The organism is Streptomyces aculeolatus (assembly GCF_020400605.1).
GTDB lineage: Bacteria > Actinomycetota > Actinomycetes > Streptomycetales > Streptomycetaceae > Streptomyces > Streptomyces aculeolatus.
This window is the reverse complement of record NZ_JAINRD010000002.1, coordinates 460,171-517,841: the sequence shown is the minus strand read 5'-3', so window position 1 is coordinate 517,841 and position 57,671 is coordinate 460,171. Positions and strand designations below refer to the sequence as shown.

Sequence of the window (57,671 nt, the reverse complement as noted above, 5' to 3'; positions counted from 1 at the left end):
TCAACGCGCGCCGCGGGCTGGTCGTCGGCGGCGGAGGGCTGTTCCTGCCCGACACCTGGCCGAACGGCAACAGCGCGTGGCAGTGGAACGTACCCGACCGGCTGCTGGCCCGGATCGAGGTGCCGCTGGCGGTCTTCGCCGTCGGCTACAACGTCTTTCCCGGCCAGTCCTACCGCCGCAGCCGCTTCCGCGAGAGCCTCGCGGCGCTGGTGGAGCGCTCGGCGTTCTTCGGGCTGCGCAACCGCGGCTCGGTGGAGCGGGTGCGGGAGCTGCTGCCGGAGCGGCTGCGCGACCGCGTCGCGTACCAGCCCTGCCCCACCACCCTGACCCGGCTGCTCCAGCCGGGCTGGGACGACGCCGCGGTGGAGCGGGCCGACACGGTGCTGGTGAACTGCGCGTACGACCGGGCGGGGATGCGCTTCGGCGACGGCTATCCGCGGTTCCTGGACGCCATGGCGCGGGCGGTGCGGGCGCTGCGCGAGCGGGCGGACGTGCGGGTGGCCGCGCACATGGCGGCCGACGAGCAGTTCGCGCACGACCTGCGCCGGGAGCACGGGATCGCGCTGCCCGTGGAGGCGCTGTACGACCTGGACAACGACGGGATCCGCGCCGCGTACCGGCGGGCGCGGCTGGTGATCGGGATGCGCGGGCACGCGGGGATGATCCCCTTCGGCTGCGGGACGCCGGTGCTGAGCCTGGTCTCGCACCCGAAGCTGGCGTACTTCCTGGCCGACATCGACCGGCCGGAGTGGGGTGTGCGGGTGGACGACGAGCGGCTGGCGGAGGTGCTGGTCGAGCGGGCGGAGGCGGTGCTGGACGACCACGGCGCGGCGGTGGCGGACGTGCTGGACCGGCAGCGGGTGCTGTGGCGGGCGACGCGGGACAACCTGGCGCGGCTGCGGCCGGCGCTGGGCCTGGAACGGCAGGCGGAGACGCCGTAGGCGCGGCGTGCCGGGCCCGGCTAGATTCCCGTACATGAAGATACGTACAGGAGGCCCTGCCGACGCTCCCGCCGTCCTCGCGCTGCTCGACGGTGCGGTGGCGTGGCTGACGGCGCGGGGGCGGACCGAGCAGTGGGGCACGGAGCCGTTCTCGGGGCTGCCGGAGCGGGTGGCGCAGGTCGAGAAGTACGCACGCGACTTCCTGGTACGGGTCGCGGAGGCGCCCGGGGGCGCCGTGGCGGGGGTGTGCGTGCTCGCGGACGAGCCGCAGGAGTTCGTCCCGGCGGCCGGGGAGCCGGAGCTGTACATCCGGCTGCTGGTGACGGACCGGGCGCTGGCCGGCTCGGGGGTGGGCGCGGCGCTGGTGGCGGACGCGCGGGCGGAGGCGGCACGGCGGGGCGTCGGGCTGCTGCGGGTGGACTGCTTCGGAGGCGGCGGCGGGGCGCTGGCGCGGCAGTACGAGCGGCTGGGCTTCACGCCGGGCGCGACGTTCTCGGTGGAGCGCCCCGGGCGGCCGGTGTGGCCGGGACGGGTGCTGGAGATCCGCCTCTAGGCGGCCCGTTCCACTTGCTGGGCCCCGGGCGGAACAGACATTCGGTGGCGACTTGGGAAACTTGTTCGAGGCCGTGTTGAAGAAGTGACCCATGGGTCAGTACCGTCCGTATGCGTGGATGCAAACGAGCGAATCCGGGCGAGTTTTGCCCGAGTTGAACGCAGAGCCGACCATGTCGCCAAGTATTTCTATTCGCATCTGTTTGCCCGCAATCCGGGGGTCCGCGAGCTGTTCCCGGCGGACATGTCCGAGCAGCGCGACCGCCTCTTCGCCGCCCTCACCCTCGTCGTGCAGCGCCTCGACGACCCGGACCTGCCCCGCTACCTGGCGACGCTGGGGCGCGACCACCGCAAGTTCGACGCCCGCCCCGAGCACTACGCGGCGGTCGGCGAGAGCCTGATCGCCGCGCTCCGCTTCGGCCTGCCGAACACCTGGGACGAGGAGACGGAGCAGGCGTGGCTCGGCGCGTACAAGGTCCTCTCCGAGGCGATGATCGGCGGCAGCGAGGAGGCGGACAAGCAGCAGGCGCCGCGCTGGTGGGACTGCCGGGTCGTGGCCCGCCACCGGGCCGCCCCGGGCGTCACGGTCCTGACCCTGCTCCCGGACCGGACGCTCCCGTACGCCGCGGGCCAGTTCGTCAGCGTCTCCGCCCCGCAGGTGCCGCGGGTGTGGCGCCCGTACTCCATCGGCTGCGCCCCGCGCGCCGACCGCACCATCGACCTGCACGTCAGCAGAGTCGACGGCGGCCTGCTGAGCCCGCTATTAGTGGATCGGATCGCCCCGAACGACACCCTGCGCCTGGGCGCCCCTGCGGGCACGGCGGTCCTCCCGAAGCGCGCGGGGCAGCCGGTGACCTTCATCGCGGCGGGCACGGGCTGGGCGCCGATCCGGGCCCTGCTGGAGGAGATGGTCCGCCGCTGGACCCCGACCACGGCCCGGCTGTTCCTGGTGGCCCGCAGCCCGTCGCACCTCTACGACCCGGAGGCCGTCGACGCGCTGCGCAAGAACCACTCGTGGGTGGACGTCACGGTGATCACGCCGGAGCGCACGGAGCGCCAGGGCGCGACGGCACGCCGTCTGGAGGCGGCGCTGTCGGCGCACCGGGACTGGCCGAAGCACCGGGTGTACGTGTCGGGGCCGGCGCAGTTCATCTCGGACGTGCGGGAGACGGTGCGGGGGTACGGAACGCCGCCGGAGCAGATCGCCTACGACCACGTACCGCCGCCGGAGCACGGGGGGCGGGAGCCGGGGCACTCGTCGTGGTTCCTGCACCCGTCGCAGCCGCAATGGATCAACCCGGCGGACCGGTGAGGGCGCGCGGGTAGTCCGGCGGCATGTGCCGGTTCGCCACTGCCAAGGGTGGCGGTGGCGAACCCCCCGCCGCCACCCGATCGCCCCGCCCAGGTGTCCCCGCTCCCCGGCCGCGCCGAGGATGACCCCAGCGGGACACTCTGCACAGGAGGCGCGTGTGACGGGCAGCGACGGCGAAGACGACAGCGCCGCGGGCGACGAGGTCTACCAGCCCTCCGGCGCGCCCGGCGACGGGGCCCAGGACGACGAGGGGCTGCTGCCGCCCGAGGACACCCTCGACGGGTTCGTCGACCCCCTGGACGAGGGCTACTCCCCGCCCGAGAAGCCCCGCGGCGTCGAGCACACCGGCGTCACCGCCGCGGAGCAGCGCCGCGGCGAGTCCCTGGACGAGCGCCTCGCCGAGGAGGTCCCGGACCCGCCGCTCCTCCCCGACGACGACGGCCTCGGCGACATCGCCGACACGGACGGCGAGCTGATCGACGACGAGGTCGGCGACCGCCGCGCCGGCCGTCTGGTCGCCCCGGACGAGGGGGCGCACGAGGACGCGGAGAAGGACATGGTCGCCGCGGACGCGGGCATCAACGGCGCCGCGGCCTCGGCCGAGGAGGCCGCGGTCCACGTGGTCGACGACGAGGAAGAGGCCCCGCCTCCCGAAGCCACCCCCTGACCCCCGCGCGGCCCCGGTAGCTCACTCCGGGTGGGTGACCAGGACCTCCACGCCGTCCGCCTGAAGGGCGTCCAGGTCGGCCGGGGAGATCCCCGAGTCGACGATGACCAGGTCGAAGGCCGTCACCGGGGCGAGCTGGTACAGGCCCCGGCGGCGGAACTTGGTGTGGTCGACCAGCAGGATCTTGCGGGCGCACGCCTCCATCAGGGCGCGTTTGACCGCCACCGTCTCCTGTGACTGGTGGTAGCAGTGGCCGCGGGTGATCGCCGTCGTGGAGGCGAAGAGGGTGTCCGCGTACAGGCTGGTGACCGCGTCGACCGTGCGCAGGCCGAGGAAGGCGTCGTACGCGGGGTAGTACGTGCCGCCGAGGGAGATCAGCTCGATCCCGGGGCTGCCGGCGAGGACCTGGGTGACCGGGACGAAGTTCGTGATGACGGTCAGCGGGGCCTGCTGGGTGAGCAGGCGGGTCAGGGCCAGGGCGGTGGTGCTGTCGTCGATGATCACCGACTGGCCGGACTTGACCAGCGGGAGCGCGGCGCGGGCCAGGGCGTTCTTCTCGGCCGTCATCGCCTGGGTGCGGTGGCGTACGTCGCCGTGGAAGGCGGTCGAGGGCTGGGCGGTGGCGCCGCCGCGGACCTTGCGGAGCCAGCCTCTGCTCTGCAGATGGTCGAGGTCCCGGCGGATGGTCATGGGGGTCACGCCGAGTTCGTCGGCCAACTGCTCGATGCGGACGAAGCCTTCGTCCACTACACGACCTTTGATGCGGTCTCTCCGCTCACGAGGCTTTCGCCCGCTCATGTCGGCCGGCTGCCGGGTCTCTGCCCCCATGGAAACTCCTGTTCTCTTTCTGTGAAGTGAACATTCCCGTATCCGGACGCTAGGCACCGCTCAGGGCGGCGCGCGAAGCGGATGGCGACGCGACTGCCTGCGCTGTCATAGCCCCCCACCGCATCGGCCATCGTGTCGATGTTAACCGCCCCTGATCGAGCGAACACTCAAAGGGGTGCATTACCGGGGGGCGTTGTTCAGTTTCTGAGGCCCGTTGACATGAATGAAACATCCGAGTTTCGTGTGCGTCGCCTTCACAGCACCCAGCGCCTCGAGCGCCAGCGCCCCCAGCGCCCCTGAGCAAGGACACGAGCAAGGAGTGGAACATGAGACGACTGGCCAGTTTTGCTCTCGCCGGCATCCTCGCCACCGGCGCACTGACGGCCTGCGCCGAGGAGCCCGGCAATTCGGGTGACGACGGCAAGGGCGGCGGCACCGGGGCCGGCAAGGTCGCGTTCCTCATGCCCGACCTGGCCTCCACGCGCTACGAGCAGTACGACGCCCCGCTGTTCAAGAAGCGCATGGCCGAACTCTGCGACGAGTGCAAGGTCATCTACCAGAACGCCGACAGCGACGCCGCCCTCCAGCAGCAGCAGGCCAACTCCGCCATGGCGCAGGGCGCCAAGGTCATCGTCCTGGACCCGGTCGACTCCGAGTCCGCGGCGACCATCGTGCAGACCGCGCAGTCGCAGGGCGTCAAGGTCATCGCGTACGACCGGCCGATCCCGACCAAGCCCGCCGACTTCTACGTCTCGTTCGACAACGAGGCGATCGGCGAGTCCATCGGCCAGTCCCTCGTCGACCACCTCGACAAGGAGCAGGCCGAGGGCGGCATCCTCCAGGTCAACGGCTCGCCGACGGACGCCGCCGCCGGGCTGATCAAGAAGGGCATCCACAACGCGGTCGACGACAGCGGCTACAAGCTGCTCGCCGAGTACGACACCCCCGACTGGTCGCCGGAGAAGGCCCAGCAGTGGGTGAGCGGCCAGATCTCGCAGTACTCCGGCCGCATCGCCGGCGTGGTCGCCGCCAACGACGGCACCGGCGGCGGTTCGATCGCCGCGTTCAAGGCCGCCGAGGCCCAGGTCCCGCCGGTCACCGGCAACGACGCCGAGCTTGCGGCCGTTCAGCGGATCATCGCGGGCGACCAGTACAACACCATCTCCAAGCCGATCAAGACCGTCGCCGAGGCCGCCGCCGAGGTCACGTACGACTTCATGCAGGGCAAGAAGCCGAAGGCCGACACCCAGCTCTTCGACACGCCGTCCCAGCTCTTCCAGCCGACCGTCGTGACGCAGGAGAACCTCAAGGAGGTCATCTTCGGCCCCGACGGCGTGCTGAAGGCCGGGGACGTCTGCACCCGCGAGTACGCCAAGGACTGCGAGAGCCTCGGGATCAGCTGACCCCGCGCAGCCTCCGCAGCCCGCCGGGCTCAGTGCCCGGCGGGCTCAGCACCCCCCGCGAACTCCGTACCCGGCGAAACGAAAGGAAAAGGGTCACGATGACAGCCCCCGCCGCCCCGGCCGCGCCCACCGTGCTGTCCCTGCGCGGCGTCAGCAAGCAGTTCGGCGCCGTCGCCGCGCTCACCGGCATCGACCTCGACGTGGCCGCCGGCGAGGTGGTGGCCGTCGTCGGGGACAACGGCGCCGGCAAGTCCACGCTGGTGAAGATCCTGTCGGGGGTCTACACCCCCGACGGGGGCACCATCGCCTTCCACGACCGGGAGGTCTCGCTCGGCTCCCCGGCCGACGCGCAGGCCATCGGCATCGCCACCGTCTTCCAGGACCTGGCGCTGTGCGAGAACCTCGACGTCAAGGCGAACCTCTTCCTCGGCCAGGAGCTACGCCCCTGGATGCTGGACGACGTCAGGATGGAGACGCGCTCCTGGGAGCTGCTGCGGGAGCTGTCGGCCCGTATCCCCACCCTCGACGTGCCGGTGGCCGCCCTCTCCGGCGGCCAGCGCCAGACGGTGGCGATCACCCGCGCGCTGCTGGGCAAGCCCGAGGTGATCCTCCTCGACGAGCCGACCGCCGCGCTCGGCGTGGCGCAGACGGCCGAGGTGCTGAACCTCATCGAGCGGCTGAAGGGCAACGGCCTCGGCGTCGTCATGATCAGCCACAACATGGACGACGTTCGCGCCGTCGCCGACCGGGTGGCCGTGCTCCGCCTCGGCCGCAACAACGGCGTCTTCGACGCCCGCACCGTCACCTCGGAGCAGGTCGTCGCCGCGATCACCGGCGCCGTGGACAACGTGGTCGCGCAGCGCGCGGCCCGGAGAGCCGCGGCCGGTGAAACGCAGCCGGACGCGGCCCCGCGGAAAGAGAAGGAACTGCCGTGACATCCCTGGACACTCCGCTGGGCAAGGCCGCCGCCGACCTGCAGGACGAGCGGCTGACGACGCCCCAGGGCATCGGCGACAGCGTGCGCGCCGCCGTCCGCCGCACCCGCGACGGCGACCTGGGCATGCTGCCCGTCGTCGCCGGCATCCTGGTCATCTGGACGATCTTCCAGGCGCTGAACCAGACCTTCCTGTCCAGCACCAACCTGGTGAACCTGACCTTCGAGATGGTGCCCCTCGGCGTCATCGCGCTGGGCATCGTCTGCGTGCTGCTGGTCGGACAGATCGACCTGTCGGTCGGCTCGGTCAGCGGCGTCTCGGCCGCGGCCACGGCCGTCGTCATGGTCAAGCACGAGCAGCCGCTGGTGCTGGCGCTCGCCGTCGCGATCGCCGGCGGCTGCGCGATCGGCTGGCTCTACGGCCAGATACTGAACCGCTTCGGCGTGCCCAGCTTCGTCGTCACCCTGGGCGGGCTGCTGGCCTTCCTGGGCGTGCAGTTGTGGCTGCTGCGCGACCAGAACGCCATCAACATCCCGTTCGACTCGCCGCTGGTGAAGTTCGCGCAGGTGTGGTTCGTCCCCGAGGCGCTCGCCTACGTCTTCGCGGTCGCGGCGGCCGGCGGCTTCCTCGCCGTGGGCTGGGTACGGGCCCGCAGCCGGCGCCGCGCCGGGCTGTCGTCGGCGTCGATGCAGTGGCTCGGGCTGCAGGCGGGGCTGCTGGCGGCGGCGCTGCTGTTCACGGTCTACTACCTCAACCGCACCCGTGGCGTCCCCTGGATGTTCATGCTCTTCGTCAGCCTGGTGCTGATGGTGCACTACGTCCTCACGAAGACGAAGTTCGGCCGGTCCCTGTACGCGGTGGGCGGCAACGCGGAGGCCGCCCGCCGGGCCGGCATCAACGTCCGCGCCGTCTACACCTCCGCGTTCGTCATGTGCTCGGCGCTGGCGGCGATCGGCGGCGTGCTGGCCGCGGCGCGGCTGGCGGCGGCGAACCAGTCCACCGGCACCGCGGACGTCAACCTCAACGCCATCGCCGCCGCGGTCATCGGCGGCACCAGCCTCTTCGGCGGCCGCGGTTCGGCGTTCGCCGCGCTGCTGGGGGTGCTGGTCATCCAGTCGATCTCCAGCGGGCTGACGCTGCTCAACCTCGACTCCTCGTACCGCTTCATCATCACGGGCCTCGTGCTGCTCGTCGCCGTCGCCCTGGACTCCGCGGCCCGCCGGTCGCGGATGGCACACGGAAGGGGCTGACGACATGGGGGCAGCGGACCTGACCGCGATCGCGATCGACGCCGGCACCACCGTCGTCAAGGTCGTCGGCTACGGCCCGGACGGCGCGGAGCTGATGGTCGCCCGGCGCCCGACCCGGGTGACGCGGCCCCGGCCGGGTTGGGCCGAGCAGGACATGGCCGACGTGTGGGACGCGGTGGCCTCCGCCGTACGGGAGGTGGTCGCGGCGCTGCCCGCGCCGCCCGCGTTCGCCGCGGTCACCGGGCAGGGCGACGGGGCCTGGCTGATCGACGGCGACGGCCGGCCCACGGGCCCCGCGGTGCTCTGGAACGACGGCCGCGCCGCCGGCATCGTCGGCGACTGGGAGCGGGACGGGACCGTGGAGGAGGCGTTCCGCATCTGCGGCTCGCGGATCTCCACCGGCATGCCGAACGCGGTCCTGACCTGGCTGCGGGCGCACGACCCGGACCGCGTCGCCCGCTCCCGGCACCTGCTGACCTGCGGCGGCTGGCTGTTCTACCGGCTCACCCGGCAGGCGGCCGTGGACGAGTCGGAGGCCGCGGCGCCGTTCCTGGACATCGCCGCACGCACCTGGTCGGACCGGCTGTTCGAGCTGTACGGGGTGGAGTGGGCCCGCGACCTGCTGCCGCCGCTGCGCGACGACGACCACCGCGTCACCGCGCTGGACGACGCGGCCGCCGCCGAGACGGGGCTGCCGGAGGGCATCCCCGTGGTGCTGGCGCCGTACGACATCTGCGCCACCGCGATCGGCTCCGGCGCGGTCGCCGCGGGCCGCGCGTGCACCATCCTCGGCACCACGCTCTCCACCGAGATCGTCACCGACGCGCCCCCCGCCCCGGGCGAGCCGGTGGGCATCACCGTCCCGCTCGGCGTCCCGGGCCACTACCTGCGCGCGTTCCCCACCATGAGCGGCGGCGACATGCTCGACTGGGGCGCGAAGCTCCTCGGGCTGGCCTCGGCCGCCGAGCTGATGGAGCTGGCCGAGCAGGGCGCCGCGGACACCGCCGGGGTGCGGTTCATGCCGTACCTCTCCCCCGCGGGTGAGCGCGCGCCGTTCTTCGACCCGGCCGCCCGCGGCTCCCTGACCGGCCTGTCGCTGGACAGCGCCCGGGAGGACGTGGCCCGCGCGGTGGTGGAGGGCGTCACCCTGGCGATCCGCGACTGCCTCGCCGCCTCCCCCGCCGAGCCGGACCTGCTGACCCTCAGCGGCGGCGGCACCCGCAGCGGCTTCTGGATGCGGCTGATCTCCGACGTCACGGGCGTGCCCGTGGCGATCCCCGCGGACACCGAGATCGGCGCCCGCGGCGCGTGGCTGACCGGCGCGGTCGCCACCGGCCGGGAGCCGGACTTCGCGACCGCGGCGGCCCACCAGGTGCGTATCGCCGCGTCGTACGAACCGGACCCCGCCCGCGCCGCCGACGGCCGCTACGCCGAGTTCCTCCGGCTGCGCGAGCTGCACCGGCCGGTGTGGGAGCTGGGCGGCGGGCGTACGGCCGACGGGAACGGCCCTGCGCACTCCGCCGGAGCCGGCGCATGACCGACCCGGCTCAGGACGCCTGGCTCGGCATCGACCTGGGCACGCAGGGCGTCCGCGCGGTGGCCGCCGACTCCGCCGGGCAGCTGCTCGGCGCGGGTACGGCCCCGCTGACCAGCGACCGGCGGGGCGACCGCCACGAGCAGGACCCGGACGAGTGGTGGCGCGCGGTGTGCGCCGCGATCGGCCAGGCCCGCGCCGCGGGCGCCGATCCGCGCCGGATCCGGGCCGTGGCCGTCGACGCCACCTCCGGCACCGTCACCCTGACCGACCGGCGCGGGCACGCCGTCACGCCCGCGCTCATGTACGACGACGGGCGCGCCGCCGCCGAGGCCGAGAAGGTCAACGAGGCCGGCGAGGCGCAGTGGACCCGGGCCGGCTACCGGCGGGTGCAGCGCTCCTGGGGGCTGCCCAAGCTGCGCTGGCTGCTCGACGCCCATCCGCGGGCGGCGGCGGACGGGTGGCGACTGGCCCACCAGAGCGACGTGGTCAACCGCCGGCTCGTCGGCCACGACGTGCCCGCCGACACCAGCAACGCGCTCAAGACCGGCGCCGACGCGGCCGCCGTGGCCTGGCCGGAGAAGGTCTTCGCCGACCTCGGCATCCCCGCCGAGGTGCTCCCGGGGCTGGTGCCGCCCGGCACCGTGCTCGGGGAGGTCTCGGCCGCGGCGGCCGAGGAGACCGGCCTGCTCGCGGGCACCCCCGTGGTCGCCGGCATGACCGACGGCTGCGCGGCCCAATTGGGCTCCGGGGCCACCGCGGTGGGCAGCTGGAACTCCGTCATGGGCACCACGCTGGTGCTCAAGGGCGTGACCGCGGAGCTGGTCCACGACCCGGCGGGCGTCATGTACTCGCACCGCTCGCCCGCGGGCACCTGGCTGCCCGGCGGCGCGTCGAGCGTCGGGGCCGGGCTGGTGGCGCGGGAGTTCGCCGGCGCCGACCTGGACCGGCTGACAGCCGACGCGGCGGAGCTGCTGCCGACCGGGCTGCTGCGCTACCCGCTGGTCTCGCCCGGTGAGCGGTTCCCGTTCGTCGCGCCCGGCGCGACGGCGTTCCGCAGCCGGGAGGCGACGAGCGGCGCCGAGGACTTCGCGGCGCTGCTCCAGGGGGCCGCGTACGTCGAGCGCCTCTGCTTCGACTACGCCGACCTGCTCGGCGCGCCCGCCACCGGGGCCGTCGTCCTCACCGGCGGCGCGACCCGCAACCCGGTGTGGAACCAGCTCCGCGCCGACGTCCTGCGCCGCCCGGTGACGCTGCCGCGCAACGCGCAGCCGGCGCTCGGCATGGCCGTCCTGGCCGCCGCCGCCCTCGACGGCACCGGCGGGAGCAACGACGGCGGCGCGGGCGACAGCCCCGGCGCGGGCGCCGCCCTGGACCGCGCCGCCGCCGCGATGGTCCGGGCCGACCGCACCGTCGAGCCCCGCGACTCGTACCGATCCGCCCACGACGAGGGCTACGTCCGGCTCGTCGACCTGCTGGCCCGGCGCGGCTGGCTGCCCGAGGTCGTCGCGGCACACGCACGAGAAAGGACCGCGTCTTGAGCCTCAACGTCATCTTCGTCCGGCACGGGGAGAGCGTCTGGCACGGTGAGAACCGCTACGCCGGTGCCACCGACATCGACCTCACCGACCACGGCCGCGACCAGGCCGCCGCCCTCGCCGACTGGGCGGCCCAGGCGGGCCTCACCGCCGTGTGGTCCTCCCCCATGCTGCGCTGCCGGCAGACGGCGGCGGACAGCGCGGCCCGCGCCGGGCTGCCGCTGCGCCTCGACCCGCGGCTGCGCGAGCTGGACTTCGGCGTCGCCGAGGGGCTGACCCGCGCCGAGATGCGCGAGCGGATGCCCGAGGCGGTGGCGTCGTTCGAGGCCGACCCGGTGGCCAGCCACTTCCCCGAGGGGGAGGATCCGGCGGCGGTCGTCGAGCGGTACGTCGCCTTCCTCACCGACCTGCGCGCGGAGCACGACGCCGGCGGGCAGGGCGGCGGCGGGAGAGGCAACGGCGGGCAGGGCGGCGGCCGGATACTCGTCGTCGCCCACTCCACGGCCATCCGGCTCACCCTGTGCCGGCTGCTCGACCTGCCGCTGAGCGACTACCGCCGCCGCTTCCCCCGGCTGGCCAACTGCGCCCTCAACGAACTGGTCCTCAGCGACGGCACCCCCTCGCTGCTGACGCTGAACCGCCCCGTGACCCCCGGAGTCCCCGCGTGACCGCCATCCTCGCCGCCGGCGACCACTTCGTCCGCAACGACCTGCTCCTCGACCGCCTGCGCCCGGTCGCCCCGGGCGCCGAGTTCCGCGAGCTGACCCTGCCCTGGCCCGTGGAGCCGTTCGGTCCCGTGGCCGAGGTCCGCGAGGCGTCCGGGACGGAGGACCAGCTCATCGAGGCACTGGACGGCGTCGAGGTCTGCGTGACGCAGATGGCGCCGCTGACCGAGCGGATCCTCGCCGCCAGCCCCGCCCTGCGGCTGTTCTGCGTCAGCCGCGGCGGGCCCGTCAACGCCAACCTCGACGCCGCCACCCGCCACGGCGTGGCCGTCACCTTCGCCCCCGGCCGCAACGCCACGGCCACCGCCGAGCACACCGTGGCCCTCATGCTCGCCGCCGCCCGCCGGATCCCCGAGGTCCACGCGGACCTGGCGGCCGGCACCTGGCGCGGCGACTACTACCGCTACGAGGCCGTCGGCCCGGAGCTGGAGGGCAGCACCGTCGGCATCGTCGGCTACGGCGCCATCGGCTCCCGCGTGGCGCGGATCGCCCGCGGCTTCGGCGCCCGCGTGCTCGTCGCCGACCCGTTCGCCGACGCGGCGGCCGTCGCTCCGGACGAACTGGTCGAGCTGCCCGAGCTGATGAATCGTTCCGCTTTCGTCACGGTGCACGCCCGTGCCACCCCCGAGACGGAGGGGCTGATCTCCCGCGAGCTGATCGGCCTCATGCCCCCCGGCGGCATCGTCGTCAACTGCGCCCGCGGCTCCCTCGTCGACTACGACGCGGTCTGCGACGCCCTCGACGAAGGCCGCCTCTTCGGCGCCGCGTTCGACGTGTTCCCCGCCGAACCGCTGCCCACCGACTCGCGACTGCCCCGTACCCCGGGCGTCGTGATGACCCCCCACCTGGCCGGCGCCAGCCGCCAGACCGCCCACAACGCGGCCGGCATGGTGGCCGCCGAGGTCGGCCATCACCTGGCCGGCCGGCCCCTGGTCCACTGCGCGAATCCGGAAGTGCTCACCAGATGAACCCGTGGAAAGGAACCCGCATGCGCGGCAAGTTCCGTACGGCCAAAACGGCCGTCGTCGCCGGCATAGCCGTCCCCGCCCTCCTGCTCACCGCCGCCCCGGCAGGCATCGCCGCCACCGCACCCGCCGAAGCCTCCCCCGCGGCGAAGCCGCTCCCGACCGACCTGCCCACCCATATCAAGGGCGGGGCGTGGCCGACGAGCCACGTCCAGGGCGTCACCGTCGACACCGAACGCGGCTACGTCTACTGGTCGTTCACGCAGATGCTGGTCAAGACCGACCTGGAGGGCAACGTCGTCGGCACCGTCGAGGGCCTCACCGGCCACCTCGGCGACATCGACCTGAACAACCGCGACGGCCGCGTCTACGGCTCGCTGGAGTACAAGGCGGAAGAGGCCTTCTACATCGCCATCTTCGACGTGGACAAGATCGACCGGGTCGGCATGGACGCCGAGACCGACGGCGTGATGACGGCCGTCCACCTGGAGGAGGTCGTCGAGGACTTCACCGCCGACATGAACGGCGACGGCGTCTTCGACGGCGACACCGCGAACACCCCCGACCACCGCTACGGCTGCTCCGGCATCGACGGCGTCTCCTTCGGCCCGGAGTTCGGCAAGCGCGGCGGGGTGCAGAAGCTGATGGTCGCGTACGGGGTGTACTCCAACACCGCGCGCGCGGACAACGACCACCAGGTGGTCCTGGAGTACGACGTGCGCGACTGGCGCCGCTACGAGCGCCCGCTGTCGCAGGCCGACCCGCACCGCAGCGGGCCGAAGCGGACCGACGGCAAGTACTTCGCGTACACCGGCAACACCACCTACGGCGTGCAGAACCTCCAGTACGACCCGTACACCCGCAACTGGATCATGGCGGTCTACGACGGTGTGAAGCAGGGCTTCCCGAACTACTCGTTCTTCACCGTCGACGGCTCGAAGAAGCCGGTGCGCGGCGAGATCAAGGGCCAGGCCGAGCCCGAGACGGGCAAGCTGCTGACCCTGCGCGACGCGGGCCTGAACGACCCGGCGACGGGCCTGCGCGGCTGGGAGTTCCACGGCAACTACGGCATCGACGCGCTGGGCGACGGCCGCTACTACGTCGCCGAGGGCCGGGCCGTCACCGAGGACGGCGTGAAGAAGCAGGAGGGCGAGGTCTACCTCTACCGCTGGACGGGCGAGACCCCGACCCCGTTCGAGCGCGTCGAGGACTAGGCACTAGGCGGCGCCCTCGCACCTCCCGGGCCCGTACGTATCGGGGGCGGGCCCGGGAGGTCCCCCGGCCGCTACTCTCCGGCGGTTTCGCCGGCGGGCAGCAGCCGCAGGGAGACGGAGTTGATGCAGTAGCGCTGGTCGGTCGGCGTCGGGTAGCCCTCGCCGGTGAAGACATGGCCCAGGTGGGAGCCGCAGCGCGCGCAGCGCACCTCGGTACGGACCATGCCCAGCGAGCGGTCCTCGATCAGCTCGACGGCCTCGCTCTGCGCCGGGTCGTAGAAGCTCGGCCAGCCGCAGTGGCTCTCGAACTTCTCCGAGGAGCGGAAGAGCTCCGCGCCACAGGCGCGGCACTCGTAGACGCCCTCGGCCTTGGTGTCGGTGTACTCGCCGGTAAAGGCGGGCTCGGTGCCCGCCTGCCGCAGGACGCGGTACTCCTCGGGCGACAGCTCCGTGCGCCACTGCTCGTCCGGCTTGTCGACCTCGTATGTCATCTCAGCCCTCCAGTCGGGACAGGATCCGGGGTCCCAGCTCGGTGACGTCCCCTGCCCCCATGGTGAGAACGAGATCACCGGGCTTCGCCATTCCGGCGACGAGACCGGGGACCGCGGCCATGTCGGGCGCGGGGGTGACGTCGGCCCCCCGGGCGCGGGCCGCGTCGATGATGATGTCGCTGGTCACGCCGGGGATGGGGTCCTCACGGGCGGGGTAGATGCCGAGCACGACGGAGGCGTCGGCGAGCGCGAGCGCCTGGCCCATCTCGGTGCCCAGCTCGCGGGTCCGCGAGAACAGGTGCGGCTGGAAGACGACGAGGATGCGGCCGGTGCGCCCGCCGTGGCCGTCGTCGGCCGCGGCCCGTACGGCCTCCAGGTCGGCGCTCATCTCGGTGGGGTGGTGCGCGTAGGTGTCCACGACCCGTACGCCCGCGGCCGTGCCCTTCGGCTGCAGCCGCCGGCCGACGCCGGTGAAGGACGCCAGCGCCGGCGCCAGCTCCGCGGCGGGCACGCCGGCCGCGGCGCCGGCGGCCAGGGCGGCGACGGCGTTGTGGGCGTAGTGGCGGCCGGGGACGGAGACGCCGAAGGTGTGCTTCGCGCCGTCGAGCACGACGGTGACCTCGCTGGCCAGGCCGTGCGGGGTGACGGAGAGCACGCGGGCGTCGGCGTCGGGCGACTCGCCGTAGGTGACGGTGCGCACGCCGCCGGCTGCCAGCCGGCGGGTCAGCTCGCGGGCGCCGGGGTGGTCGGCGGAGACGACGAGGCTGCCGCCGGGGACGATGCGGGCGGCGAAGGTCTCGAAGGAGGCGTAGATCTCCTCCAGCGACGCGTAGTTGGCGTGGTGGTCCAGCTCCACGTTGAGCACGATGGCGACCTCGGGCGCGTACTTGTGGAAGCTGCGGTCGCTCTCGTCCGCCTCGGCGACGAAGAGGTCGCCGGCGCCGTGGTGCGCGTTGGAGCCGGGGGCGTCGATGTCGCCGCCGATCGCGTACGACGGGTCGCGGCCGAGGGTGCGCAGGGCGACGGCGAGCATCGAGGTCGTCGTCGTCTTGCCGTGGGTGCCGGCGACGGCGATCGGGCGCAGCCCGTCCATGACGGCGGCCAGCGCGTCGGAGCGGTGCACCACGGGCAGGCCGCGCGCGCGGGCGGCGGCCAGCTCGGGGTTGTCCTCGCGGATGGCGGAGGAGACGACGACGGCGGTGGCGCCGGGGTCCAGGTGCCCGGCGGCGTGGCCGAGGTGCACGACGGCGCCCAGCTCGCGGAGGGCGGCGACGGTGCCGGACTCGCGCGCGTCGCTCCCGGCGACGGCGGCGCCGCGCTGGGCGAGGATCTTCGCGATGCCGGACATGCCGGCGCCGCCGATGCCGACGAAGTGCGGACTCTCCAGCGTGGGCGGGATCCCCGGGGTCATGTGGTGGCGCCCTGCTTCCTGGCGGGTTCGGGTGGGACGCGACGATTCTCGCACCCCGCGCCGACATTCCGGTGCCGGGCCACGACGCGGCGGCGGGAGCGGGGCCGGGGCGGGCGCCGCCGCCCCCCGCCCCGGCGCGGCGCGGTCAGCCCTCGTGCGCGAAGAGCTTCAGCACGGGCACGCCGACCTTGTGCCGGGCCCGGGACGCCCAGTCGCGGTGGAAGAACTCCTCCACCAGGTGCGGCGCGGTCAGCACGATGACCTCGTCGGCCCGCGTCTGCTCCACGACGGACTTCAGCAGGTCCAGCGGGTGCCGGTCGACGATCTCGCCGACCGCCTCCGCGCCCTTCTCGCGCAGTGCCTTCAGGGAGTGCTCCAGCGACAGCCTGGCGGTGGGCAGCGCCTCGTGCCCCTCCGGCTCGTCCGTCTCACGGACCGCGTCCTCCAGCTCTCCGAGGGCTACGTCGTCGAGCGCCCGCAACAGCACTCCCTGGTCTCCGCGGGGTTGCAGCAGCACGACGAAGCTGACGGGCTCCTGACCGTGGAGCGTGGTGACCATCTCCACATCCACGGGTGCGAGCGGCTTCTCGATCATCAGGACGGTGGTGAACACGATGAACGCCCTTCTTCCGCACAGGCACACAGACCACGTCAGAAACGATCCTGCCGACTTAGTCTGCCCCAGCACGGCTAAGCGGAACGTGATATTCCGCAGATTGTCAGAACCGACGGTAACGCGTGAACAGGAAGCCGGCCTCCTCCATGACCGACTCCAGGCCGAGGCCCAGCGGCTCCGCCTGCGGGGCGGCGCCGTGCATGATCCGGGGCGCGTCCCCCAGCGCCACCCGGGGCGCCAGGGTCAGGCACAGCTCGTCGAGCACGCCCGCCCGGGCGAAGCCCGCCAGCGCCGAGGGACCGCCCTCCGTCAGCAACCGCCGGTGCCCGCGCTCCGCGAGCGCGGCGACGACCGCCGCCGGGTCGGCTCCCCGGCCCTGCCCCGCGACCACGACCTCCACCCCGGCCGCCCGGGCCGCCGCCACCCGCTCAGCGGCCGCCTGCGCGCCCGTGAGCAGCAGCGTCGGCACGGCAGGAGCGGTGAACAGCGGCAGCGAGAAGTCCAGGTCGAGCGAGGCGGAGAGCACCGCGACGGGCGGCGCGGGGGCCTGACCGGCCGCCGCCCTGCGGGCCGCGAAGGCGTCCCGGGCGCGGGCCGGCCGGTACCCCTCCAGGCGTACCGTTTCTGCACCCACGACCACCACATCGGCCAGCCCGCGCAGCACGCCGAAGAGGCGCATGTCCGCCGCGGACGACAGCGGCTGCGAGCGCCCGCCGAAGGCGGCGGCGCCGTCGACGGAGCTGACCATGTTGGCCCGCAGCCACACGGCGTCCCCCGCGGGGTAGGCGTAGGCGTCCGCAAGCTCGTCCAGGGACCACTCGCGGTCGGCGAGGGCGGACGGATCTGCGGGTACGGGCAGCAGGCGGCGCATATGCGGCAGTGTGGCACGACGCACTGGTGTACGGCTTGCCGAGGCGGCGACCGTACAGTGAGGACGTGCCCCCTTCGACCTCCGCCTCCACCGCCGGCGCCCCCGGCGGCATAGCCCCCGGCGCACTCACCGGCCGCGAGCCGCACGTCCCCGCCGAACGGCTGGTCGCCGAGCTGGTGCCGCCGCCGCGCTTCGACGCGGTGCGCTTCTCGACGTACGTCCCGGACCCCGCCCGCCCCAGCCAGGCCGAGGCCGTGCACGCCCTCGCCGCCTTCGCCGCGGGTCTCGGCGGCGGCGCCACCGCGGTGGGCGGCCGGCGGCCCTGGTGGCGGCGGGCGCCGAAGGAGCCGGCCGGGCCGCGCGGGGTGTACCTGGACGGCGGCTTCGGCGTCGGCAAGACGCACCTGCTGGCCTCCCTCTGGCACGCCACCGAGGCGGTGCCGGAGCGCAAGGGCTTCTGCACCTTCGTGGAGCTGACGAACCTGGTGGGCGCGCTGGGCTTCCAGCAGACGGTGCGCACCCTCGGCAGCCACCGGCTGCTGTGCATCGACGAGTTCGAACTCGACGACCCCGGCGACACGGTGCTGGTCTCCAGCCTCCTCGGCAGGCTCGTCGAGTCCGGCGTCGCACTGGCCGCGACCTCCAACACCCTGCCGGGCAGGCTGGGCGAGGGCCGCTTCGCCGCGGCCGACTTCCTGCGCGAGATACAGGGCCTGGCGGCCCGCTTCCGCCCCCTGCGCATCGACGGCGACGACTACCGCCACCGCGGCCTGCCCGCCGCACCCGACCCGCCGGCCGAGACGGCCCTCACCCGCGCCGCCCGTACCGTCCCCGGTGCCACCCTCGACGCCTTCCCCGACCTCCTCGGCCACCTCGCGCGCGTGCACCCCAGCCGCTACGGTGCGCTGATCGACGGTGTACGGACCGTCTGCCTGACCGGTGTGCGGCCGGTGGCCGACGAGGCGACGGCGCTGCGGCTCGTGGTGCTCGCGGACCGGCTCTACGACCGCGAGATACCCGTGCTCGCCTCCGGCGTGCCGTTCGACCGGCTCTTCGGCGCCGACATGCTCGCCGGCGGGTACCGCAAGAAGTACTTTCGCGCGATATCCCGGCTCACCGCGCTGGCCCGCGACGCCCGCGGTGACCTGGACGAACGGGACACCCCGGGCGACTCGGCGGCGGACGGCGGCAGCGGCGGAACACCGTCGCCACAGGACTAGTCCCTTCACACACCCGTCACCTGGTTCACTTTCAGTTCACCGGGTGGTACACACGGTCTGGTCACCGTTTTCCTGTCCGTCAGCAGGGAGTTGGTCTTTCCGCATGGCTGCAACACGACGTCAGGTTCTCGCTCGTACCGGCGCGCTGGGCGCCGGCATCGCCTTCACCGGAAGCGTCTCCGAGCTGTACGCCGGCACCGCCGAGGCACACGCCCCGCAGGACGCCGGCTACGGCCCGCTCGTCCCCGACCCCAACGGCCTCCTGGACCTCCCGAAGGGCTTCGAGTACCGGGTGCTGTCCCGCGAGGGCGACCAGTTGCTCTCCGGCGAGGGCACCGTACCCAGCAACCACGACGGCATGGCCGCCTTCCGCGCCCGCGGCGGCGACGTACGGCTCGTCCGCAACCACGAGAACCGCCCCACCGCGACCCACCGCGTCCCCGCCATCGACGGCCTGACGTACGACCCGATGGGCATGGGCGGCTGCACCGTGCTGGAGGTCGACCGGCACGGCAAGCTGGAGGGCGAGCGCGTCGGCATCGCCGGCACCGCGGTCAACTGCGCCGGCGGGCCCAGCCTCTGGGGCACGTGGCTCACCTGCGAGGAGACCGAGGACAAGGCCGGCACCAACGGGTACACCAAGGACCACGGCTTCATCTTCGAGATCGACCCGGCCGATCCGCACAAGAGCGGCGCCGTGCCGCTCACCGCGATGGGCCGCTTCCAGCACGAGGCCGTCGCCTTCGACCCGTCCAACGGCGTCGTCTACGAGACGGAGGACGCCTTCGAGCACCCCTTCGGGCTGTTCTACCGCTTCCTGCCGGAGAAGCCCAAGGGCGGCCTCGGCTCCCTCCGGGCCGGCGGCGAGCTGCAGGCCATGCGGGTGCCGGACGTGCCCGACCTGTCGGTGGTCGAGGAGATCGGCACCACGTTCGACAACGTCGAGTGGATCGAGGTGCCCGACCCGCTGGCGGCCGAGACCCCGATCCGCCACCAGGACTTCGGGCGCGCCATGTCGCACGCGCAGAAGCTGGAGGGCTGCTACTGGGGCGGCAACTCGGTGTACTTCGTCTCCAGCTTCGCCCAGTCCTCCGAGGGCTCCGGCGCCGACCACTTCGGCCAGGTGTGGCGCTACACCCCGCGGACCAACGAGCTGAAGCTCGTCGTCCGCTTCGGCCCGGACCACGGCGTGGACACCCCCGGCGAGTCCCCGGACAACATCTGCCTGTCGCCCTCGGGCGGCCTGTTCCTCTGCGAGGACGGCGGCGGCGAGCAGCACGTGTACGGCGTCTCGCGGCGCGGCGAGGTCTTCGCGGTGGCGCGCAACCGGCAGAACACCGGCAGCGCGGAGGACCCGGAGTACGGCGAGTTCGCCGGCGTCACGTTCTCGCCGAACGGCCGGACGATGTACGTGAACTGCTACGCCCCCGGCACCACGTTCGCCATCACCGGCCCCTGGCGCTAGCCCGCCGGGGCCCGTAGGCACCGAACGGAACGGCCAGGCACGGCGCGCGGCGCCGGCCCGGCGGTGGAACCGGTTCTGACCCGGTCCGCCGCCCGGGCCGGCGCCGCGGTGTGTCGTACGCCGTTCACCCGGGCGCTCGCTCCAGCGCGCGCGCCCCCGCGAGCGCTCTTACGCTCCCCGCATGATCGACTTCCGGTGCCCGCGCCTTGTCCGCGCGGCCCTCGTCGCGCTGCTCGCCCTCGTCGTCCCGGCGTGCGCCGGCCCGTCCGCGCCCTCCTCACCGGTGGGCGCGCCCGCCGCGCGTGACTACAGCGACCACCCGGCGTCGTACGGGACGGTGCCCCCGCTGCAGGCGCCGCGGGACGGGGCGCCGGACGGCGGCCAGGACGGCAATCGGGTGGAGGCACGCGGGGAGGCGAAGGCGGCCCGCGCGGCCCGCACGGCGCTCGCGCCGGTGTGGCGGCACGGCGCGCGCCGGGGCGTGAGCGGCAAGCAGGTGGCGCTCACCTTCGACGCCGACATGATGGCCGGCCAGCAGGACCGGGCCGACGCCGGCGAGCAGTTCGACAACCCCGGGCTCATCGCCGCGCTCCGCGAGCTGAAGGTGCCGGCGACCGTCTTCATGACCGGCACCTGGGCCGCCCGCTACCCCGGCCAGGCCCGCGCCATCGGCCGCGACCCCCTGTTCGAGGTGGCCAACCACTCCTACAGCCACCACGCCTTCGCCACGCCCTGCTACGGCCTGCCCGAGGTCGACCCCGGCGCCATGCGCGCCGAGGTGGAGCGCACCTTCGCCGAGCTGCGCCGCGCGGGCGTGCCCGCCCCCGTCCCGTACTTCCGCTTCCCCGGCGGCTGTTACGACGACACGGCGCTGCGCGCCCTCGCCCCGACGGGCGTGACCGCCGTGCAGTGGGACGTCTCCAGCGGCGACGCCTTCGCCACCGACCCGGGAGCGGTGGCGGAGGAGGTGCTGACGCGGGTGCGGCCGGGGTCGGTGGTCGTCCTGCACGTCACGCGCAGCGCGGCGCCGGTCACGGAGGAGGCGGTGCGCGAGATCGTGCCGGAGCTGCGCCGCCGCGGGTACGGCTTCGCCAGGGTCTCCGAGCTGGCCGCGGGGAGCTGAGGCCCGTACGGGACACGTCGCGGCGGCGCCGGGGCGCCCGCCGTTCCCCGCCGCCGCGGCCCCCGGGGTCACCCGGCGGGCGCCCCCGGGCCGGTCTCGCTCGGCCGCACCACGACGAACCCCTCGCCGTCCAGCCGGAGCTGCATGACCTCGCCGGAGCCGCCGCGGATCATCGACCCGAAGCTCTGCGAGCGGTGCAGCCCCGTCTGGAGCTGCGTGCTCCAGCCGACGACGGCGTCGGTGTCGACGAAGACCGGGTAGCCCGGCGAGACGGGGATGACGATCGGGGAGCCGTCGCAGACCACGCCCAGCCGGCCCTGGCCGGTGAACACGCTGTTGAACAGCCCGCCGCCCGCCATGCCGGCGCCCTTGACCACCTTGATGTCGTACGACAGCGTCGAGTCGAAGCACAGCACGTTGCGCCCGTTGAGCGTGAGGCTGTCGTTCGGCTGGTCGAAGTCGAGGATGAAGCAGTTGGCCGCGCTGAGCGCGAACCAGCACTCGCCCTGCCCCTTCACCGACATGAGCGCCAGGCCCTCGCCGGTGACCGCGCGCTTGAGGAACTGCCCGGCCCCCTGGCCCTTCTTCTCGAACTGCAGATTGCCCCGGTAGGCGATCATCGCGCCCTGGCGGGCGAGGCACTCGCCGTTGACGGCGTACTTGATCGACTTGGCGTTCTGCAGAGTCATGCCGGCCTGTGTCGCGGGCTCGGCCATGTTTTCCTTGGCGAACAAATCACTGCGCATACGCGCATGATCCGCCGGAATCCCTCCCTCCGCCAAGCGGGCGGCGCCACTGGCACACTTGATCGCGTGACCAGCGCCGAGACCAGCACCTTCCAGCACGAGGCAGTGAGCCGCGACGACCTGCCGCAGTTCGTCCTCCCCCTCGTCGTACGCATCGAACGCGGCAGCCCGCCCACGCGCACCGACGCGCTCCAGACGGCGGCGCGCGCGGTGCTGATCCTGCTGGCGGACGAGCGCGCGACGGGCGGCGGCCCGTGGGCCGGGGCCGTACGGGACTGGCAGGACGCCCGGATCCGCAAGGTCGTGCGGCGCGCGCGGGGCGCGGAGTGGCGGCGGGCCGAAGCGCTGCCGGGGATCACGGTGACGCAGCCCGCGGGCGGCGGCGCCGCGGACGGGGCGCCGGAGGCGCCGGGCGCGCCCGAGGGGTCCGGCGTTCAGGAGGCCGGCGCCGCCGAGGTGCGGGTCTTCCCGCCCGTACCGCTCGACGGCTGGCCCAAGGACCTCGCCCGGCTGCAGGTCTCCGGCACCGACCTGGCCGACCCCGGACCTCCTCCCCCGCCCCCGGCCGGGGTGCCGGTGCTGTGGCTGGCGCCCGGGCTCGACATGACCGCGGGCAAGGCCATGGCCCAGGCCGGCCACGGCGCCCAACTCGCCTGGTGGGAGCTGGCCGACGCGGACCGCGCCGCCTGGCGCGCCGCCGGCTTCCCCCTCGCCGTCCGCACGCCGGCGCCGGAGCGCTGGGCGGAGCTGGTCGCGAGCGGGCTGCCGGTGGTCAGGGACGCCGGGTACACGGAGATCGCCGCCGGCAGCTGCACGGTCGTCGCCGACCACCCGGCCCTGCGTACCGGCTGACCGCCGCGCCGTCAGCCGCCGTCGCTCTCCCGCGCGTCCTCCGCGACCGCCGCGGCCGCCTTGCGCGCCGCGACCAGCACCGGGTCCCACACGGGCGAGAACGGCGGCGCGTACCCCAGGTCCAGGGCCGTCATCTGCTCCACCGTCATCCCCGCCGTCAGCGCCACCGCCGCGATGTCCACCCGCTTGCCCGCGCCCTCGCGGCCGACGATCTGCACCCCGAGCAGCCGGCCCGTGCGCCGCTCCGCGAGCATCTTCACGTGCATCGGCGCGGCCCGCGGGTAGTAGCCGGCGCGGCTGGTCGACCGGATGGTGACCGTCACGTACTGCAGGCCCACCTCGCGCGCCTGCGCCTCCAGCAGACCCGTACGGGCGATCTCCAGGTCGCACACCTTGCTGACGGCCGTGCCGACCACGCCGGGGAAGGTGCCGAAGCCGCCGCCGACGTTGCGGCCGATGACCTGCCCGTGCTTGTTGGCGTGCGTGCCCAGCGGGATGTACCGCTCGCGGCCGGACACCAGGTCGAGCACCTCGACGCAGTCGCCGCCCGCCCACACGTTCTCCTGCCCCCGCACCCGCATCGCCAGGTCCGTCAGCAGCCCGCCGGACTCGCCCAGCGGCAGCCCCGCGTCCCGCGCGAGGCCGGTCTCCGGGCGCACCCCGAGGCCGAGCACGACGACGTCCGCCGGGTACTCGCCCTTCGCCGTGGCCACGCCGCGCACCTCGCCGTCCGTGCCGGTGAGGATCCCGGTGGCCTCGGCGCCCGTGACGGTGTCGATGCCGTTGCCGTTCATGGCCTCGTGCACCAGCGCGCCCATGTCGGGGTCCAGGGTGTTCATGGGCTGGGCGGCGGCCTCCAGCACGGTGACGTGGATGCCGCGGTGGCAGAACGCCTCCGCCATCTCCACCCCGATGTACCCGGCGCCGACCACGACCGCGTGCCGCACCTGCTGCTTCTCCAGCCGGTCCAGCAGGTCCTGCCCGTCGTCCAGGCTCTGCACGCCGTGCACCCCGGGGGCGTCGATACCGGGCAGCGGCGGGCGCAGCGGGCGGGCGCCGGTGGCGACGACCAGGTGGTCGAAGCCGTGCCAGCGCTCCTGCGCGCCGTCCTCGTCGTCGAGGGCCCGGGTGCGTACGCACTGCCGGTCGAGGTCGATCTCGGTGACCTCGGTGCGCATCCGCAGGTCGATGCCCCGCCTGCGGTGCTCCTCCGGGGTGCGGGCGATGAGCTGGTCCCGCTCGGCGACCTCGCCGCCCACCCAGTACGGAATGCCGCAGGCGGAGTACGACGTGAACCGGCCGCGCTCGAACGCGGTGATCTCCAGCTCGTCCGGCGTCCGCATCCGGCGCGCCTGCGATGCGGCGGACATCCCCGCCGCATCGCCGCCGATGACCACCATCCGCTGCTTGGCCCCCATGACGCTCCCTTTCGTCGCCGTGAGGGACACGCTACGTCCGGTTACCCGGGCTCGCCGCCCTGGGGTGTCTGCTGCCCGGGAAACGGACTGGGCGGCGGGGTGACGTGCCGCCGCGGCAGCCGGCCGCGCAGCCACCGCCAGGCCAGCACGAGCAGGACGAGGAGCCCGGCGAAGGGCAGCGACGCGGAGACCGCGATCAGCACCCCGCGCAGCCCCGTGACGAAGGCGTCCCAGCCCCCGGCCAGCGCGTCCGTGACGCCGGTGCCGTCGTCCTCGTCCGCCGGCGGCGCGGCGGCGGGCCGGCGCAGCTCCAGGGTGATGGTGCCCAGCGCGGTGCGCTCCTCCAGCGAGGACTGCTGGGCGAGGAGCGCCTCCAGGTCGGCCTGGCGGGTGCCGAGTTCGCTCTCCAGGGTGACGACGTCAGCGAGTTTCACGGCGTCGTCCATCAGGTCGCGGATGCGGTCGACGCTCGCGCGCTGGGACCGCACCCTGCTGTCGACGTCCACGACCTCGTCGGTGACGTCCTCCACCTTCACCTGGCGGTCGACGACCCGGCCGAGCCCGGCGACGCCGTCGAGGACGGTGGCGTACTCGTCGGCGGGCACCCGCAGGGTGAGCCGGGTGCGCGCGGGGGCGCCGGGCTCCTGGCTGGTCGACTCGTCGCCGACGTAGCCGCCGGCGCCCTCGGCGAGCGTACGGGCGGAGTCGGCGGCGCCGGCCGGGTCCTTGGTGCGTACGGTGATCTCGGCGGTGCGCACGAGCGCCTGCGGCGCGAGCGAGACGCCCTCTGCGGCGGTGGCACCGCCGCGGGGCGCGGGCGAGGCGGCGGAGTCGTCGGCGCTCCCCGCGCCGGCACCGGCGTCCCCGCGCGGTGCGGCCTCCTGCGCCTTCGCGTCGTCCGCAGCGGCGGCGCCGGAGTCGCCGGAGTCCGCCCCGCCGCTGCAGCCGCCGACGGCGAGTGCGGCGGCGAGCAGCGCGGCGGCGAGCGCGGGTCTGGTCGTACGGCGTGCGTGCATCCTCGAACCCCCCAGGTGTCGGGTGTGTGCTCCTTCGACGGGGCGGCGGGGCCGGGGGTTCGGGCGGCGGGTCCCGGAACAGTCACGATCGGGCCACGCGCAGGACGCGGGGCGCCGGTGCGCGTTGTCCACAGGCCCGTACGGGGGTGTCGGCGGGGTCTGACACAGTGGCTTTCATGAGCAGCGCACAGCCCGCGGAGCCCGGGCCGCCCAGGGTCGTCGTCATCGGCGGCGGCATCGCAGGACTCGCCGCCGCGCACCGGCTGCTGGCCGGCGGCGCGCAGGTCACGGTGCTGGAGGCCGGCTCCCGGCTCGGCGGCAAGCTGCACGCGGGCGAGCTGGCCGGCGTGCCGGCCGACCTCGGCGCGGAGGCGCTGCTCGCCCGCCGCCCGGAGGCCGTCGCCCTCGCACGCGCGGTGGGGCTCGGCGAGGCGCTCCAGCCGGTGGCCGCGGGGGGCGCGGCGGTGTGGACCCGGGGGCGGCTGCGGCCGCTGCCGGGCGGCCAGGTGATGGGCGTCCCCGGCGATCTGGACCGGCTGGCGGCGGCGGAGGTGCTGTCGCCGGAGGGCCTGGCGCGGGTCGCCCGCGAGGCGGAGCTGCCGCCGGCGGAGCCGGGCGAGGACGTGGCGATCGGCGCGTTCGTCGCCGAGCGGCTGGGCGCGGAGGTCACGGACCGGCTGGTGGAGCCGCTGCTGGGCGGGGTGTACGCGGGGGATGCGTACCGGCTGTCGATGCGCGCGGCGGTCCCGCAGCTGTTCGCGGCGCTGCGCGAGGAGCGCACGCTGCTGGGCGCGGCGCGGGCGGTGCAGTCCCGCGGCGCGGCGGCGCCCGCCGCGCAGGGGCCGGTGTTCATGGGGATCGAGGGGGGTGTGGGGCGGCTGCCGTCGGCGGTGGCGGACGCCGTCAGGGCCGCGGGCGGGGAGATCGTCCTCGGCGCGGAGGTCGCGTCGCTGGAGCGGGGTGCGGATTCCCCCGGCGCCGCGGCGGCAGCCGCGCCCTTGGCGTCCGGCGCCGCGCCGAAGCCGGGTGAGGCTCCCGCCGGCACCGTCCCCGCCCGCTGGCGGATCCTCGCCGGGGATCGTTCGTACGATGCCGACGCCGTCGTGCTCGCCGTGCCCGCGGCGGCCGCCGCGCGGCTGGTGCGAGGGCTCGCGCCGCAGGCCGCCGCGGAGTTCGACGGCGTGCGGTATGCCTCCATGGCCCTGATCACCCTCGCCCTCCCCCGCGCGGAGGCCGAGGCGCAACTGCCGGGCGGCACCGGCTTCCTCGTGCCGCCGGTCGACGGGCGGACCATCAAGGCCTCGACGTTCTCCTCCGCCAAGTGGCGCTGGGCCGGGGACGACGACCTCTTCCTGCTGCGCACCTCCGTCGGCCGCATCGACGACGAGAAGACGCTCGAACGGGACGACGCCGACCTCGTCGCCGCCTCCCTCGACGACCTCCGCGCCGCCACCGGCCTCGCCGCCCGCCCCGTCGCCAGCCGCGTCAGCCGCTGGCGGAGCGCCCTGCCGCAGTACGAGGTGGGGCACGGGGCGCGCGTCGCGCGGATCCGCGGCGCGCTGCCCGCCGGGCTCGCGGTGTGCGGCGCGCTGTACGACGGCGTGGGCATCCCCGCCTGCGTCGCGAGCGCGCACCGGGCCGCCGACGAGCTGCTGGGGCGCCCTGGGACAATGGCCGCATGAGTGACGCATCCCCCCCGGCGGCCGCCCCGCCCCCGGCTTCGTCCCGCTCCGCGAACGCCGGCAAGAAGGCCAAGGACCTCAACGAGGTCATCCGCTACACCCTGTGGTCCGTGTTCCAGCTGCGCGACGGCCTCCCCGAGGACCGCGCGGGCTACGCGGACGAGGTCACCGAGCTGTTCGAGCAGCTCGCCGCGAAGGACGTCGTCGTGCGCGGCACGTACGACGTGTCGGGGCTGCGCGCCGAGGCCGACGTCATGATCTGGTGGCACGCGGAGAGCTCGGACGCGCTGCAGGAGGCGTACAACCTCTTCCGCCGCACGCGCCTGGGCCGCGCCCTCGCGCCGGTCTGGTCGAACATGGCGCTGCACCGCCCCGCGGAGTTCAACAAGTCGCACGTCCCGGCGTTCCTGGCGGACGAGAGCCCGCGCGCGTACGTGAGCGTGTACCCCTTCGTCCGCTCCTACGACTGGTACCTGCTGCCGGACGAGGACCGCCGCCGCATGCTCGCCGACCACGGCAAGATGGCCCGGGGCTTCCCGGACGTGCGGGCCAACACGGTGCCCGCGTTCTCCCTCGGCGACTACGAGTGGATCCTCGCCTTCGAGGCAGACGAGCTGCACCGCATCGTGGACCTGATGCGCCACCTGCGCGGGTCCGAGGCGCGGCTGCACGTGCGCGAGGAGGTGCCGTTCTACACCGGCCGCCGCAAGCCGGTCGCCGAGCTGGTGGCCTCCCTGGCCTGACGCCCGGCACCTGACGCCCGGCACCGGACGCCTGCCGCCCGGGAGCCGGGGGCCCGGAGCCTGCCCCGTCCCGGCGGCGGCCTCAGCCGACCGCCGGGCCGCCCGTCCCCGGCGCCACGGACCGCTTCCCGCCCCGCTCCGCCTTCGGCTCCGGGTGCGGCGCGCAGGCCACGTCGCCGGGCTTGCGGCCCGTCAGCAGGTACGTGTCGACGTGCTTGTTGACGCAGCCGTTCTCGCCGCCGGCAAGCCCGTGCGACCCGGCGTCCTTCTCCGTCACCAGGTCCGCCGAGCCGCCCAGCCGCCGCGCGAGTTCCCGCGCCCCGTCGTACGGCGTGGCCGCGTCCCGCTCGGCGGCGAGGAGGAGGACCGGCGGCAGTTCGCCAGCGCCGGTGCGGACGTCGAGGGGCTGCTGCCGCGGCCCGGTCCAGAACGCGCAGGGCAGGTTCATCCAGGCGTTCTCCCACGTCTCGAACGGCGCCACACGCGCGAGCCTGCTGTTGTCGCGGTCCCAGGTCTCCCAGTCGGTCGGCCAGGGCGCGTCGTTGCACTCGACGGCGGTGTAGACGGCGTTGCCGTTCTCCTCGGCCGCGTTGTCGGAGGGATCGTCGGCGGCGAACTCCGCCAGCGTCCCCGGCCTGCCGCCGAGGTAGTCGGCGAGCGCGGTGGCGGCCGGCGCCCAGTACCCGTCGGCGTACACCGCGCGCAGGAAGGCCGCCTGGAGCTGGGCCGTGCCGATCCGCCCGGCCACCGGCTCCTTCTCGATCCGCTCGCGCGCCCGCTGGTACGCCGCCGCCACCTCCCACCGGCTGCGGCCGAGGCCGTAGACGTCGTCGTGCTTGGCGACCCACCGCTGCCAGTCGGCCCAGCGCTCCTCGAACGCGGCGGACTGGCGCAGGTTGTTGCCGTACCAGATCTGCCGCGGGTCGGGGTCGACCGGGCTGTCGAGGACCATGCGGCGCACGTGGCCTGGGTAGAGCGCGGCGTACAGGCTGCCGAAGTAGGTGCCGTAGGAGGCGCCGAGGTAGGTGAGCTTGCGCTCTCCGAGCGCGGCGCGCAGCACCTCGAGGTCGCGGGCGTTGTTGAGGGACGTGTAGTGGCGCAGGCCGGCGATCCTGGCGCAGCCGTTCGCGTACGCGTGCGCCCTCTCGATGCGGGCGCGCTTCTCGCGCTCCGAGGGGTGCTCCGAGGTGTTCGACGGTGCCTTCATGAACTCGTCGGGGTCCTGGCAGGACAGCGCGCCGGAGCGCTCGACGCCGCGCGGGGCGTAGCCGACGAAGTCGTACGCCGCCGCCAGCCGCCGCCACTCCGGGGACCTGCTCAGCAGCGGGAAGTACGTGCCGGAGCCGCCGGGGCCGCCGGGGTTGAAGACCAGCTTGCCCTGCCGCTCGGCGCGCGGCCCGGTGGCGCCGATGCGGCTGACCGTGAGCTTGAGCTGCCGGCCGCGGGGGTGCGCGTAGTCCAGCGGGACGGCGACCGTGCCGCACTCGATGGGCGCCGGCAGCCCCTCCGCCGCCTGGCAGCGGCCGAAGTCGACGCCGGCCCCGGCGGCGCGGTCGGCGGCGACGGCGGCCCCGCGGGCCTCGGGGCCGTCGGCCGCACGGGACACGTGGACGGCGGTCGCGGTCCTGGCGGCGTCGGCGGCGGGGGCCGCGGCGAGGCCGGTGAGAGCGAGCGAACCGAGGATTCCGTACAGCACTGCTGCTCTCACGAAGGACCCTTCTGCTGCGGCGCAAGGCGTCACGACCGGCCGCACGGGGCGGCGCGAGGCGGGAGGAATTGAGGGTAAAAGTGATAATTCTTGGCCGAGTTGCTGATGTAAAGGAACCCGCCCGGGGTGTCGCGGCGCGGTCGGCGGCTACCGCGCGAGCGCGGCGCGCATTTCCGGGTCGGGCAGCGCGGCGGGCCCGCGCACGGCGAGTCCGGTGAGGAGCGAGTCCGCCTCGTCGAGAGTCGCGAGCAGCCCGCGGCCGTCGGGCGTGGCCCAGCGGGTGTACTCGCCGACCTCCAGCCGGGCTATCGCCAGGCAGCCGCAGACGAGTATCAGCGGCAGGACGAACCAGCCCGCGATCGGCTCCTGCTCCGGTGCCCGCAGCGCCAGCGCGGTGATCCCGCTGCCGAGCACCACCACCCCCGCGATACGGACGTGCCGCACCGCGGCGCGCACGGCGGAGCGGATCGGCGCGGGCACCGCGAGGCCCGACGCGGCGAGGCCGTCGTCCAGGTCGCGCAGCGCGTCGGCGGCGCACGCGGCGGTGCGGATGGCCGGAATCGTGCTCTGCCCGCCGGGCCCCGCGGCGGCGATCACGGCCCGCTCGACGTCGTCGCGGCCCTCGGGCTCGACGACGGTCGCCCAGCCGGTGTGCGCGAGCAGCAGCCGCCGTTCGCGGGCCAGGGAGACCAGGGTGACGTCGACGACGCGCCGCGGCCCGCCGGCGAGGAAGGCGGCCTCGTAGAGAGTCAGCTCACGCGCCCCGCGGACCCGGGCGGGCTCGGCCTCCGGCTGTGCCGCGGCGACGGAACCGACGAGGACCAGGCGCCCGCACGACAGCAGAGCGGCGGCCCAGGCGACGAGCGCGAAGCACACCCACATGGCGGTGTTCTACGCGATCGGGGCACAGGGCGCCAGACCTATCTTTCCGAACGCGCCCGTGGTACCGAGGCGTTGCCCGCCCCCCCCCGGTCCTTCCCGGACGCCGCCTTCAGCGGGCCGAGGACTCGTGCACGTACTCCACGAGCCGCGTCAGTGCGTCGGGGTCCGTCGTCGGGAGCACGCCGTGGCCGAGGTTGAACACGTGCCCCTCCAGCCCCGCCGCCGCCCGGAGCACCTCGGCGGCCTTGGCCTCCATCGCCTCGCGCGGCGCGAAGAGCACCGCCGGGTCGAGGTTGCCCTGCAGCGCCTTGCCGGGGCCGACGCGGCGCGCCGCCTCGTCCATCGGCACCCGCCAGTCGACGCCGACGACGTCCGCGCCGGCCTCGCCCATCGCGGTCAGCAGCTCGCCGGTGCCGACGCCGAAGTGGATGCGCGGCACGCCGTACCCGGCGACCGCCGCGAAGACCTCCGCCGACGCGGGCAGCACCGCGCGCCGGTAGTCGGCGGGCGCCAGCGCGCCCGCCCAGGAGTCGAAGAGCTGCACCGCGGAGGCGCCGGCCTCGATCTGCACCCGCAGGAACGCCGCCGTGATGCCGGCGAGCCGGCCGACCAGCTCGGCCCACAGCTCCGGCGCGCCGTACATCATCGCCTTGGTGTGCTCGTGGTTGCGCGAAGGGCCGCCCTCGACCAGGTAGCTGGCCAGCGTGAACGGCGCCCCGGCGAAGCCGATGAGCGGCGTCGCGCCCAGCTCCGCGGTCAGCCGGCCCACGGCCTCGGCCACGTACGGCACGTCGTCGGGCTCCAGCGGGCGCAGCTGCGCGAGGTCCGCGCGGCTCCGGATCGGCTGGGCGACGACCGGGCCGACGCCGGGCTTGATGTCGAGGTCGACGCCGATGGCCTTGAGGGGGACGACGATGTCGCTGAAGAGGATCGCGGCGTCCACGCCGTGCCGCCGTACGGGCTGGAGCGTGATCTCGGTGACGAGGTCGGGCCGCCGGCAGGAGTCGAGCATGCCGATGCCCTCGCGCAGCCGCCGGTACTCGGGCAGCGAACGGCCCGCCTGCCGCATGAACCACACGGGTGTGTGCGGTACGGGCTCGCGCCGGCACGCGCGCAGGAACGCGGAGTCGGCGGCCGGTCCAGCAGGGGCGGTGGCCGCGGAAGCGGCACCGGCGACGGACGTGGCGGAGGGGCGGGGGGCGCTGTCGGCACTCACCCCTGCATCTTCGCACGCGCGTGGGAGTCGAGATCAGGCCACCCGGGTGTCCCGCAGCGCTTCCGTGCGTCGCGCCCCCTAGTCTTCCGGGCATGGTTGCGGCTCCTGGACACCTCGTCGACGAACCCGATGGCCCCCCGGACGGACGGCCGGGGGGCGGCGCCCTGCCGCCCCCGTTCCGGCAGGCCGTCGAGGCGCTCGGCTCCGCCGCGGTACGCCCCGAAGTGGCGCTGCAGGCGACGCGCGCGCCACGGGGCATCGCCCCCTTCGCGTACGCCCTGGAGGCGGAGGTCGACGAGGGCGCGGCGGAGGACGTCGAGCCCGCCGACGGCCGGCTGGTGCTGCTGCACGACCCGGACGGGCAGGACACCTGGCGCGGTACGTTCCGCTTCGTCACGCTGCTGCGCGCGGACCTGGAGCCGGAGATGGCCGCGGACCCGCTGCTGCCGGAGGTGTGCTGGTCCTGGCTGACCGGCGCGCTGGACACCCGCGGCCTCGGCTACGGCGAGCCCAGCGGCACCGTCACGCGCGCGTCCTCGCACCACTTCGGCGGGCTGGCGGAGCGCGGCACGACGACGAAGATCGAGATCCGGGCGTCCTGGACGCCGCAGCCGTCGCGCGCGGCCGGGGACGGCGCGCCGGACGCGGCGGCGCACCTGGCGGCGTGGGTGGAGATGCTGTGCCAGTGCGCGGGCCTGCCGCCGGCGGCCGCCCCGCCGGCGGCGCCGGAGCCGGACGCCGCGCCGATCGTGCCGCTTCCGCAGCGCCGCGGCTCCCGCCGGCGCTGACGGCGCGGGCGATCGGAGGGAACGGGCGGCAGGGGCGGCAGGGGCCGGGACGGGCGCCGCAGGCGGCCGGCGCGGCGCGGACCGCGCGGGGCGTGCACAGTCGATCGCCCATCCGAATTGTCCGTTTTTTACTCACTAATTCGTGATCATTGCCTAAAGCCCCTCCGGGCACCTGCCGAAGACGTGAGAGACCTTCCGTACGCGACACGGAACGTCCCGGCTCTCCCAGCCGGCCCCGTCCCCGCACACCGTCTGGAGGGACCTGGTGTCTGTTCTCCTCGAGCAACCCACAAGCCTGGTCGCCTACCGCCCCAACAAACCGACGGCCATGGTCGTCGTGGCGGACCCCCGCGTACGCTCGACCGTCACCCGCCACCTGTGGGCGCTGGGCGTGCGCGACGTGATCGAGGCTTCGTCCATCGCCGAGGCCCGCCCCCGCATCGCCAACCCCCGCGACATCTGCGTCGCCGACGTCCACCTGCCCGACGGCTCCGGCCTCACGCTGCTCTCCGAGGCGCGCTCCGCGGGCTGGCCCAACGGCCTCGCGCTGTCCGCCGCCGACGACATCGGCGCCGTACGCAACGCCCTCGCGGGCGGCGTCCGCGGCTACGTCGTCACCGGCACCCGCACCAGCATGGGCCTGCCCACCCGCCCCAACGCCGCGCACATCGGCGCCGCGGCGGGCCGGCTGCACCACCGCCGCCCGCCGGGTTCCCCCGGCGCCGGCGGCAACTCCGGCCCGCCCGGGCACCCCGGCGGCTACCGCGAGCTGTCCGGCCGCGAGGTCGAGGTGCTGCGACTGGTGGCGGAGGGCCAGTCGAACAAGGCCATCGGCGTCTCGATGGGGCTGTCCGCGCTGACCGTCAAGAGCCACCTCGCCCGCATCGCGCGCAAACTCGGCACGGGCGACCGCGCCGGCATGGTGGCGGTGGCGCTGCGCACCGGAATCATCCACTGACCCGGGCCCGGTGAAGGGCCCTCTCCAGGCAGCCGCGCGGCGCCCGTCGACGTAACGTTCCGTCGACGGGCGCTGTCGTGCACGACTCACAGATACCCTTGACACGTGACCGACGCCCAAGAGACCGCAGCAGAGGACAGACTCCCCGCACCCGGAGCACCGACCTCCGGATCGGCGCCGGTCCCCCTTCTCGATCCCCGCGAGGGCATTCCGCCCGTCACCGCGGACCCCGAGGCGCTCGCCGCGGTGGTCGGCGCCTTCGCCGCAGGCAGTGGCCCGGTCGCCATCGACGCGGAGCGCGCCAGCGGCTACCGGTACGGGCAGCGGGCGTACCTCGTGCAGCTGCGCCGGGAGGGTGCGGGCACGGCGCTGATCGACCCGGTGGCCTGTCCCGACCTCTCCGGTCTCGCGGCGGCGATCGGCGATGCGGAATGGGTTCTGCACGCCGCCACCCAGGATCTGCCGTGCCTCGGCGAGATAGGCATGCATCCTGGCGCGCTGTTCGACACGGAGCTGGCGGGGCGGCTGGCGGGCTTCCCCCGGGTCGGTCTCGGCGCGATGGTCGAGAACGTCCTCGGGTACGCGCTGGAGAAGGGCCACTCCGCCGTCGACTGGTCGACCCGGCCGCTGCCCGAGCCCTGGCTGCGCTACGCCGCACTCGACGTCGAGCTGCTCGTGGACCTGCGGGACGCGCTGGTCGAGGAACTGACGGCGCAGGGGAAGCTGCGGTGGGCGGAGGAGGAGTTCGCGGCGATCGCCGCGGCGCCGCCGCCGGAGCCGCGGCGGGACCCCTGGCGGCGTACGTCGGGCATGCACAAGGTGCGGCGCCGGCGGCAGCTCGGCACCGTACGGGAGCTGTGGACGGCCCGGGACCGCGTCGCGCAGCGGCGCGACATCTCGCCGGGCAAGGTGCTCGCGGACGCCGCCATCGTGGAGGCGGCGCTCGCGATGCCGACGTCCACGCGGGCGCTGGCCGCGCTGCCCGGCTTCGGGCACCGCATGGGCCGGCGGCAGCTGGAGCAGTGGCTCGCCGCGGTGGAGCGCGCCCGCGCGCTGCCGGAGTCCGAGCTGCCGCAGCCGGGGCTGCCGCTGAACGGCCCGCCGCCGCCGCGTGCGTGGGCCGACAAGGACCCGGCCGCCGCGGCGCGGCTGTCGGCGGCGCGCGCGGCGGTGACGGCGCGCGCGGAGGAGCTGGGCCTGCCGCAGGAGAACCTGATCGCACCGGACACGGTGCGCCGGGTCTGCTGGGAGCCGCCGAAGGACCCCACCGAGGAGTCGGTGGCGGCGGCCCTGACCCACCTCGGCGCCCGCCCGTGGCAGATCGAGCAGGTCACCCCCCTCCTGACGGCGGCCGTCCAGGACTGAGCGGCGCCGGCGACGCCTGCCGTACGGCCCGGAGCCGGCCCGCGTACGGGCGAGGCCGCGGCGCGGCGGCCGGGGCCCCGGGCGCGGCCGGCGCCCGCGCAACGGCGGCCCGCCCGGCGCACCGGGGCCCGTCGGCCGCGGGACGCAGCCGCGCTCGGCAGGCCACGCGCCGGGCGCAGCCGTGGCGCACCGGCCCGCCCGGCGCTGCCGTCGCGGCGGCGCCGCACGGGCACGAGCGCCGCCCCCTCCGGGTGCCGCGCCGCCCCCGCGCACCCGCTCCGGCCCGCCGCCCACCGTGGTGTGGGGCACACCTTCCGGCAGGCCACTGGGCACCGCTCGTTACCGGCGAGTAGCATGGCCCCAGAGCCGCGCCGCCCCACCGGGGTCGGCACCACGAGAACCCGCACCCCCTCCGGAGGAGAGCCCGTGCCTCGTACCGCAAGGGACGTCGTCTTCGTCGACGGCGTCCGCACCCCGTTCGGCAAGGCGGGCCCGAAGGGCATCTACCACGAGACCCGCGCCGACGACCTCGTGGTCAAGTGCATCCGCGAGCTGCTGCGCCGCAACCCCGCCCTGGACCCCGCCGCCGTCGACGACGTCGCCGTCGCCGCCACCACGCAGATCGGCGACCAGGGCCTGACCATCGGCCGCACCGCCGGCATCCTCGCCGGCCTGCCGCCCACCGTGCCCGGGTACTCCATCGACCGGATGTGCGCCGGCGCCATGACCGCCGTGACGACGACCGCCGCCTCCACCGCCTTCGGCGCGTACGACATCGCCCTCGCCGGCGGCGTCGAGCACATGGGCCGGCACCCGATGGGCGAGGCCGTGGACCCCAACCCGCGGTTCGTCTCGGAGAAGCTCGTCGACGAGTCCGCCCTCTTCATGGGCATGACCGCGGAGAACCTGCACGACCGCTTCCCGCACCTGACCAAGGCCCGCGCGGACGAGTACGCGGTGCACTCGCAGGAGAAGGCCGCCAAGGCGTACGCGAACGGGCGGATCCAGGCCGACCTCGTGCCCATCTCCGTCCGCCGCACCAACGCGGAGGCCGGCGAGACCGGCTGGGGCCTGGCCACCCGGGACGAGCCGATGCGCCCCGGTACGACGCTGGCGAACCTCGCGTCGCTGAAGACCCCGTTCCGCGCGCACGGCCGGGTCACCGCCGGCAACGCCGCCGGGCTCAACGACGGCGCCACCGCCTCCCTCATCGCCGCCGAGGACGTGGCGCGCGCGGCCGGGCTGCCGGTGAAGATGCGGCTCGTGTCGTTCGCCTTCGCGGGCGTGGAGCCCGAGGTGATGGGCGTCGGCCCGATCCCGTCCACCGAGAAGGCGCTCGCCAAGGCGGGCCTCGGCATCGCCGACATCGGCCTGTTCGAGATCAACGAGGCGTTCGCCGTGCAGGTGCTGGCGTTCCTCGACCACTTCGGCCTCCCCGACGACGACCCCCGCGTCAACCAGTACGGCGGCGCCATCGCCTTCGGTCACCCGCTCGCCTCCTCCGGCGTGCGGCTGATGACGCAGCTGGCGCGGCAGTTCGAGGAGCAGCCGCAGGTGCGCTACGGCATCACCACCATGTGCGTCGGCTTCGGCATGGGCGGCACGGTCATCTGGGAGAACCCGCACTTCGAGGGGGCAGGCAAGTGAGCAGCAGCACCGTGGAACTTCTCAAGGGCGCGGCCGAGCGCTTCCCCGACGAGGTCGTCACGCAGGCGCACGTACGCCACCTCGACCTGCCCGGCGACGCCGGCAGGTTCGCGCTGATCACCCTGGACAACGGCTTCGACCACACCAAGCCGACCACCTTCGGCCCGCAGTCGCTCGCCGGCCTCGACGCCGCGCTCGACCAGGTCGAGAAGGAGGCCGCGGACGGCGAGATCACCGGCGTCGGCGTGACGGGCAAGCCGTTCATCTTCGCCGTCGGCGCCGACCTCAAGGGCGTCGAGGTGCTCGGGCACCGCGACGAGGCGCTGGCCATCGGACGCGGCGGGCACGAGGTGTTCAAGCGGCTGGCGGACCTCGCCGTGCCGACGTTCGCGTACTACAACGGCGCCGCGATGGGCGGCGGCGTCGAGATCGGCCTGCACTGCACGTACCGCACGGTGTCGGCCGCCGTGCCCGCGTTCTCGCTGCCGGAGGTCTTCCTCGGCCTGGTGCCCGGCTGGGGCGGCTGCACGCTGCTGCCGAACCTGATCGGCGCGGACCGGGCGGTCACCGTCGTGATCGAGAACAGCCTCAACCAGAACCGCCAGCTCAAGGGCAAGCAGGTCTACGACCTGGGCATCGCCGACGCGCTCTTCGAGGGCGCCGACTTCCTGGAGCAGTCCCTCGCCTGGACCGCCGCCGTCCTCGGCGGCGAACTGGAGGTCGTACGCCCGGACATCGACCGCGGCGAGGAGTGGGACGCGGCGATCGAGCGCGGCCGGGCCGTCGCCGACGACAAGGTGCACGGCGCCGCCCCCGCGGCGTACCGCGCGCTGGACATCATGGCCGCGGCGAAGAACGGCGACCTGCGGCAGGGCTTCGCGGCCGAGGACGAGGCGCTGGCCGACCTGATCATGGGCGGCGAGCTGCGGGCCGGGATCTACGCCTTCGACCTCGTGCAGCGGCGTGCCAAGCGGCCCGCCGGGGCACCGGACAAGAGCCTCGCCCGGCCGGTCACGAAGGTCGGCGTGGTCGGCGCCGGGCTGATGGCCTCGCAGCTGGCGCTGCTCTTCGTGCGCCGGCTCGAAGTCCCCGTCGTGCTCACGGACATCGACCAGGAGCGCATCGACAAGGGCGTGGCGTGGGTCCACGAGCAGATCGACATGCTGCTGCTGAAGGGCCGGGTGAACCAGGACGCGGCCAACCGGCTCAAGGCGCTGGTCACCGGGTCGCTGGACAAGGCCGCGGCGTTCGCCGACGCCGACTTCGTGATCGAGGCGGTCTTCGAGGAACTCTCCCTCAAGCAGCGGATCTTCGCCGAGCTGGAGGAGGTCGTCCCGCCGACGGCCATCCTGGCGACGAACACCTCGTCCCTGTCGGTGACGGAGATGGCGGCCGGTCTTGCGCACCCCGAGCGGGTCGTGGGCTTCCACTTCTTCAACCCGGTGGCGATCCTGCCGCTGCTGGAGATCGTCCGGGCCGGCGCCACCGACGACGCCTCGCTGGCCACCGCGTTCGCCGTGGCCAAGAAGCTGAAGAAGTCGGCCGTGCTGGTCAAGGACGCCCCGGCGTTCGTCGTCAACCGCATCCTGACCCGCTTCATGGGCGAGGTGCTGGGCGCCGTGGACGAGGGCACGCCGGTGGAGGTCGCGGACGGGGCGCTGGCGCCGCTGGGGCTGCCGATGTCGCCGATCGTGCTGCTCGACCTGGTCGGCCCCGCGGTCGCGCACCACGTCGCGGGCACCCTCGCGGCGGCGTTCCCGGACCGCTTCGCGCAGTCGGAGAACCTGGGCCGGGTCGTGGAGGCGGGCAAGCGGACGCTGTACGTCCATGACTCCGGCAAGCCGGAGCTGGACCCGGAGGTGGCGGCGCTGTTCCGGACCGGCGACACGGTGCTGACCGAGGAGCAGGTACGGGACCGGGCGCTGGACGCCATCGCGCAGGAGATCCGGCTGATGCTGGACGAGGGCGTCGTGGCCGAGGCCCAGGACATCGACCTGTGCCTGATCACCGGCGCGGGCTGGCCGTTCCACCTGGGCGGCATCACGCCGTACCTGGACCGGGCGGGCGTCAGCGAGCGCGTCACGGGCCGCCGGTTCCTGGCGCCGGGCGTGGCGAGCGTCCCGGAGTAGCCCCGCGTCACCCGTGCCCCGGCCGCCGGTCCCGCCTCCGGCCGCCGGGGCACGGGTGTGCCGTACGGGCGTGGGAGGCTGGGCGGCATGGACGCACCCCTCCCCTTGCTCGTCGTGGACGCCGCCAACGTCGTCGGGTCGGTGCCGGACGGCTGGTGGCGCGACCGGCGCGGGGCGGCGGAGCGGCTGCGCGACGGCCTCGTGCCGTACGCCGGGACGGGCGTGGCGGGGCTGCCGGGGCCGGTGGAGGTGGTGCTCGTCGTGGAGGGCGCGGCCCGCGGCGTGGAGGCGGTGCCGGGGGTACGGGTCGTGGCGGCGGACGGCAGCGGGGACGACCGGATCGTTCAGGTCGTGGCCGACGCGGCGGAGCGGGATCCGGAGCGCCGGGTCCTGGTGATCACTGCGGACCGCGCCCTGCGCGAACGCGTCCACCACCACGGCGCCACCACAGCGGGCCCCCGCACGGTACGCCCCTGACCCCGACCCCCGTACCCGCCGCCCTCATCCCGGCGTGCGCCGCCGCACGCCCTGCGGCCGCACCTCCGCGTCAGCGCCGGGCGGGGCGGGGAACGGGAACGGGGAAGGGGCGGCCCGTCGGGCGGGCCGCCCCCTTCGTCTGCCGTGCCGGGGGGTCAGTCCCTGGCGACCTCCGACACCGTGCCGTCGCCGGCCCCCTGGGCGGCGATGTCCTCGCCCGCGCGCCGGTCGAGCCGCGCGACCAGGCCGGTGACCTGGCGGGCGATGTCCGGGGCCGTCAGGCCGATGTCCGCCAGCACCTCCTTGCGGGAGGCGTGGTCGAGGAAGCGCTCCGGGATGCCGAAGTCGCGCAGCGGGATGTCGACGCCCGCGTCGCGCAGCGCCTGCGCGACGGCGGATCCGACGCCGCCGGTGCGGATGTTGTCCTCGACGGTGACGACCACGCGGTGCCGCTCCGCCAGCTGCGGCAGCGCCTCGTCGACGGGCTTGACCCAGCGCGGGTCGACGACCGTCGTCGTGATGCCCTGCTTGTCGAGCAGGCCGGCGACCTCCAGGCACATCGGCGCCAGCGCGCCGACGGAGACCAGCAGCACGTCGGGGCGCTCCGCGCCCTCGGCGCCGGCCGGCTCGTGGAGCACGTCCATGCCGCCGATCCGCCCCACGGCGGGAACCGCGGGGCCGACGGCGCCCTTGGAGTAGCGCACGACGGTCGGGGCGTCGTCGACGGCGACGGCCTCGCGCAGCTGGGCGCGGACCTGGTCGGCGTCGCGCGGCGCGGCGATCCGCAGCCCCGGGACGACCTGGAGGATCGACATGTCCCACATGCCGTTGTGGGACGCGCCGTCGCTGCCGGTGACGCCGGCCCGGTCCAGGACGAACGTCACCCCGCAGCGGTGCAGCGCGACGTCCATCAGCACCTGGTCGAACGCCCGGTTCAGGAACGTGGCGTAGACGGCGAAGACCGGGTGCAGCCCGCCGGTGGCCAGGCCGGCGGCGGAGACCGCGGCGTGCTGCTCGGCGATGCCCACGTCGTAGACCCGGTCGGGGAAGGCCTCGGCGAACTTCTGCAGCCCCACGGGGCGCATCATCGCGGCGGTGATCCCCACGACGTCGTCGCGCTCGCGGCCGATCCGCACCATCTCGTCGGCGAAGACGGAGGTCCAGTCGGCGCCGCCGGCGGCCACCGGCATCCCGGTGTCCGGGTGGATGACGCCGACCTGGTGGAACTGGTCGGCCTCGTCCTGGCGCGCAGGCAGGTAGCCGCGGCCCTTCTCCGTCAGGCAGTGCACGATGACGGGCCCGCCGAAGCGCCGGGCGCGCTGGAGCGCCGATTCGACGGCGGCGATGTCGTGTCCGTCGATGGGGCCGACGTACTTCAGCCCCAGGTCCTCGAACATGCCCTGCGGCGCGATGAAGTCCTTCAGGCCCTTCTTGGCGCCGTGCAGGGTCTCGTACAGCGGCTTGCCGACCACGGGCGTACGGTCCAGCAGCTCCTTGCCGCGGGCGAGGAAGCGCTCGTAGCCGTCGGTGGTGCGCAGGGTGGCGAGGTGGTCGGCGAGGCCGCCGATGGTGGGTGCGTACGAGCGCTCGTTGTCGTTGACGACGATGACGAGGGGGCGGTCCTGGGCGGCGGCGATGTTGTTGAGCGCCTCCCAGGCCATGCCGCCGGTCAGCGCCCCGTCGCCGATGACCGCGACGACCGCGGCGTCGCGGCCGCGCACCTCGTTGGCCTTCGCCAGGCCGTCGGCCCAGCCGAGGACCGTGGAGGCGTGGCTGTTCTCGATGACGTCGTGGTCGGACTCGGCCCGCGAGGGGTAGCCGGACAGGCCGCCCTTCTTCTTGAGCTTGCCGAAGTCCTGGCGGCCGGTGAGCAGCTTGTGCACGTACGACTGGTGGCCGGTGTCCCACAGCACACGGTCGCGCGGCGACTCGAAGACCCGGTGCAGCGCGATGCTCAGCTCCACCACGCCGAGGTTCGGGCCGAGATGGCCGCCGGTGCGGGCGACGGATTCCACGAGGAAGGTGCGGATCTCCGCGGCCAGCCGGTCGAGCTGCTCGGGACCGAGCCGGTCCAGGTCGCGGGGTCCCTTGATACGGGCCAGCAGTGCCACCCGTGCCTCCTTGCTGTCGCAGCCTGCTTTCGGGCCGTACGGCGCCGGGCCCTGCCGCCCACACGGACGTGCCGGGCCCGAAGCGTCCGGTCGAGTCTAATGTTCCCGATGTCCGGTCGCTGATCCGACAGTGCGATGTATGCCACAGGTCCGCAACAGCTACGCCCCCGTACCGGCAATCGGCACGGGGGCGCGGCGGGTGGCGGGCGGGACGGCTGTCAGGCGCGTCCTGCCGTTTTCTGGGTGCGGCGGGAGACGGAGTCGATGACGACCGCCGCCAGCAGCACCGAGCCGGTGATCATGTACTGCACCGGCGCGTCGATGCCCTTGAGCGCCAGGCCCGACTGGATGGACATGATGACCAGCACGCCGAGCAGCGCGGACCAGCTGCTGCCGCGGCCGCCGTAGAGGCTGGTGCCGCCGATGACGGCCGCCGCGATGGCGTTCATCAGCAGCGTGCCGCCGCCCGCGCCCTGGTTCGCCGCGGCGATGGTGGAGGCCATGAACAGGCCGCCGATGGCCGCGAGCGTGCCGGAGACGGAGAAGACCGCGATCCGCATCAGGTCGACGTTGATGCCGGCCCGGCGGCTGGCTTCCACGCTGCCGCCGAGGGCGAAGACCCGCCGGCCGAAGCCGGTGCGGCGCAGCACGAAGTCCGCGCCGACGACCACGACGAGGAAGATGAGCAGCGCCAGCGGCAGGCCCTTGTACTGGTTCAGCACGTACGCCGGGACGAACGCGAGCACGGCCAGGACGGCCGTGCGCAGGATGATCTCGCTGAGCGGCCGCGAGGGCACCCCGGCCGCCTCGCGCCGCCTCGCGCCGAAGTACGCGGCGGCGAAGTAGCCGCCGACGGAGACCGCCGCGAGCCCGTAGGCGGCGGCGACATCGGTGAAGTAGTACGTGGTGAGCTTGGCGACGATGCCGTCGGAGTCGAGGTTGATGGTGCCGGAGCTGCCCAGGATGTAGAGCATCAGGCCCTGCCAGCCGAGCAGGCCCGCGAGGGTCACGACGAGCGGCGGGACGCCGATCCGGGCGAAGAAGAAGCCGTGGAAGGCGCCGGTCGCGGTGCCGACGAGGACGGCGAGGATGATCGCCGGGACTTCCGGCATCCCCTCCTGGACGGCCAGCACGGCGAAGACCGCGCCGGCGAGCCCGCTGACCGAACCGATCGACAGATCGATCTCGCCGAGCAGCAGCACGAAGATGATGCCGACGGCTATCAGCCCGGGACCGGCGATGTCGATGGAGATGTTGGACAGGTTCTGCGCGGACAGGAAGGCGTCGTCCAGGCCCTGGAAGATCGCCATGATCAGGATCAGGCCGACGATGACGGGTACGGAGCCCAGCTCGCCCCCGCGCATACGGCGCTTGAACTCGGTCAGGTAGCCGGCGAAGCCCTGCTCGCGGACGACGAGCCGGGGGTCGACGGCGGTGACGGCCTCCTTGGCGACGCCGGGCTCGGCGTCGGCGGACGGGGTGTCGGCGGGTGCGGTGGACTTCGCGAGGTCGGCCTTCGCGGAGTCTTCCTTCTCGATCCCCTCGGTGCTCACTTCGCTGCCTCCGCACTTCCGCGCGCCGAGCGGCGCGTCACGGCGTTGTCCGTGGCGCCCGTGATGGCGGCGACGATCTCTTCCTGCGTCGTGGTCGCGACGTCGAAGACGCCGTTGTTGCGGCCGAGGCGCAGCACCGCGACCCGGTCGGCGACCGCCTTGACGTCCTCCATGTTGTGGCTGATCAGCAGCACGGCGTGGTCGCGCTCGCGCAGCCGCTCGACGAGGTCGAGCACCTGGGCGGTCTGCTCGACGCCGAGGGCGGCCGTCGGCTCGTCGAGGATGACGAGCTTGGGGTCGCCCAGGAGCGAGCGGGCGATGGCCACGGTCTGCCGCTGGCCGCCGGAGAGGGAGGCGGTGGGGATGCGGACACTGGGGATCCGGATGGACAGGGTGGTGAGCAGCTCGCGGGAGCGGCGCTCCATCTCGACCTCGTCCAGGACGCCGACGGTGCGGATCTCCTGGCCGAGGAAGAGGTTGCCGACGACGTCGAGGTTGTCGCAGAGCGACAGGTCCTGGTAGACGGTCGCGATGCCCAGTTCCTGGGCGTCGTGCGGCTTGTGGATGCGAACGGGGCGGCCGCCCCACTCGATGACGCCGTCGTCGATGGCGTGGACGCCGGCGACGGTCTTGACGAGAGTGGACTTTCCGGCGCCGTTGTCGCCGACGAGGGCGACCACTTCACCGGCGCGGACCTCGAGATCGACGTCGGTGAGTGCCTGGACGGCACCGAACCGCTTCGAGATCCCGCGCAACGCCAGCACGGGCGTAGCGGACACGTGAACCATCTCCTACAGGGGGATAGGCGTGGGCAAGATGAGGGCCCGGGTGCCCGGGGCCCCGCCGGCAGCGGGAGTTGGGTGGCGGGTCCCCGGGCACGCGGGTGGCATGGCGCGGCTCAGCGGCTCGCGGGCTCAGCGGCCCGGCGGGCGGCCAGCCCGGCGGCTCACTGGAGGCCGACGTCCTTGCACGCGGCGGCGAACTTGCCCGCGCAGATCTCCTCGATCTTCCACAGGCCGTCCTTGACGACCGTCTCCTCGATGTTGTCCTTGGTCAGCGCGATCGGGTCGATGAGCACGGCGGGCACGCCCTTCTCGGACTCACTGTCCACGGTGCCGGTCGCGACGGAGTCGACCTTCTCGCCGCGGGCCAGCTTGACCGCCATCTCGGCGGCGGCGTCGGCCTCGGGCTTGTACGGCTTGTAAACGCTCATGTACTGCTCGCCGGTGACGATGCGCTGCACGCCCGCCAGCTCCGCGTCCTGGCCGGTGACCGGCGGCAGCGGGTCGAAGTCGGCGGCCTTCAGGGCGGTGATGGCGCCGCCGGCCATGCCGTCGTTGGCGGCGTAGACACCGATGATCTTGTCCTTGCCGACCGAGGAGATGGCGCCCTTCATGTCGGAGTTGGCGTTCTCCGCCTTCCACTCCTTGACGTCGTATTCCTTGCCGACGTTCACCTTGCCGTCGAGGACGGAGTGCGCGCCCTCCTTGAACATCGCGGCGTTCGGGTCGGTGACGGAGCCGTTGAGCATGACGACTTCGCCGTCCTTGGCGCCGTCGCCGAGCGCCTCCAGCAGGGACTCGGCCTGGACCTGGCCGACCTTGTTGTTGTCGAAGGAGGTGTACCCGCTGATCGGGCCCTCGGCCAGGCGGTCGTAGGCGACGACGGGGATGCCGGCGTCGTCCGCGGCCTTCACGCCGGAGGCGATCGACTTGTAGTCGACGGCGTCCAGGATCAGGGCGTCGACCTCCTGCGTGATCATGGTGTCGACCTGCTGCTGCTGCGTGGTCGCGTCCTGCTTGGCGTTGTTGTAGATGACCTTGGTGCCGGGGGCCAGCTCCTCGATCTTCTTCTCGATCAGCGGCCGGTCGAAGTCCTCGTAGCGCGCGGTCTGGTCCTCCGGCAGGAGGAGACCTATCGTCAACGGCCCGTCGTTCTTCTTGTCGCCGCTGTCGGAGTCGTTGTCGGCCTCATCGGCGCTGCCACAGGCCGCGATGCCGACGGTCATGGATACGGCGGCCAGTGCGACTGCCGCACGGCGCAGATAGGTGTGCACGGTCGAACCTCCCTGACGTGGCCGCGCCTTCGCGGCCGAGGTGTGAGGTAGTCAACTCGCCCGTAACCATGCCGTCAAGAAGTAAATGCTTAACGAGACGGATACGATCCCATGGTTTCTCTACGTGAACTCAGCCCTCTGTGAGAGCGGGCGCGAGGAGCGGCACGGCGCCGTCAAGGATCGAACGGTCGCCCATCTCGCTGAGCACCAGTGCCAGCGCCCCGAGCACCTCCGCGCGGCTGCCCAGCGCCCCGGACGCCAGGTCGAGCTGGCGGGCGGCGCTGGGGATCGCGTAGCGCGCGACGGACTCCCCTATGGGCTGCAGGATCAGCTCCCCGGCCTCGGCGAGGTCGCCGCCGAGGACCACCCGGCTGGGGTTGAGCAGGTTGCACAGGCTGGCCACGCCGCTGCCGATGTGCCGGCCGACGTCGGCGATCACCCGCCGGCAGCCGGGGTCGCCGTCGCGCGCGAGCTGCACCATGCGCTCCACGGTCAGCCCGGGGCCGTGGCTGGCCTCCAGCAGGCCCAGGATGTAACGGCCGGCGGTGAAGGTCTCCAGGCAGCCGCGGTTGCCGCAGCGGCAGACGGGGCCGGACTCGTCCAGCGTGATGTGCCCTATCTCGCCGGCCGTGCCGCCGGGGCCGCGGTAGAGCTGCCCGTTGATCACCAGCCCGGCGCCGACGCCGCTGGCGACCTTGATGTACGCCACGTCCTTGGCGCCCCTGCCGCTGCCCCAGACCAGCTCACCGAGCGCGCCCAGGTTCGCGTCGTTGTCGACGTACACCGGGACGCCGAGGCGGGACTGGAGGTCGTCGCGCGGGTTGGTGCCGGTCCAGCCCGGCAGGATGGCGGTGGAGCCCAGCACGCCGGTCTCGGTGTCTATCGGCCCGGGCACCCCGAGGCCGACGCCGACGACCTTGTCCGGGGGCACGTCCGTGGCCCCCACCAGGCGGCTCACCAGCGCCTCCGCGCGGTCCAGGCCCTGGGTGGCGGAGGCGTCCACGTCGATCGGCTCGGACTCCTCGGCGAGCACCTGGTGCGCCAGGTTCCCCACGGCGACCCGCAGGTGGGTGTGGCCGAAGTCCACCCCGACCACGATCCCGGCGTCCCCGCTCAGCGAGACGGCACGCGCGCGCCGCCCGCCGGCGGAGGTGGGCGTGACGCTGACCGTCCCGCTCTCCTGCAGCTCCCGGACGATGTTGGAGACCGTGGCGGCGGACAGCCCGGTGCTCCGCGCGATCTGCGCCTGTGTGAGCGAACCGGACAGTCGCACGGCGCGCACGACGCGCTCGAGGTTTGCCCGGTGCAGCGAGGACTGCGAGCCCGGAGTCTCCACCACGGCCATCCACTCCTGGTTCGGCGGGCGACACGACGGCCCCCCACCTCCCGGGCCACGCCGATGGGACCCGGATCGCCTACAACTTGTGAAGTCTAGGCTCCGTGGCCATGGTTACCGCCGTCAAGACCTTGACGGCGTGACTATTCCGTAACCCGCACACATCCACGGTACCGAGCCGGTCCGCCGCCCGGCGTGTCCGGGGCTCCCGGCGGACCGGCCGGGGCCGGCCATCGCCCGAACGCCGCCCGGCGGGCGCCCGCCGGGCGGCGCGCCTACGTAACGGCTGTGTCGCGAACTGGCGGCAGCCGGTGGCCCGTCCGCGACGTGGCTCGATAACGTTGCTCCGTACATGACGCGCGGGGGACGCACAACCGCTCGGGAGACCGAACGCTCCGAGCCCTGGCCGGACCGCCCCTGCGCCGTGAGCCTGACGACGCTGGGAGTTGGTCATCGATGCGGCACCGCACCCTCGGCCGGGCGACGGCCGCAGCCCTCGGCGCGGCGCTGCTGCTCACCGCCTGCGGGGGCTCCGACGACGACGGGGGCGACGACATCGTGGGAGCGGAGAACAAGAACTCCGCCTCCCCGAGTGCCCCCGCCGAGGAGGACCCCGACGCCCCCGCCTTCGACTTCCCCGACGACCTCGAAGCCGACGTGGAGCCGGCGGACACCGGGGACGGGAAGAAGGACGCCGTGCTGCGCGACCACGGCTACGCGCTCAGCGCCATGGTGGAGAGCTACGGGCAGCAGAAGGCCACGGCCAACTTCGAGGACTACTGGCAGGACCCGGCCTACACGAACTACGTGAAGGACTTCGAGCGCTTCGCCGACGAGGGGCAGCGCATCGCCGGCACGGGCCGGTACTTCGACCGCGAGGTCAAACAGGTCAAGGACGGCAGCGCACTGGTCGTGTTCTGCGAGGACCAGGGCGACGGATACGTCGTCGACGCGAAGACCGGCAAGCGCGTCGGCTCCGGCGGCGGCGAGAACTCCGCGGTGCTGCGCCTCTACCGGCAGACGCTCACGCGCACGGACGACGGCACCTGGGTGGTCGCCGAGTCCGACTGGACGGAGGGGGACGGAACATGTCGGTGAGCTCGGGGAGCGGGAGGGCCGTACGCCGCTCGGGGACGGGCCTCGCGGCGGCGGTGGGCGTGACCGCGGTGCTGCTGGCCACCACGCAGCCCGCGTACGCGCAGGGCGGCGGCTGGGGCACCGGCGGGGGCGGCGAGTCGGACGGCGGCGACAACATCGGCGCGTGGTCCCACGTGGAGGTCACCACCAGCGGCGGCGACTCCTCCGCCCCGCCGATGACGCCGGCCCAGGGCAACTGGACTCCTCCGCCGTGCTGGTACGAACCCCGCTTCGACGCCGAGGAGATGGCGGAGTACGGGCCGGGCACCTTTACCCACTCGGAGAGCGCGCAGGCCGACTGGATCAGGGAGTGGGAGGACAAGGAGTGGAACAAGGACAAGGAGGGCGCCTGGTGGGACGTCGCCTACAACAAGAACATGGGCAAGGACGAGGCGTTCCAGGCGTGTGAGCTGCTCCAGGGCAACCCGTTCTGGATGGACCAGGGGGACATCCCCGACGACGGCCCGAGTATCAGCCCCGAGATGCTCGCGGAGATCGCGTACAACGCGACCAAGCTGCCCGCCCCGCCCGTGGAACTGAAGCCGGACCTCGCGCTGCAGAAGGTCAACCTGCCGGTGCACGCCACGTTCCAGAGCGACACCGGGCTCCAGCGGGTGGCGACCACCGCCAGCATCGACTACCTCGGCGTGCAGTACGCCGCCACCACCGTCGCCACGCCCAAGCGGCTGCGGATCGACGCCGGCACCGAGTACGCCGAGCCGCAGTCCTGCACCTACGGGCTCAGCGGCAGCGGCGCGAACGGCTACGACGTCAACACCGAGGACGCCGGCTGCAACGTGACGTACCGCAAGTCCTCCGGCGAGGGCACCTACGCGCTGGAGGCCTCGCTCACCTGGGAGGTCCACTGGACGGCCTCGGCCGACCCGGACGGCCCGGTGGAGCAGGGCGACCCGCAGCTGCCCGAGGGCATGTCCTCCGGCACGTACGACGTGACCGTCAAGGAGATCCAGACGGTCGTGCGCTGAGCGCCGCGGGCCGGCCGGTGCGGTGGACCGCGCCGGCCGCCCTTCGCGTGCCGCGTCCCCGCGCGCTATCGCGGCCTGCTTCGCCGCGCCGCTACTTCACCGCGCCCGCGGTGAGCCCGGACTGCACCTGGCGCTGGAAGATGATGTACACGATCAGGATCGGCAGCGCCGCCATCACGAGCCCCGCGAAGAGCCTGCCGTAGTCGGAGCGGTAGCCGGCCTGGGCGAAGAGCAGTCCGATGCCCTGGGTGAGCACGTAGTCGTCCTCGTCGCCCTGGTTGAGCGCGAAGGGCAGCACGTACTGGTTCCAGTGCCCGAGGAAGTTGAAGATGCCCACGCTGATCAGGCCGGGTTTCGCCATGGGCAGCATCACTTGGAAGAAGATCCGGGAGTGTGACGCCCCGTCGATCTCGGCGGCCTCGGAGACGGACGAGGGCAGCGTGCGGAAGAACGTGGTCATGAAGAAGATCGTGAACGGCATGGAGTAGGCGATGTACACCATGATCAGCCCGTGCCGGGTGTCGAGCAGCGACAGGTTCTTCATCACGAAGAACAGCGGCACGAGCGCCATCACCACGGGGAAGGCCATGCCGCCGACGAAGGTGAAGTAGACGACGCGCGCGCCCTTGAAGTCGAACCGGGCGAGCACGTACGCGGCCATCGACCCGAAGAGCATGGTCAGCGGCACCGAGATGGACACGATGAGGAGGGAGTTCGCGGCGTACCGGCCGATGCGCGCACGGGTCCAGGCGTTCGACCAGTTCGCCCAGTCGATGGAGCCGGGCAGCGCCCACGGGTTGGACAGGATGTCGCCCGAGTCCTTCAGCGCGTTCATCAGCGCCCAGACCAGCGGGCCCGCGGCCAGCACGGTCCACAGGACCAGGAAGCCGTGCGAGAAGACGTTGAGTACGGCGCCTTCGATCTTCTTCCGCGGCTCCAGCAGCGGCGACCGCGAGGTGTCGTCCGCCGCGTCCGCCTTGTCGAGCGCGGCGGGGCGGTCGGTGGGTTCCGCAGTGGTCATGACCTGGCCTTCCGGATCGTGCTCTGCACTCGATGCTCCGTACCCGATGCTCAGTGGCGGACGCTCAGTCGCCGACGCTCAGTACTCGATGCGGTCGCGGCGGCGGCCGACGGACAGTGCGGCCACGGCGAGGATCATGGTGAGGATGAACAGCGCGACGCCCATGGCCGCGCCCCGGCCGGCCTGCAACTGGCCGAAGCCGGTGTTCCAGAGGTACACCCCGAGCACCATGGTGGAGTCGTCGGGTCCGCCCGGTCCCTGGGTGATGATGTTGACGACGGCGAACGACTCCGCGCCGAGCGCCATGATCCCCATGTACACCCACCCGGTCTGCACGGAGTCCCGGATGAGCGGCAGGGTGATGCGGAAGAAGGTCGCCGCCCGGCTCGCGCCGTCCAGCAGGGCGGATTCGTAGATCTCCGTGGGGATCTGCCCGATGGCCGCGGAGAACAGGACCACGAAGAACCCGACCATGGCCCAGCACATCACGATCATCACGGCCCACAGCGCGAACTTCGAGTCCGCCAGCCAGCCGCCGTTCGGTGACAGCGACTCGGGCAGGACGGGGTCGAGCAGGCCGACGTCGGGCTTGAAGATGTAGCCCCACAGCGCGGCGATCACCGCGATGGACAGGGCCTGCGGGAAGAAGTACACGATCTTGTACAGCTTGGCGCCGCGGACCCCGGAGATCGCCTCGCCCTTCTTGTGCCGGCCGCCGACGGTGACCATGAAGGCGAAGAAGAGCCCGAGGCTGAGCGTCACGAAGGGGACGGCGAGGGCGAGGATCAGGTTGTTGCGGACGGCGGCCCAGAAGGTCGAGTCGTCCAGCAGCCTGGAGTAGTTCTCGAACCCCACCATGTTGAAGTCGCTGCTGACGCCGGTCCAGTCGGTGAGCGAGTAGTAGAAGGTCTGGATGAAGGGGGAGATGACGAACACCGCGTACAGCCCGAGGGGAACGATGAGGAACCCCGTGACGAAGCGGTACTTGAGGTAGGTCCGGTACCGCGGAGAGCTGCGGAATCCGGCTTTCCGCGGTTTCTCCCGCACCGGCGTCTCCGCGGCTTTCCCCGGAACCGCGACTTTCGTCGCGGCACGGCCTTCGTCCGACATTCCGGCGCCCCCATCTCGCTCGTTCACCGACTGGATCCGGCGCTTTCAGTGCTTGTACTTCTTGATGCTGTCGTCCTGAGCGGTCTCGTCGGCGATGCCCTGGATCTTGTCGATGGCCTCGGCGGGCTTGATGCCGCCCTTCATCATGTCGCCCCAGACGAAGACGATCTTCTCCCGGTACGGGGTCGGATACCAGTCGGGGAACCGGGGGTTGAGGAAGTTCTCACCGGCGCCGTCGAGGAGCCCCACCGCGCTGGTCAGCCCCGTACCGAGCTGGAGGCCCTCCTCGGAGCCCTCGACGCAGGCCAGCGACGACACCATCTCGGTGAAGCCGGCCGCGGACTTCTTGCTCAGCATGTTGCGCAGGAACTCCATGGCGCCCACGGAGTTCTTGGCCTTCGCCGGCACGATGAACGGCTCGCCGGCCTGCGCCCAGATGGTCTCGAAGGGCATCGCGTCGGAGCTGTCCAGGTTCGGCGACGGAGACACCGCCATCTGGAAGTCGGGCGGCGTGGTGTCCTTGGACTCGTTCTCCACCCACGAGCCGTTCGGGATGAAGATGCAGTTGCCGCGCTCGGTCCAGTCGGTCTGGACGTCGGTGTGCGTCTTACCGGGCGAGTTCTTCAGGACGTAGCCCTTGTCGTACAGCTCGTAGTGCGCCTCCATGACGCCCTTCACGGCGTCGTGCTTCCAGGCGTTGGGTTCGAGGTTGTCGATCGCGTCGAGGACCTCGCGGCCGCCGACCTTGCCGATCATCGGCAGCATGCTGAAGCCGAGGTACTGGGGGTAGACGCCGGTGTACGCGAATCCCGCGATGTTCTGCTTCTTCGCGTCGGCGCAGATGGCGAGCATGTCGTCCCAGGTCTTGGGGTACTCCCAGCCGTTGTCGTCCAGCAGCTTCTTGGAGTACCAGAGGCCGAACACCGAATAGGCGATGTTCATCCGGTAGACCTTCTCGTCACCGTACTGGCCCATCTCGACGGTGCCGTCGCGCAGGGTCTCGCGGACCGTCTTGTTCGGGTCGTCGATGGACGGCGCGTCGAGCATCGGGGAGAGGTCGGCAAGCTGCTGCTGCGTGATGAGCGCGGGCACGTCCATGGCCTCGTCGCCCGAGTTGTTGATGAGGTCCGGGGGGTCACCGGCCGCCATCCGGCCCTGGACCTTCGACTGGATCTTCTCCGTCGAGCCGGTCTTCACCTTGCCGAAGTTCTTCTGGTACGCGGTGGCGTCGTCGTCGACGTACTTCGTACCGAACCCGCCGTCGAACATCAGTACTTCGAGGCCGGCGTTCTTGTCCACGCCGAGCGGGTTCTTGTCGGTCTTGTCGCCCTTCGCCCCGCCGTCGTTGCCGTCGTCGCCACCGCTGGCACAGGCCGACAGCGCACCGACTGTGGGGACGGAGATCAGGCCGAGGGCAACGGCCCGCTTGATCAGATCGCGGCGACCGACATGCGAGTTGGATCCCATGCTCAAGTCCTCACTCTCTCCAGGACTCAGGCGGTGTACCGGATCCCCGATGCGACGTGCTTCATGGTGCAGGAGCCGATTACCGCGGTCATCTGTTACGTGAGTGGTGCAGGGTGGTGCGCCGGAGGGTGGGGGTGCCGCCGGGTGCGGACAGGTATAGTCCACTCGGCGCCGCCGAATCAAGATCGAATACAAGGTTCGTAGAGAGTATTTCCCGACTTGAGACCTGCGGGAAACGCACTGCGGCCCCACCCGCACCCGGCCGGCCGGAACACCCGTCACGGGTGCCCCTCACCGCCATTGGTCCAGCCTTTTGGAGCCTCTGCCCAGCGGCCCCGAGCTCCGCCCCCACACGCCTGAAATGTCCTGATCAGCGCCAGGTCCGTACGCCCACGAGGATGCCGGCGCGGAGGTCGACGCGGCCCCGGAGGTCGGCCACCCGGGTGGCCACCACGACGAGGGGGCCGGACTCGTCGAGACGGGCGGTGGGGGACCCGATGACGCCGTATGGACCACCCGCACCCGGCGGCGTCCGCAGCCGCACCCGTTTGGCCCCGCCCGCACCGAAGACCACGGCGTTGTCCCCGGGCCCGCCGTCGGGCGGCACGGCCTCGATCACGAGAACGCGGCCGCCCCACACGACAACGGCCCGAGGCACGGCCCCGAACCACTTCTCCGCCACACCCCCCGGGGCCACCGCACGACGCGACCCCTCGGCCCAGAGAACCGCGAGCGCCTCGGGCGCACTCACGCTGCGGGCTCCACGCGGCTGCCCGGGGCGATCACAGCTCCGCCTCCAGCCGTGCCACGTACTCGTCCAGCGGCAGCGCGGTGTGCGGGAAGTGCGGAGGGGAGCCGTCCTTCGGGACGACGAGAACGCGGACCAGCGGAGCCCTGGTCATGTCACCGGTGGCCAGATGCTCCCGGGTGTCGAATCCCACGGTCCAGACGGTGCCGAACTCCTCGGTCAGGCCCTCCGGCACCACGAACGCGTACGGCTCGCCCCGGTAGGCGCTCCGCAGGTACTCCAGCGCGGCCCGTCGCGCCTCATCGCGTGAAGAAGGCATCCGAAGCAGCTCCCCGGGTCGCGGCTCAGTGGTCCCGGTACGGAAGATGCCACACCTGCCTCCCGGTGACACGAGAACCCCGCGTCCTCCCGGAGGGGAGGCGCGGGGTTTCGTGGTGCGGTGGAGGTGTCAGTCGCGGATGAGGGAGCGCAGGACGTACTGGAGGATGCCGCCGTTGCGGTAGTAGTCCGCCTCGCCCGGGGTGTCGATGCGGACGACCGCGTCGAACTCCACGCCCGTGTCCGTGGTCACCTTGACCGTCTCCGGCACGGCGCCGTCGTTCAGGGCCGTGATGCCGGTGAAGGAGAAGGTCTCCTCACCCGTCAGGCCCAGCGACTGCGCCGTGGCGCCCGCGGGGAACTGCAGCGGGAGGACGCCCATGCCGATGAGGTTCGAGCGGTGGATGCGCTCGTACGACTCGGCGATCACCGCGCGGACGCCGAGCAGCGCGGTGCCCTTGGCCGCCCAGTCGCGCGACGAGCCGGAGCCGTACTCCTTGCCCGCCAGCACCACCAGCGGGGTGCCGGCCGCGGCGTAGTTCTGGGCCGCGTCGTAGATGAAGGAGACCGGGGCGTCCGCACGGGTGAAGTCGCGGGTGTAGCCGCCCTCCGTGCCCGGGGCGATCTGGTTGCGCAGCCGGATGTTGGCGAAGGTGCCGCGGATCATGACCTCGTGGTTGCCGCGGCGGGAGCCGTAGCTGTTGAAGTCGCGGCGGGTCACGCCGTGGTCCGTGAGGTAGCGGCCGGCCGGGGTGTCGGCCTTGATGGCGCCCGCCGGCGAGATGTGGTCGGTGGTGACCGAGTCGCCGAGCAGGGCCAGCACGCGGGCGCCCGCGATGTCCTCGACCGGCGCCGGGTCCATGCCCATGCCGTCGAAGTACGGGGGCTTGCGCACGTAGGTCGACTCGGTGTCCCAGGCGAAGGTGTCGCCCGTCGGGATCGGCAGCGCCTGCCACTGCTCGTCGCCGGCGAAGACGTCCTGGTACGACTCGGTGAACATCTCCTCGCCGATCGCGGCGGCGACGACCTGCTCGACCTCCAGCTCGCTGGGCCAGATGTCCTTCAGGTAGACCGGCTTGCCCTCCTTGTCGGTGCCCAGCGGCTCGCGGGTGATGTCCACCTTCATGGAGCCGGCGAGCGCGTACGCGACGACCAGCGGCGGCGACGCCAGGTAGTTCATCTTGACGTCGGGGTTGATCCGGCCCTCGAAGTTGCGGTTGCCGGAGAGGACCGAGGTGACTGCCAGGTCGTGCTCGTTGACGGCCTTGGAGATCTCCTCCGGCAGCGGGCCGGAGTTGCCGATGCAGGTGGTGCAGCCGTAGCCGACGAGGTTGAAGCCGAGCTTGTCGAGGTACGGGGTGAGGCCGGCCCGGTCGTAGTAGTCCATGACGACCTTGGAGCCCGGCGCCAGCGTGGTCTTCACCCACGGCTTGCGGGTCAGGCCCTTCTCCACCGCCTTCTTCGCCAGCAGCGCCGCGCCGACCATCACGGACGGGTTGGAGGTGTTGGTGCAGGAGGTGATGGCGGCGACGGTGACGGCGCCGTGGTCGATCTCGAAAGTCGACCCGTCGGCCGCGGTCACCTGGGTGACGCGGGTCGGGACGCCGTTGGACGAGGCGGGGGCGTCGGAGGCCGGGAAGGACTCCTTGCCCGGCTCGTCGGCGTCCTCGACGTAGTTGCGCACGTCGAGGCGGAACTGCTCGGCGGCCCTGGACAGCTCGATGCGGTCCTGCGGGCGCTTGGGCCCGGCCAGCGACGGCACGACCGAGGCGAGGTCCAGCTCCAGGTACTCGGAGTACTCCGGCTCGTGCGCCGGGTCGTGCCACAGGCCCTGCGCCTTCGCGTACTCCTCGACGAGCGCGAGCTGCTGCGCGTCGCGGCCGGTGAGCTTCAGGTACGTGAGGGTCTCGGCGTCGATCGGGAAGATCGCGGCGGTGGAGCCGAACTCCGGCGACATGTTGCCGATGGTCGCCCGGTTGGCCAGCGGGATCTGGGAGACGCCCGCGCCGTAGAACTCGACGAACTTGCCGACGACGCCGTGCTTGCGCAGCATCTCGGTGATGGTCAGCACCAGGTCGGTGGCGGTGGTGCCGGTGGGCAGCTCGCCGGTGAGCTTGAAGCCGACGACGCGCGGGATGAGCATCGAGACGGGCTGGCCGAGCATCGCCGCCTCGGCCTCGATGCCGCCGACGCCCCAGCCGAGCACGCCGAGGCCGTTGACCATGGTGGTGTGGCTGTCGGTGCCGACGAGGGTGTCGGGGTAGGCCCTGCCGTCGCGGACCATGACGACGCGGGCCAGGTGCTCGATGTTCACCTGGTGCACGATGCCGGTGCCGGGCGGGACGACCTTGAACTCGTCGAACGCGGTCTGACCCCAGCGCAGGAACTGGTAGCGCTCGCGGTTGCGCCCGTACTCCAGTTCCACGTTGACCTGGAAGGAGTCCGGGGTGCCGAACTTGTCGGCGATCACGGAGTGGTCGATGACCAGCTCGGCCGGGGCCAGCGGGTTGATCCGGGCGGGGTCGCCGCCCAGGTCCTTGACGGCCTCGCGCATGGTGGCGAGGTCGACGACGCAGGGGACGCCCGTGAAGTCCTGCATGATCACGCGGGCCGGCGTGAACTGGATCTCCCGGCTCGGCTGCGCCTGGGAGTCCCAGTCGCCCAGGGCCCGGATGTGGTCGGCGGTGATGTTCGCGCCGTCCTCGGTGCGGAGCAGGTTCTCCAGCAGCACCTTCAGGCTGTACGGGAGCCGGGCGGCACCGGTCACCTTGTCCAGCCGGAAGATCTCGTACGACTCGCCGCCCACCTGCAGCGTGCTGCGGGCGTCGAAGCTGTTCGCCGACACGACAGTCTCCTTCGTCATTCGCGTTCCACCGCAATCCTGCCGCTACGTCCGAAGCGGGGCGACTTGAGGGTGGCACCTCGGCAGATATCTCGATGTCGAGATAAACCCTACTCCATGGCTCCGCCGGGGCGCCCACCCGTGTCGCGTACCCGGACCGGCGCGGCTCACGGGTGGGTCAGTCCGGCTTGCGGGCCACGCCGCCGTACATGGCGATGTGCGAGTCCGGCACCGACTCGCCGATGCCGTCCGGACGCCAGTGGTGCACCAGCGTCACGCCCGGGTCGACCGGCTCCAGGCCCGCGAAGAACCGCTCCGCCTCGGCGCGGTCGCGGATCTGCAGCGGGATGCCGCGCTCGTTGTACTCGCGGCCGACGCCCGCGACGCGCTCCGGGTCGGTGTCGCCGGTGAAGACGGTCAGCGCCAGGAAGCTGCCCGGCGCCAGCGCGCGCAGCAGCCGCGCGACGATGCCCTGCGGGTCGTCCTCGTCGAGGATGAAGTGGACGATGGCGATGAGCGACAGCGCGACGGGCCGGTCGAGGTCGAGCACCCTGCGCAGCTGGGGGTCGCCGAGGATCGACTCGGGGTCGCGCAGGTCGGCCTGGATGTAGCCGGTCCTGCCCTCCTTGGTGCTCTGGAGCAGCGCGCGGGCGTGCGCGAGGACGATGGGGTCCTTGTCCACGTACACCACCCGGCACTCCGGGTCGACCTCCTGGGCCACCTCGTGGAGGTTCGGCGGTGTCGGTATGCCGGTGCCGATGTCCAGGAACTGCCGTACGCCGTAGTCGCGGGCGAGGGTCCTGGTGACCCGGTGCATGAAGACGCGGGTCTGCTTCATGGAGGTCGGCAGGCTGGGCCAGGCGCGTACCGAGGCGTCGCCGGCGGCGCGGTCGGGGGCGTAGTTGTCCTTGCCGCCGAGGAGGTAGTCGTAGACGCGCGCGGAGTGCGGGCGGTCGGTGTGCAGGTCGATCTCGGGCTCGTCCTCGGGTAACGGGTTCATGCGGTGCTGCCGCCTCTCGTCGTACGTCCTCGCCGGTCTCGCCGTACGTCCTCGCCGTACGTCCCCGCCGTACGTCCTCGTCAGGCCGGGCACTTGCCGTCCGGGCCCTGGAAGGTCCGGTACAGCCGCGGCCGGTCCGCGCCCTCCGGGCGCGGGTACTCGATGATCGGGACCGGCTTGCACACCGGCCAGTTCTCCTTCTCCACGTCGAAGCCGAACTGGCCGCTTGCCCCGGACACGCAGTCCTGGCACGAGTCGGCCCCCGCGACCACCTTCATGTTGGTGACCGTGTTGTACACGTCGAGCGCAGACGGCAGCCGTTCGGCCGCGTCGCCCCCGGCCGGCGCCTGCACGTCGGTCAGCGCGGTCTCCGTGGCCCGGGCGACGACGGTGAAGGCGTCGTGGTGCATGATCGCGTAGCCGTCGTTCAGCGCCTCCCCCGGCAGCCCGCTGACCTCCGCGAACCCCTCGGCGAAGGTGGCGAAGCGCTCGCCGGAACCGTCGCCCGCCCGCCACGAGGGCGCGTCCGTCGCCGAGGCGCCGACCGTGACGACCCGGGCCTCGGCCATGTCCTCGTGCACCTGCTTCCCCATCAGGCCGTCCGGCAGGCCGGTCGCGACGCGCAGTATGCGGATCCCGGCGTCGAAGTCGTCGCACTCCGGCTCGGCGGACAACTGGGTTATCAGGTGCGGCAGGTCGGAGTCCCGGCCGGCGTAGAAGACGGTGTCCGCCTCCAGCCGGCAGATGCCCCGCGCGGCCGGGGAGAAGCGCTGCGGCGCACCGCGGTAGTCGTCGCCCTGGCTGCCGATGAAGGAGCTGTTGCGGTTCTCCAGCCGGTACTCCTCGCCGAAGACCTCGCGCATGTTCTTGCGGGTGTTGGTGACGTAGTTGTCCTCCTCGCGCATGTCCCAGACCAGGTATCCGGAGTTCGCGCCCGGGCGTTCGTCGAGGTAGCCGGCGAGGGCCGCAACGGACTCGCGGTTCGACGGCGCGGCCTTGAAGAGCTTGTCCGCACTGATCTCCGGTGAGCTGAGCACGCCGCTGACGACCGGGACGTCGGCCGCCGACAGCGCGTCGGCGAGGTCCTGGGTGTCCTGCTCGCTGTTGGGCAGGCCGACCGCGCCGACGAGCGGCGCGTCCCCCTCGACCGGCTCCTCGGCGCCGGTGAGCCCGGCCAGGGTGTCGACGGCCGGCTCCCACTCGGACAGGTGCCTGCCGATGTTGGTCAGCAGGAGCTGGTAGTTGACGCCGCCCTTGGGCTCGTTGGCGATGATCTGCGCGGCGAGCACGCCGGCGAG

At 73.2% G+C, this 57,671-nt stretch carries 50 protein-coding genes (2 of these 50 only partly in view); 26 read left to right on the top strand and 24 right to left on the bottom strand.

The features are described from left to right. The 4 genes from LG396_RS06560 to LG396_RS06545 all read left to right on the top strand — a co-directional run. Positions 1 to 941, top strand: partial view of a polysaccharide pyruvyl transferase family protein gene (locus LG396_RS06560; protein ID WP_225793995.1) — the 3' portion only. 1,177 nt of this gene lie to the left of the window's left edge; 941 of the gene's 2,118 nt are visible here — the last part of the coding sequence; its start codon lies off the left edge, out of view; the stop codon is at positions 939 to 941. Positions 942 to 1,038: 97 nt separating this feature from the next. Further along, a complete protein-coding gene (locus LG396_RS06555; RefSeq protein ID WP_225794017.1) occupies positions 1,039 to 1,494 on the top strand; it encodes a GNAT family N-acetyltransferase in 456 nt (151 codons plus the stop codon). 84 nt (positions 1,495 to 1,578) lie between these two features. Beyond that, entirely contained in the window at positions 1,579 to 2,805 is a 1,227-nt protein-coding gene (locus LG396_RS06550) for a globin domain-containing protein (RefSeq protein WP_308190065.1), read from the top strand. A gap of 157 nt (positions 2,806 to 2,962) precedes the next feature. Next, positions 2,963 to 3,472: a DUF5709 domain-containing protein gene (locus LG396_RS06545; protein WP_225793993.1), complete on the top strand. Its 510-nt coding sequence runs from the start codon at positions 2,963 to 2,965 to the stop codon at positions 3,470 to 3,472. A gap of 21 nt (positions 3,473 to 3,493) precedes the next feature. Here LG396_RS06545 and LG396_RS06540 read toward each other — a convergent pair whose 3' ends face one another. Next, entirely contained in the window at positions 3,494 to 4,270 is a 777-nt protein-coding gene (locus LG396_RS06540) for a DeoR/GlpR family DNA-binding transcription regulator (protein ID WP_078523996.1), read from the bottom strand. Positions 4,271 to 4,626: 356 nt separating this feature from the next. Between LG396_RS06540 and LG396_RS06535 the strand changes: the two genes are divergently transcribed. The 8 genes from LG396_RS06535 (at position 4,627) to LG396_RS06500 (ending at position 13,864) form a co-directional block, all read left to right on the top strand. After that, complete coding sequence (locus LG396_RS06535; protein WP_018836925.1) at positions 4,627 to 5,703, top strand: ABC transporter substrate-binding protein; 1,077 nt, start codon at positions 4,627 to 4,629, stop codon at positions 5,701 to 5,703. Positions 5,704 to 5,801: 98 nt separating this feature from the next. Then, positions 5,802 to 6,638 (top strand): ATP-binding cassette domain-containing protein, encoded by an 837-nt coding sequence (locus LG396_RS06530; protein WP_018844425.1) that lies wholly within the window; start codon positions 5,802 to 5,804, stop codon positions 6,636 to 6,638. Further along, positions 6,635 to 7,888: a sugar ABC transporter permease gene (locus tag LG396_RS06525; protein WP_225793992.1), complete on the top strand. Its 1,254-nt coding sequence runs from the start codon at positions 6,635 to 6,637 to the stop codon at positions 7,886 to 7,888. Before LG396_RS06530 ends, LG396_RS06525 begins: the two co-directional genes overlap by 4 nt. 4 nt (positions 7,889 to 7,892) lie before the next feature. Continuing rightward, complete coding sequence (locus LG396_RS06520; protein WP_225793991.1) at positions 7,893 to 9,425, top strand: FGGY-family carbohydrate kinase; 1,533 nt, start codon at positions 7,893 to 7,895, stop codon at positions 9,423 to 9,425. Beyond that, complete coding sequence (locus LG396_RS06515; RefSeq protein WP_225793990.1) at positions 9,422 to 10,963, top strand: FGGY-family carbohydrate kinase; 1,542 nt, start codon at positions 9,422 to 9,424, stop codon at positions 10,961 to 10,963. The genes LG396_RS06520 and LG396_RS06515 overlap by 4 nt, the downstream gene beginning before the upstream one ends. Beyond that, on the top strand, positions 10,960 to 11,628 hold the full coding sequence (locus LG396_RS06510; protein WP_037747606.1) for a histidine phosphatase family protein: 669 nt from the start codon (positions 10,960 to 10,962) through the stop codon (positions 11,626 to 11,628). The genes LG396_RS06515 and LG396_RS06510 overlap by 4 nt, the downstream gene beginning before the upstream one ends. Then, positions 11,625 to 12,653 (top strand): 2-hydroxyacid dehydrogenase, encoded by a 1,029-nt coding sequence (locus tag LG396_RS06505; RefSeq protein ID WP_225793989.1) that lies wholly within the window; start codon positions 11,625 to 11,627, stop codon positions 12,651 to 12,653. The genes LG396_RS06510 and LG396_RS06505 overlap by 4 nt, the downstream gene beginning before the upstream one ends. 20 nt (positions 12,654 to 12,673) lie before the next feature. Beyond that, positions 12,674 to 13,864: a hypothetical protein gene (locus LG396_RS06500; RefSeq protein ID WP_225793988.1), complete on the top strand. Its 1,191-nt coding sequence runs from the start codon at positions 12,674 to 12,676 to the stop codon at positions 13,862 to 13,864. A 71-nt stretch (positions 13,865 to 13,935) separates the two neighbouring features. On the opposite strand, the gene msrB is transcribed toward LG396_RS06500, so the two are convergent. From msrB to LG396_RS06480, 4 genes are all read right to left on the bottom strand, one after another. After that, entirely contained in the window at positions 13,936 to 14,355 is a 420-nt protein-coding gene (msrB, locus tag LG396_RS06495) for a peptide-methionine (R)-S-oxide reductase MsrB (protein WP_018836917.1), read from the bottom strand. 1 nt (position 14,356) lies between these two features. Beyond that, entirely contained in the window at positions 14,357 to 15,766 is a 1,410-nt protein-coding gene (gene murC, locus LG396_RS06490; protein WP_225793987.1) for a UDP-N-acetylmuramate--L-alanine ligase, read from the bottom strand. Between the two features lie 145 nt (positions 15,767 to 15,911). Then, on the bottom strand, positions 15,912 to 16,379 hold the full coding sequence (locus LG396_RS06485) for a hypothetical protein (RefSeq protein WP_018836915.1): 468 nt from the start codon (positions 16,377 to 16,379) through the stop codon (positions 15,912 to 15,914). Between the two features lie 106 nt (positions 16,380 to 16,485). Beyond that, positions 16,486 to 17,253, bottom strand: coding sequence for a dihydrofolate reductase family protein (locus LG396_RS06480; RefSeq protein ID WP_225793986.1), 768 nt, complete (start codon positions 17,251 to 17,253; stop codon positions 16,486 to 16,488). A gap of 65 nt (positions 17,254 to 17,318) precedes the next feature. Between LG396_RS06480 and zapE the strand changes: the two genes are divergently transcribed. The 3 genes from zapE to LG396_RS06465 all read left to right on the top strand — a co-directional run bounded on the left by zapE (position 17,319) and on the right by LG396_RS06465 (position 21,061). Next, positions 17,319 to 18,473, top strand: a complete 1,155-nt coding sequence (gene zapE / locus LG396_RS06475) for a cell division protein ZapE (RefSeq protein WP_225793985.1) — start codon at positions 17,319 to 17,321, stop codon at positions 18,471 to 18,473. A gap of 103 nt (positions 18,474 to 18,576) precedes the next feature. Continuing rightward, entirely contained in the window at positions 18,577 to 19,938 is a 1,362-nt protein-coding gene (locus LG396_RS06470; RefSeq protein ID WP_026277112.1) for an alkaline phosphatase PhoX, read from the top strand. Positions 19,939 to 20,119: 181 nt separating this feature from the next. Further along, positions 20,120 to 21,061, top strand: coding sequence for a polysaccharide deacetylase family protein (locus LG396_RS06465; protein WP_225793984.1), 942 nt, complete (start codon positions 20,120 to 20,122; stop codon positions 21,059 to 21,061). A gap of 68 nt (positions 21,062 to 21,129) precedes the next feature. Here the strand turns inward: LG396_RS06465 and LG396_RS06460 are convergent, their stop codons facing one another. Beyond that, positions 21,130 to 21,807 carry an AIM24 family protein gene (locus LG396_RS06460; RefSeq protein ID WP_026277113.1) on the bottom strand — a complete coding sequence of 226 codons (678 nt, stop codon included), beginning with the start codon at positions 21,805 to 21,807 and terminating at the stop codon, positions 21,130 to 21,132. Positions 21,808 to 21,873: 66 nt separating this feature from the next. Between LG396_RS06460 and LG396_RS06455 the strand changes: the two genes are divergently transcribed. After that, positions 21,874 to 22,659 carry a peptidyl-tRNA hydrolase gene (locus LG396_RS06455; protein WP_225793983.1) on the top strand — a complete coding sequence of 262 codons (786 nt, stop codon included), beginning with the start codon at positions 21,874 to 21,876 and terminating at the stop codon, positions 22,657 to 22,659. A gap of 11 nt (positions 22,660 to 22,670) precedes the next feature. Here the strand turns inward: LG396_RS06455 and LG396_RS06450 are convergent, their stop codons facing one another. Further along, positions 22,671 to 24,077, bottom strand: coding sequence for an FAD-dependent oxidoreductase (locus LG396_RS06450; RefSeq protein WP_018852238.1), 1,407 nt, complete (start codon positions 24,075 to 24,077; stop codon positions 22,671 to 22,673). A 41-nt stretch (positions 24,078 to 24,118) separates the two neighbouring features. Next, the gene (locus tag LG396_RS06445; RefSeq protein ID WP_225793982.1) at positions 24,119 to 25,093 is read right to left on the bottom strand and encodes a DUF4349 domain-containing protein; all 975 of its coding nucleotides are present in this window, start codon (positions 25,091 to 25,093) and stop codon (positions 24,119 to 24,121) included. A gap of 176 nt (positions 25,094 to 25,269) precedes the next feature. On the opposite strand from LG396_RS06445, the gene hemG reads away from it, so the two are divergent. Beyond that, positions 25,270 to 26,775, top strand: coding sequence for a protoporphyrinogen oxidase (gene hemG / locus LG396_RS06440; protein ID WP_225793981.1), 1,506 nt, complete (start codon positions 25,270 to 25,272; stop codon positions 26,773 to 26,775). Beyond that, a complete protein-coding gene (hemQ, locus tag LG396_RS06435) occupies positions 26,772 to 27,518 on the top strand; it encodes a hydrogen peroxide-dependent heme synthase (protein ID WP_225793980.1) in 747 nt (248 codons plus the stop codon). Before hemG ends, hemQ begins: the two co-directional genes overlap by 4 nt. 82 nt (positions 27,519 to 27,600) lie before the next feature. Here the strand turns inward: hemQ and LG396_RS06430 are convergent, their stop codons facing one another. From LG396_RS06430 to hemE, 3 genes are all read right to left on the bottom strand, one after another. Beyond that, positions 27,601 to 29,226 carry an alpha/beta hydrolase gene (locus tag LG396_RS06430; protein ID WP_225793979.1) on the bottom strand — a complete coding sequence of 542 codons (1,626 nt, stop codon included), beginning with the start codon at positions 29,224 to 29,226 and terminating at the stop codon, positions 27,601 to 27,603. A 147-nt stretch (positions 29,227 to 29,373) separates the two neighbouring features. Beyond that, positions 29,374 to 30,108, bottom strand: coding sequence for a TIGR04222 domain-containing membrane protein (locus tag LG396_RS06425; protein WP_130457664.1), 735 nt, complete (start codon positions 30,106 to 30,108; stop codon positions 29,374 to 29,376). Positions 30,109 to 30,217: 109 nt separating this feature from the next. After that, entirely contained in the window at positions 30,218 to 31,225 is a 1,008-nt protein-coding gene (gene hemE / locus LG396_RS06420; protein ID WP_263978804.1) for a uroporphyrinogen decarboxylase, read from the bottom strand. A 191-nt stretch (positions 31,226 to 31,416) separates the two neighbouring features. Here hemE and LG396_RS06415 point away from each other — a divergent pair, with 191 nt between their 5' ends. The 6 genes from LG396_RS06415 to LG396_RS06390 all read left to right on the top strand — a co-directional run bounded on the left by LG396_RS06415 (position 31,417) and on the right by LG396_RS06390 (position 38,688). Beyond that, the gene (locus tag LG396_RS06415; protein WP_026277114.1) at positions 31,417 to 32,112 is read left to right on the top strand and encodes a DUF3000 domain-containing protein; all 696 of its coding nucleotides are present in this window, start codon (positions 31,417 to 31,419) and stop codon (positions 32,110 to 32,112) included. A gap of 265 nt (positions 32,113 to 32,377) precedes the next feature. Further along, entirely contained in the window at positions 32,378 to 33,070 is a 693-nt protein-coding gene (locus LG396_RS06410; RefSeq protein WP_026276315.1) for a response regulator transcription factor, read from the top strand. A 105-nt stretch (positions 33,071 to 33,175) separates the two neighbouring features. Beyond that, on the top strand, positions 33,176 to 34,435 hold the full coding sequence (locus LG396_RS06405) for an HRDC domain-containing protein (protein ID WP_225793977.1): 1,260 nt from the start codon (positions 33,176 to 33,178) through the stop codon (positions 34,433 to 34,435). A gap of 426 nt (positions 34,436 to 34,861) precedes the next feature. Beyond that, positions 34,862 to 36,082: a thiolase family protein gene (locus tag LG396_RS06400; protein ID WP_018836898.1), complete on the top strand. Its 1,221-nt coding sequence runs from the start codon at positions 34,862 to 34,864 to the stop codon at positions 36,080 to 36,082. Next, positions 36,079 to 38,211: a 3-hydroxyacyl-CoA dehydrogenase NAD-binding domain-containing protein gene (locus LG396_RS06395; protein WP_225793976.1), complete on the top strand. Its 2,133-nt coding sequence runs from the start codon at positions 36,079 to 36,081 to the stop codon at positions 38,209 to 38,211. Before LG396_RS06400 ends, LG396_RS06395 begins: the two co-directional genes overlap by 4 nt. 87 nt (positions 38,212 to 38,298) lie before the next feature. Further along, a complete protein-coding gene (locus tag LG396_RS06390; protein ID WP_037747575.1) occupies positions 38,299 to 38,688 on the top strand; it encodes a PIN domain-containing protein in 390 nt (129 codons plus the stop codon). 155 nt (positions 38,689 to 38,843) lie between these two features. Here LG396_RS06390 and dxs read toward each other — a convergent pair whose 3' ends face one another. The 5 genes from dxs to LG396_RS06365 form a co-directional block, all read right to left on the bottom strand. Beyond that, positions 38,844 to 40,799 (bottom strand): 1-deoxy-D-xylulose-5-phosphate synthase, encoded by a 1,956-nt coding sequence (gene dxs, locus LG396_RS06385; protein WP_037747573.1) that lies wholly within the window; start codon positions 40,797 to 40,799, stop codon positions 38,844 to 38,846. 218 nt (positions 40,800 to 41,017) lie between these two features. Continuing rightward, a complete protein-coding gene (locus LG396_RS06380) occupies positions 41,018 to 42,352 on the bottom strand; it encodes a sugar ABC transporter permease (protein WP_018836894.1) in 1,335 nt (444 codons plus the stop codon). After that, complete coding sequence (locus LG396_RS06375) at positions 42,349 to 43,140, bottom strand: ATP-binding cassette domain-containing protein (RefSeq protein WP_026276313.1); 792 nt, start codon at positions 43,138 to 43,140, stop codon at positions 42,349 to 42,351. Before LG396_RS06375 ends, LG396_RS06380 begins: the two co-directional genes overlap by 4 nt. 158 nt (positions 43,141 to 43,298) lie before the next feature. Continuing rightward, complete coding sequence (locus LG396_RS06370; RefSeq protein ID WP_018836892.1) at positions 43,299 to 44,408, bottom strand: ABC transporter substrate-binding protein; 1,110 nt, start codon at positions 44,406 to 44,408, stop codon at positions 43,299 to 43,301. A gap of 130 nt (positions 44,409 to 44,538) precedes the next feature. Further along, entirely contained in the window at positions 44,539 to 45,744 is a 1,206-nt protein-coding gene (locus LG396_RS06365; RefSeq protein WP_026276312.1) for an ROK family transcriptional regulator, read from the bottom strand. Positions 45,745 to 46,200: 456 nt separating this feature from the next. Here LG396_RS06365 and LG396_RS06360 point away from each other — a divergent pair, with 456 nt between their 5' ends. Together LG396_RS06360 and LG396_RS06355 are read left to right on the top strand one after the other, a co-directional pair. Then, complete coding sequence (locus tag LG396_RS06360; protein ID WP_037747566.1) at positions 46,201 to 46,842, top strand: hypothetical protein; 642 nt, start codon at positions 46,201 to 46,203, stop codon at positions 46,840 to 46,842. Next, the gene (locus tag LG396_RS06355; protein ID WP_037747564.1) at positions 46,833 to 47,867 is read left to right on the top strand and encodes a hypothetical protein; all 1,035 of its coding nucleotides are present in this window, start codon (positions 46,833 to 46,835) and stop codon (positions 47,865 to 47,867) included. The genes LG396_RS06360 and LG396_RS06355 overlap by 10 nt, the downstream gene beginning before the upstream one ends. Before the next feature lie 91 nt (positions 47,868 to 47,958). Here LG396_RS06355 and LG396_RS06350 read toward each other — a convergent pair whose 3' ends face one another. The 8 genes from LG396_RS06350 to LG396_RS06315 all read right to left on the bottom strand — a co-directional run. After that, the gene (locus LG396_RS06350) at positions 47,959 to 48,888 is read right to left on the bottom strand and encodes a carbohydrate ABC transporter permease (protein WP_027766250.1); all 930 of its coding nucleotides are present in this window, start codon (positions 48,886 to 48,888) and stop codon (positions 47,959 to 47,961) included. A gap of 78 nt (positions 48,889 to 48,966) precedes the next feature. Then, entirely contained in the window at positions 48,967 to 49,935 is a 969-nt protein-coding gene (locus LG396_RS06345) for a carbohydrate ABC transporter permease (protein WP_051642580.1), read from the bottom strand. Positions 49,936 to 50,043: 108 nt separating this feature from the next. Next, positions 50,044 to 51,465, bottom strand: a complete 1,422-nt coding sequence (ngcE, locus tag LG396_RS06340; RefSeq protein ID WP_037747563.1) for an N-acetylglucosamine/diacetylchitobiose ABC transporter substrate-binding protein — start codon at positions 51,463 to 51,465, stop codon at positions 50,044 to 50,046. Positions 51,466 to 51,835: 370 nt separating this feature from the next. Next, positions 51,836 to 52,216 (bottom strand): hypothetical protein, encoded by a 381-nt coding sequence (locus LG396_RS06335; RefSeq protein ID WP_225793975.1) that lies wholly within the window; start codon positions 52,214 to 52,216, stop codon positions 51,836 to 51,838. Positions 52,217 to 52,247: 31 nt separating this feature from the next. Further along, positions 52,248 to 52,532, bottom strand: a complete 285-nt coding sequence (locus LG396_RS06330; RefSeq protein ID WP_225793974.1) for a YrhB domain-containing protein — start codon at positions 52,530 to 52,532, stop codon at positions 52,248 to 52,250. Positions 52,533 to 52,661: 129 nt separating this feature from the next. Next, positions 52,662 to 55,376, bottom strand: coding sequence for an aconitate hydratase AcnA (gene acnA, locus LG396_RS06325; RefSeq protein ID WP_308190067.1), 2,715 nt, complete (start codon positions 55,374 to 55,376; stop codon positions 52,662 to 52,664). 175 nt (positions 55,377 to 55,551) lie between these two features. After that, the gene (locus LG396_RS06320) at positions 55,552 to 56,373 is read right to left on the bottom strand and encodes an SAM-dependent methyltransferase (RefSeq protein ID WP_225793972.1); all 822 of its coding nucleotides are present in this window, start codon (positions 56,371 to 56,373) and stop codon (positions 55,552 to 55,554) included. Between the two features lie 80 nt (positions 56,374 to 56,453). Then, a protein-coding gene (locus tag LG396_RS06315; protein ID WP_225793971.1) for a type 1 periplasmic-binding domain-containing protein crosses the window boundary here: on the bottom strand, positions 56,454 to 57,671 show its 3' portion. It continues 417 nt past the right edge of the window; 1,218 of the gene's 1,635 nt are visible here — the last part of the coding sequence; its start codon lies off the right edge, out of view; it ends in the stop codon at positions 56,454 to 56,456.

Coding starts and splice junctions, on each gene's coding strand:
- LG396_RS06540 (WP_078523996.1), bottom strand. CDS start 4,270: ATGAGCGGGCGAAAGCCTCGTGAGCGGAGAGACCGCATCAAAGGTCGT.
- LG396_RS06535 (WP_018836925.1), top strand. CDS start 4,627: ATGAGACGACTGGCCAGTTTTGCTCTCGCCGGCATCCTCGCCACCGGC.
- LG396_RS06530 (WP_018844425.1), top strand. CDS start 5,802: ATGACAGCCCCCGCCGCCCCGGCCGCGCCCACCGTGCTGTCCCTGCGC.
- LG396_RS06520 (WP_225793991.1), top strand. CDS start 7,893: ATGGGGGCAGCGGACCTGACCGCGATCGCGATCGACGCCGGCACCACC.
- LG396_RS06515 (WP_225793990.1), top strand. CDS start 9,422: ATGACCGACCCGGCTCAGGACGCCTGGCTCGGCATCGACCTGGGCACG.
- LG396_RS06500 (WP_225793988.1), top strand. CDS start 12,674: ATGCGCGGCAAGTTCCGTACGGCCAAAACGGCCGTCGTCGCCGGCATA.
- msrB (WP_018836917.1), bottom strand. CDS start 14,355: ATGACATACGAGGTCGACAAGCCGGACGAGCAGTGGCGCACGGAGCTG.
- murC (WP_225793987.1), bottom strand. CDS start 15,766: ATGACCCCGGGGATCCCGCCCACGCTGGAGAGTCCGCACTTCGTCGGC.
- LG396_RS06480 (WP_225793986.1), bottom strand. CDS start 17,253: ATGCGCCGCCTGCTGCCCGTACCCGCAGATCCGTCCGCCCTCGCCGAC.
- LG396_RS06470 (WP_026277112.1), top strand. CDS start 18,577: ATGGCTGCAACACGACGTCAGGTTCTCGCTCGTACCGGCGCGCTGGGC.
- LG396_RS06465 (WP_225793984.1), top strand. CDS start 20,120: ATGATCGACTTCCGGTGCCCGCGCCTTGTCCGCGCGGCCCTCGTCGCG.
- LG396_RS06460 (WP_026277113.1), bottom strand. CDS start 21,807: ATGCGCAGTGATTTGTTCGCCAAGGAAAACATGGCCGAGCCCGCGACA.
- LG396_RS06450 (WP_018852238.1), bottom strand. CDS start 24,077: ATGGGGGCCAAGCAGCGGATGGTGGTCATCGGCGGCGATGCGGCGGGG.
- LG396_RS06445 (WP_225793982.1), bottom strand. CDS start 25,093: ATGCACGCACGCCGTACGACCAGACCCGCGCTCGCCGCCGCGCTGCTC.
- hemG (WP_225793981.1), top strand. CDS start 25,270: ATGAGCAGCGCACAGCCCGCGGAGCCCGGGCCGCCCAGGGTCGTCGTC.
- hemQ (WP_225793980.1), top strand. CDS start 26,772: ATGAGTGACGCATCCCCCCCGGCGGCCGCCCCGCCCCCGGCTTCGTCC.
- LG396_RS06425 (WP_130457664.1), bottom strand. CDS start 30,108: ATGTGGGTGTGCTTCGCGCTCGTCGCCTGGGCCGCCGCTCTGCTGTCG.
- LG396_RS06415 (WP_026277114.1), top strand. CDS start 31,417: ATGGTTGCGGCTCCTGGACACCTCGTCGACGAACCCGATGGCCCCCCG.
- LG396_RS06390 (WP_037747575.1), top strand. CDS start 38,299: ATGGACGCACCCCTCCCCTTGCTCGTCGTGGACGCCGCCAACGTCGTC.
- LG396_RS06375 (WP_026276313.1), bottom strand. CDS start 43,140: ATGGTTCACGTGTCCGCTACGCCCGTGCTGGCGTTGCGCGGGATCTCG.
- LG396_RS06360 (WP_037747566.1), top strand. CDS start 46,201: ATGCGGCACCGCACCCTCGGCCGGGCGACGGCCGCAGCCCTCGGCGCG.
- LG396_RS06355 (WP_037747564.1), top strand. CDS start 46,833: ATGTCGGTGAGCTCGGGGAGCGGGAGGGCCGTACGCCGCTCGGGGACG.
- LG396_RS06350 (WP_027766250.1), bottom strand. CDS start 48,888: ATGACCACTGCGGAACCCACCGACCGCCCCGCCGCGCTCGACAAGGCG.
- ngcE (WP_037747563.1), bottom strand. CDS start 51,465: ATGGGATCCAACTCGCATGTCGGTCGCCGCGATCTGATCAAGCGGGCC.
- LG396_RS06330 (WP_225793974.1), bottom strand. CDS start 52,532: ATGCCTTCTTCACGCGATGAGGCGCGACGGGCCGCGCTGGAGTACCTG.
- LG396_RS06320 (WP_225793972.1), bottom strand. CDS start 56,373: ATGAACCCGTTACCCGAGGACGAGCCCGAGATCGACCTGCACACCGAC.